We start from the raw sequence: 57,671 nt of genomic DNA, 5'->3' as shown, positions 1-57,671 counted from the left end.
GCCGCGTAACGGGATCACCAGCGTTGAACCCAGTTTACAGCCAGGATGAATTGAACAGCGGTACGGCACTTCGTTGCCGTCGGCATAAACCACTTCGCCGGTATCAATCGCCCTTTGCGTATAGGATGATGAGATCGGCTTACCTGGTAGATGGTGGTCATCGCCGATGCCGGTAAACGCCAGCAGCCGCTCGCGGTCGGTAATGGCTACAGCACCGATATCCAGTTCCTGAATCAGCACCTGAGCCACCTTCATACTATTCTCTTCGTTGAATCCCTGACGCAGGATCCCCTCGGTAGAGGCCGCCACTTTCAGCGCGGTGGCGGAAAAAGCCGACGTGTATTTTTCAAACATCGCCCGCTTATCCAGCAGGATACGCATAAATAGCGCGGCGCCGACGGTATTGGTAACCATCATCGGCGCGGCAATACTCTGTACCAGGTGCAGCGCATCCTGAAAGGGTCGCGCAATGAGCAGGATTATCAGCATCTGTACCAGTTCAGCGAAAAAGGTAATCGCCCCGGCGGTAAGCGGGCTGAACACTTTATCCGGGCGGCCGCGCCTGATTAGAATGCTGTGCACCAGACCACCGAGCAGCCCTTCGACAATGGTCGACACCATACAGCTTAACGCCGTCATTCCGCCCAGCGAATAACGATGCAAGCCCCCGGTCAGGCCCACCAGGCCGCCGACCACCGGGCCGCCGAGCAGGCCGCCCATCACTGCGCCAATAGCGCGGGTATTTGCAATAGAATCTTCGATATGCAGACCGAAATAGGTCCCCATAATGCAAAAAATTGAGAAGGTGACATAGCACAGTAACTTATGCGGCAAACGCACGGTGACCTGCATCAGGGGAATGAACAGCCGCGTTTTACTCATCAGCCAGGCGATGACCAGAAACACGCACATCTGCTGGAGCAGCAGCAATACCAGATCGAACTCGTACATACCCGCAAACCACACAACCTTTGAAAGCGCGTAACATACACTGACCGCCTATAACTTTCTTTGAAGCGATACAAGAAAATGATAAATCATGGTGACGATCACACTTCCCATCGTCTCATTAGCGCCCGAAAGCGCAAAAAATGAACAATTGATAAACCCCTTCTACAGTTAAATCAGGAGAACACGGCGGGAGGGGAAAATGGCGCTGTATACGATAGGCGAAGTGGCTCAGCTTTGTGATATCAATCCCGTGACGCTGCGAGCCTGGCAGCGACGTTATGAACTTATTAAACCGCAGCGCACCGATGGCGGTCATCGATTATTCAATGACAATGAAATTGAGCGTATTCGCGAAATTAAGCGCTGGATTGATGCCGGCGTACAGGTCAGCAAGGTAAAAAACCTGCTACCTGACCGCGAAGAGGATGCTGAAGACGGCTGGCGCGAACAGCAGGAGATATTGCTCGGTTTTCTACAGGAAGGTCATTACCAACGCTTGCGCCTATGGCTAAAAGAGCGCAGCCACAGCTATTCCGCGCAAACGCTGGTCCATTACCTGATTAATCCGCTCCGCCACCGCCTGTTAAGCCCGCAGCCAACGCTACTGGCGCTGCGCAGCCTGCTCGACGGCATCTTGATCAATCATATCGCCCAATGTCTCGCCCATGCCTGGAAACGCCCCGGCCATCACGCGGTGGTGGTTGGCTGGAATACCGATGACACCACCCGACTGTGGCTGGAGGGCTGGAAAGCCTGCGAGCAAGGTTGGCGGGTCGACGTTGTCGCACATTCCCTGAACCAGATCCGTCCGCAACTGTTTCCTGACAGCACCCTACTGGTGTGGTGCCCCACACCGCCAGGTAGTCCACAGGCAGCACAGCTTCGCGATTGGGAACAGCGGGAAAACCTGATCTGGCTAAATAGCAATTAATGTTTCGTTAACACCAGCGCTTCACCGTATAATCCCTCCGTTAACAAAAGGAGCCTATCATGAAGCCTGCGAAAATCGCGGTCATTACCCTCTTCTTATGCATGGCCATCGGCGGGATCGGCGGCGTGATGCTAGCGGGTTACTCGTTTATTGTTCGCGGTGGTGTCGGCTGACCCACTGGTTTAGCCGTTCGAAAAAGCGATCGATGATGATCGCCGCCAGCGCTACCAGCAGCGCCCCCTGCAGCACGTAAGCGGTATTAAAGCCGCTGAGGCCGATAATAATTGGCGTGCCGAGCGTGTTGGCGCCCACCGTTGAGGCAATGGTTGCCGTACCAATATTGACGATGACCGAAGTGCGGATCCCGGCCAGCATGACCGGGGCCGCCAGCGGCAGCTCCACTTTGCACAACCGCTGCCAGCCGCTCATCCCCATCCCCTCGGCAATGTTCAATACCCCAGGCGATATCGAACTTAATCCAGCCAACGTCCCCTGCAGCACGGGCAATATTCCGTACAGCGCCAGCGCGATAAGCGCCGGTTGCCAGCCGAAGCCCATCACCGGTACCGCAATCGCCAGTACCGCCACCGGCGGAAATGTCTGTCCCATGACGGCAATGGTCTCCACCAGTGGACGAAACTCTCGTCCGGCGGGCCGGGTGACGATAACCCCGGCCCCGATACCGATAACCGTTGCGACAAGGCTTGATAACGCCACCAGCCAAAAATGCGCCAGCGTCAGCGCCAGAAAACTCTCCTGCTGATAAACCGGGCGCGGCAGTTCCGGAAATAGCCAGCTAAACAGCGGCGCGCTATGGGGCAACACCAGCAGCAGCGCGATAAACAGCGCCACCAACCACAGCAGCGGATCGCGAAGCGCCTTCACGCCCCACCTCCATCACGTAACAAATCAGCAAAGTGCAACGTACCGCACGCTTCGCCCTGTTCATCAACCACCGGCAAAACGTCGCGACGGTGAGCGACAAACTGCGACAACGCCTCGCGCAACGTCATTGAGACGTTTAGCGCATCGCCCGCCAGCCGCTCATCCCGGCGTAAATAATCCCCGACGCCGCGTAGCGAGAGCAGCCGCACCCCTAGTTCACTGCGGCCAAAGAAGGTTTCGACAAAGGCGTTCTTTGGCTCCAGCAACATCTGTAACGGCTCTCCCTGCTGCACCACTTCGCCGCCGTCCATCAGCACCAGATGATCCGCCAGGCGTAGCGCTTCATCGATATCATGGGTGACGAGCACAATCGTGCGCCCAAACAGACGATGAATGCGCAGCATCTCCTGCTGCAGCGCTTCGCGGGTCACCGGATCCAGCGCGCCGAACGGCTCATCCATTAACAGCACCTCCGGGTTGGCCGCCAGCGCCCGCGCCACGCCGACGCGCTGCTGCTGGCCCCCGGAAAGCTGATGCGGGTAGCGATCGCGTAGTAGAGGCTCCAGGCCTAATAACGCCATCAATTCATCAACCCGCTCGGTAATTTTTGCGCGCGGCCACTTTTGCAACTGCGGCACGGTGGCGATATTTTGCGCCACCGTCCAGTGTGGAAACAGGCCAATTGACTGAATGGCGTACCCCATACGGCGGCGCAGCGCCAGCAATGGCTGTCGACGGATATCCTCGCCGGCGAAGCGTATCACTCCGCTATCCTGTTCCACCAGTTGGTTAATCATCTTCAGGGTGGTTGATTTTCCGGAGCCGGAAGTACCAATCAGCACCGAAAACGCCCCCTCGCGCAGATGCAGGTTGAGATCTTTCACCGCGGGTTGCCCGGCAAAGGCTTTATTCACCCCGTCGAACTCAATCATGCGTTTCTCCTTTTAGTAACGCGCTCCACAGTGCAAACACGGCATCCACGACTACCGCCAACGCAATCGTCGGAATGACGCCCAGCAGCACCAAATCCAGCGCGCTGCTGAGGAGCCCCTGAAACACCAAAGCGCCGAAGCCGCCCGCGCCTATCAACGCCGCTACCACCGCCATACCGACAGTCTGTACGCTGACCACCCGCAGGCTGCGCAACAGGACCGGCAGCGCCAACGGTAACTGAACCTGGCGAAAACGCTGGGAGTCGTTCATTCCCATTGCGGTTGCGCTTTCCAGCGTCTCGCGCGGTACCTGTTGCAGCCCGGTCACCACCCCGCGTACCAGCGGCAATAACGCATACAGCACCAGTGCGATTAGCGCCGGAGCCAGGCCGGTTCCAGAAATGCCAATTTTGCCCAGTAGCGGAAAATGGCGCGTCAACCCGGCCAACGGCGCGATCAACAAACCGAAGAGCGCCACCGAAGGAATAGTTTGAATCACATTAAGGAAGGTAAATACTGGCGCCTGCCAGTGCGGTCGCCGCCAGAGGGCGAAGCCTATCGATAGACCCAATAATAATCCGGGCAGCAACGTCCCGAACAACAACCACAGGTGCTGACGCAGCGCGTCATTAAAGACATCCTCACGGTTAGCATATTCTTTCAGCAAAGAGAGTTGATCGAGCGAACCATGCCACAGCAGCAGGCACGGTAGCAGCCAAAGCTGCGCATTCAGCAGCCATCGCCATAAAGCGTGCGGAGTCAGGCGGCGGATAGTATCGCTGGCGAGTAGCAGACATAGCGCCAGCGAAAGCCATAATCCGCTTCCGGGAGAGGTACGCGCCAGCGGGGAGCCCTGTTGCACCAGCTGTAGCGCGATGTCTCCGGCGCCCCACATTAGTAGTGGCAGGAGCAAATCGGCAATAAGCAGGCTACCGAGCAGCGCCAGACGGCCTGGGATCCAGCACAATAACAACAGCAGCAGCACGCCCGCCAGCTGCGCCGCCGCCAGCCACGGCATCTGCGTCCATAGCCAGCGCGCTTCACCGGAAAGCAGACGATTAGGGGCATAAGTGACGAATGGCAGCGCCGTCACGGCCAACAGCAGTAGCGTGAGCAGCAGCGCCACGCGGTTATAACAACGAATAGTCACTCGTATTTACTTCAGCAGCCCTTTTTGTTGCAGGTAATCGGCGGCTACGCTCTTCGCGTCTCGCCCTTCAACGGCAATGCTGGCGTTTAATTTCTGCAACGTTTTTTCATCGAGGCTGGCAAACACCGGTTCCAGCCACTGCGCCATCTGCGGATACGCCTTCAGCACCGCTTCACGCACAACCGGCGTCGGGGCGTAAATAGGCTGTACGCCTTTTGGATCGCTCAGGGTTTGCAGCCCCAAAGCCGCTACCGGGCCATCGGTGCCATAGGCCATCGCCGCGTTTACGCCGGAGGTTTGCTGCGCCGCCGCTTTAATGGTCACCGCGGTATCGCCGCCCGCCAGCGACAACAGCTGATTCTGATTGAGCTTAAAGCCATAGGCTTTTTCGAACGCCGGGAGAGCATCGGCGCGCTCGATAAACTCCGCGGAAGCCGCCAGTTTAAAATCGCCGCCCTTCTGTAGATAGGCGCTAAGATCGGCCAATGAAGCAAGATGATTTTGCTCCGCCACTTCCTGTCGCACCGCGATAGTCCAGGTATTATTGGCGGGAGCCGGGGTCAGCCAGATCAGCTTGTTTTTTTCCGCGTCCAGCTTTTTAACTTTTTCATAGCCCTGTTTGGCGTTTTTCCACGCCGGGTCATTTTCATCTTTAAAGAAGAAAGCCCCGTTGCCGGTGTATTCCGGATAGATATCCAGCTCACCGGCGGTAATCGCTCCGCGAACCACCGGCGTGGTGCCAAGCTGGACTTTATTGACCGTTTTCACGCCGTGGCTTTCCAGTACCTGCAAAATGATATTGCCGAGCAGCGCCCCTTCCGTATCGATTTTCGAACCCACTTTCACCGGTTCCGCCGCCTGCAGCGGCAGGCTGACCAGCGCCACTAGCGCCAACGCGCCTGACCATTTCGTTGCCATCATCCTGCTTCCTTCTCTTCTTTTGCGCTCCGTTTACAGAAGCTTAAGAGAAAAGCGTAGTCCATTTGGCCGGCGAACGAAAAAAAAAGGCCGATTAATCGGCCTTTCAGGAGTAATACCCGGTTTATCCCCTTTGACAGGGCTATCGATTACAGCAACTCAAATTCGCTCTGCTTAACGCGGGCGGAATCCACCCCAATAAAGACGTTGAATTTGCCCGGTTCAGCAACGTATTTCATCTGCTGGTTCCAGAATTTCAGCGCTTCAACATCAATCGGGAAGCTGACGGTTTGCGTCTCACCCGGCTTGAGATTCACCTTCTTAAAGCCGCGCAGCATTTTCACCGGCCGGCTCATCGACGCGGTCACGTCCTGCAAATAAAGCTGGATCACCGTCGCCCCTTCGCGCTTGCCGGTGTTGGTCACCTGCACGCTGGCGGTCACGCTGCCGTCGCGCGGCATCGTTGGCGCCGACATTTTAACATCCGAAACGCTGAAGGTGGTGTAGCTCAGGCCATAACCAAATGGATACAGCGGGCCATTCGCTTGATCAAAATAACGCGAGGTGTATTTATTGGGCTTTTCCGGATTATACGGACGGCCGGTATTCAGATGGCTGTAGTAGGTCGGGATCTGCCCCACCGAACGTGGGAAAGACATCGGCAGCTTACCGGAAGGGTTGTAATCGCCAAACAGCACATCGGCGATTGCATGGCCGCCTTCAGTACCGGCAAACCAGGTCTCCAGCAGCGCATCCGCCTGCTGATCCTCTTTCACCAGCGCCAGCGGACGCCCGTTCATCAGCACCAGCACCAGCGGCTTACCGGTCGCTTTCAGCGCGCTAATCAGATCGCGTTGGCTTTGCGGCAGGGTGATATCGGTCCGGCTGGAAGCCTCATGCGCCATGCCCTGCGCTTCACCCACTACCGCAACAACCACGTCGGACTGTTTCGCCGCCGCCACGGCTTCATCGATCATCTCCTGCGGCGAGCGCGGATCGACCTGCACCGCTTTCTCATACAGGTTAAGGAAATCGACAATGCCTTTATCGTCGGTAACGTTAGCGCCTTTGGCATAAATCACTTTGCCTTTATCGCCCAGCGCTTCTTTAATGCCGGTCAGCACGGTGACCGACTGATCGGCCACGCCCGCCGCCGACCAACTGCCCATCATGTCGCGCTTGCTATCCGCCAGCGCGCCTACTACGGCGATCGTGCCGGATTTTTTCAGCGGCAGCGTATCGAGACGATTTTTCAGCAGCACCAGGCTTTCTCGCGCCACTTCACGCGCCTCTTTACGATGCAGACGGCTTTCGGCGTTGGTGTCCTGCGGGTCGGATGCTTTCGGCCCCAGATGGCTGTACGGATCGTTGAACAGCCCCATATCATACTTGACGTTGAGCACGTGGCGGGTAGCGTCATCCAGTTCGGCCATCGTCACCTTACCGGATTTCACCAGCCCCGGCAGATATTTGCTGTAGTACTCATCGCTCATGCTCATGTTGATACCGGACTTCAGCGCGACGCGCACCGCGTCTTCCGGGTCGGAGGCGACACCGTGTTTAATCAACTCTTTGATGGCGCCATGGTCGGAAACGGTGATGCCTTTAAAGCCCCACTGGTCGCGCAGGACGTCTTTCAGCAGCCAGGAATCGGAAGTCGCCGGCGTACCGTTGAGCGAGTTTAGCGCCACCATCACCGCGCCGCTGCCGGCATCGAGACCGGCTTTATACGGCGGCATGTAGTCGTTGAACAGGCGTTGCGGGCTCATATCGACGGTGTTGTACTCTTTGCCGCCTTCAACCGCGCCGTAGGCGGCGAAGTGTTTAACGCTGGTCATCACCGAATAGCGGTCTGCCGGGCTCTTACCCTGCATCGACTCCACCATCGCTTTACCCATCACGGTGGTCAGGTAAGTATCCTCGCCAAAACCTTCGGAGGCGCGGCCCCAGCGCGGGTCGCGAGAGACGTCGACCATCGGCGCCCAGGTCATATTGAGACCATCGTCAGCCGCTTCATAGGCCGAGATACGTCCGACGGTATTCACCGCGTCGAGATTAAAAGAGGAGGCCAGGCCGAGGCTTATCGGGAAGACGGTACGCTGGCCGTGCAGCACATCGTAGGCGAAAAACAGCGGGATCTTCAGGCGGCTTAGCTGCATCACCTGATCCTGCATCACGCGGATATCAGGCCGGGTCACGGTATTAAAAATCGCCCCTACCTGACCGTCTTTGATCATTTCCCGGATCGCCTCTTTCGGGTTATCCGGACCGACGCTGATTAGGCGCAGCTGACCGATTTTTTCATCGACCGTCATTTTTTTAAGCAGTTCGCTAACAAACGCATCTCGCGCCTCAGGCGTCAGCGGATGGTTACCAAACAGTTCATCCGCCAGCGCGGGTTGCAGCGCCAGGCTCACGGCGACGCCAACAGTACACAACCATTTCATTATTATGTATCCCTCTTTGATTCGGTGCTAATAGCCCAGCGAAAACGCAGCAAAAACCGCAGTTTGCCATATATATAAACAACGCGCCCGTAGAATGCTAAGGTTCTTATCTGATTTATAGAAACATTCATACACCAAATTGTCATACAAAGCGGTATGCTAACAGCGATATAGCTTTTCTGTGCCCACAAGGAGTGAATCATGTCATCTGCAACAACAATAAATAACCCTCCCTTTTTGGCGGAACTGGCGCGGCTGGTTGGCTCCTCGCATCTGTTAACCGATCCGGCGAAAACCCAGCGTTACCGGAAAGGTTTCCGCTCCGGCCACGGCGATGCGCTGGCGGTGGTGTTCCCCGGTACCCTGCTTGAATTATGGCGAGTGCTCAGCGCCTGCGTCCAGGCTGACAAAATTATCCTGATGCAGGCGGCGAATACCGGCCTCACCGAAGGCTCCACCCCAAGCGGCAATGATTACGATCGCGAAATCGTCATTATCAGCACGCTGCGTCTGGATAAGCTGCACCTGCTGGATAAGGGTGAGCAGGTGCTGGCCTACCCTGGCACCACTCTCTATTCACTGGAAAAAGCGCTAAAACCGCTGGGCCGCGAACCGCACTCGGTGATCGGCTCTTCCTGCATCGGCGCATCCGTCATCGGCGGTATCTGTAACAACTCCGGCGGATCGCTGGTGCAACGCGGACCGGCCTATACCGAAATGTCGCTGTTCGCGCAGATTGACGCCGACGGCAAACTGAAATTAGTCAACCATCTGGGAATCGATCTTGGCTCAACGCCGGAGCAAATCCTGAGCCGCCTCGACGATGACCGTATCAACGATGCCGACGTGCAGCACGATGGCCGCCACGCCCACGATCACGATTACGTCACCCGCGTGCGCGACGTCAACGCCGATACCCCGGCTCGCTATAACGCCGACCCGGACCGCCTGTTCGAATCCTCCGGCTGCGCCGGCAAGCTGGCGGTCTTCGCCGTCCGTCTCGATACTTTTCCGGCGGAAAAGCGCCAGCAGGTGTTCTATATCGGCACCAATCAGCCGGAAGTGCTCACCGAAATCCGCCGCCACATCCTCGCTGAATTCAATAATCTGCCGGTGGCCGGTGAATATATGCACCGCGATATTTACGATATCGCCGAAAAATATGGCAAAGACACTTTCCTGATGATCGATAAGCTCGGCACCGACAAAATGCCGTTCTTCTTCACCATGAAGGGGCGCACCGACGCGATGCTGGAAAAAGTCTCCCTGTTCAAGCCACACTTCACCGACCGCTTTATGCAGAAGCTCGGTCACGCCTTCCCGGCGCACCTGCCAGAGCGTATGAAAACCTGGCGTGATAAGTACGAACATCATCTGCTGCTGAAGATGGCCGGCGACGGCATCGAAGAAGCGCAGAAGTGGCTTACGGAGTATTTCCAGCAGGCCGAAGGCGATTTCTTTGTCTGTACCGCGGAAGAAGGCAGCAAGGCATTCCTGCACCGCTTCGCCGCCGCCGGCGCGGCGATCCGCTATCAGGCGGTACATGCCGACGAAGTGGAAGATATTCTGGCGCTGGACATCGCCCTGCGCCGCAATGACACCGAATGGTTCGAACATCTGCCGGCGGAAATCGACAGCCAGTTGGTCTACAAGCTCTACTATGGCCACTTTATGTGTCACGTATTCCACCAGGATTACATCGTGAAGAAAGGGGTCGACGCGCACGAACTGAAGGAAAAAATGCTGGATCTGTTGAAAGCGCGCGGCGCGCAGTACCCGGCGGAGCACAACGTCGGGCATCTGTATGAAGCGGCGGAGAGTTTAAAACGCTTCTATCGCCAGAACGATCCCACCAACAGCATGAATCCGGGGATCGGCAAAACCAGCAAACAAAAATACTGGGGCGAGGCGCAGAAGCCGACGGAAGCACAATAATCGTCAACCAGGACTGTTCAGCCGCGGGGCTTCTGTATTACGCTGCACGCCGGAGAAAAAGACTCTCCGGCCAATTAGCTTGAGGAGCCCCCATGTCCGCCAAGGATAAGTTACAAGACGCCGACTTAGAGATCCGCGAAGCGTTGCCTGATGACGCGCATGCGATTGCCGCGCTGTACGTCTGGCACGTGCTTAACGGCCGCGCCTCGTTTGAAGAGATCCCGCCTACCGTCGACGAAATGCGTAAGCGAATCAAAACCGTGCGCGATAACGGGCTTCCGTGGCTGGTCGCGCTGTGGCGCGGCACCATTGTCGGCTACTGCTATGCCACCTTTTACCGCCCTCGCCCGGCCTATCGCTATACGCTGGAGGAGTCGATTTACGTCGAGTCCGGCATGGGCGGGCGCGGCATCGGCAGCGCGCTGCTGACGCGTCTCATCGCGCAATGTGAACAGGGGCCGTGGCGGCAGATGCTGGCGATTATCGGCGACGGCCACAATAACGCCGCCTCGATTGCCATTCATAAGAAATTTGGCTTTACCGTTACCGGACAGCTGCGCAGCGTCGGCTATAAGATGGGCGACTGGCGCGATACCCTAATCATGCAGCGCCAGCTTGGCGACGGCGACTGGACGTTACCGGAGTGATATCAAAATTCCCGGATTGCGGCGCAATCCGGGGGAAGGACAAATTAATCGTTCTGCGCGGTCTGCGTGCCGCCTTTCAGCATCGCTTCCGCCATCTGCGCTTCACGCTGCTTTTTATAGCTCAATGCTGACGCCGGAACCGGCATCACCTTACCGGTTTCAATCCAGGTCCGTAACCGGCTGGCGTCGGCGAAGTGGGTATATTTGCCAAACGCGTCCATTACCACCAACGCTACCGGGCGTTGATTAATCACCGTACGCATAATCAGGCAGTGGCCGGCGGCGTTGGTAAAGCCGGTTTTGGTCAACTGAATATTCCAGTTATCGCGATACACCAGATGGTTGGTATTGCGGAACGGCAAGGTATACGCCGGATGCGCAAAGGTGGCGGTATCTTCTTTGGTGGTGCTTAGCTGGCCGATCAGCGGATATTGTTCGCTGGCGATCAGCAGCTTAGTCAGATCGCGCGCCGTGGAGACGTTATGCACCGACAGGCCGGTCGGCTCAACATAGCGTGTGTGGGTCATACCCAGCGCCTGCGCTTTGGCGTTCATCGCGCGGATAAAAGCGTTATAACCGCCAGGATAGTGGTGCGCCAGGCTGGCGGCGGCACGGTTTTCCGAAGACATCAGCGCCAGCAGCAGCATATTGCGGCGGCTGATTTGGCTGTTAAGTCGTACGCGGGAATAGATACCTTTCATCTCCGGCGTCTGGCTGATATCAACGGTCAGCATTTCGTCCAGCGGTAAATGCGCATCCAGCACCACCATGGCGGTCATTACTTTGGTGATCGACGCCATCGGGCGCACCAAATCGGGCTGGCTGGCGTAAATGATTTTCTTGGTCGCCAGATCGACGATCATCGCGCTACCGGAAGCGATATCCGGCTGTGAAGCGGCGGTTACCGCAGTGGTTTTTGCTATCGCCTGGGGCGCAAAAGGCACAGCCAGCAGCAAAGTCAGGCTGAGCAAAGAAATTCGAAAATTCGGCATCATGGGCATTCTGAAAAGTATTTTTGCACGTTATAGAACGTACGCCGCGGCGTAAAGTGAGCTACGCCGCTGGCAAACGCCATCATACCGCGTCATAACGCCCTGAGGCCAATAAGAATCGTGAGTAAATGCTGCATTGCCGACATAATTATTCATTTCTGCCGGCAATGCATTTGATTAGAAGAGTCGGTACCCGTAGCCCCACAGCACGACGGTGATCGCCAGCAGCACTTCCAGCACCAGCACCCCGATAGCCAGGGTTGAGCTGGCGAAGCTGAGCCCCTCTTCCTTATTAATACTCAGGAAGGTCGGAATACCCAGATACAACAGATAACCGGTGTAAAACAGCGCGATGGTGCCTATCAGCGCGCACAGCCATACCAGCGGATAGAGCGCCACGATCCCGCTTAAAAATAGCGGCGTCGCGACGTAGCCGGCAAAGACCATACAGCGTTTCAGCGACGGCTGCTGCGGATAGCTTCTGGCCATCCACCAGATCACCCGCCCCATCACCGCCACCCCCGCTAACATCACGGCGTAAAACAGTACCGCTAATACCAACCCGGTCATCAGCGAGAGCTTAATCACCGTACCGTCGCCGAAGTTCCAGCCGAGCTGCGTCGTACCGATAAAGGCGCAGATAACCGGAACCGCCGCCATCACCAGCACATGGTGCGTGTAGTGGTGCGAAACGGTCTCATTTTCACTCTTGATCACGCTCATCTCTTGATTAGGATGAGCGAAGAGTCCCCAGACATGGTTCATAGCGTCCCCCTTGTCACGGCTTCGTACAGCACTGATCCAAGTATAATTCACTCTGTAGATTATTTTGTGTACAGCGATAAAAATCCGCTTCAGCGCGTTTTAATCATCAGGGTGTATGATTAAGGGACTGGTAAGAGTAGGAGTTTATGTTTATATGGATATCAATCACCTGATTTCCCAATACGGCTACGCGGCGCTGGTTATTGGCAGCATCGCAGAAGGTGAAACCATCACCATCCTTGGCGGCGTGGCGGCACATCAGGGTCTATTGAAGTTTCCTTTGGTGGTCATCGCCGTGGCCCTGGGCGGCATGATCGGCGATCAGCTGTTGTATTTCCTTGGACGTCAGTTCGGCGGTAAGCTACTGCGCCGCTTCTCGCGGCAAAAGGCGCGCATCCGTAAAGCGCAGCGCCTGATTCAGCGCCATCCCTATCTGTTCGTTATCGGCACCCGCTTTATGTACGGCTTTCGGGTTATCGGCCCGGTCTTGATCGGCGCCAGCCGCTTGCCGCCAAAAATATTTCTACCGCTGAATATTTTTGGCGCCATTGTTTGGGCGCTGATTTTTACTACCCTTGGCTATCTTGGCGGCGAGGCGATCGGCCCGTGGCTGCACCATCTCGATCAGCACGTTAAACACTGGATCTGGCTGATCCTCGTAGTGGCGCTGGTGGTCGGGGTTCATCTGTGGCTGAAACGCCGGGAAGCGAAAAGAAAAGAGGAAGATACAGAAGATGATAATCAATAGCGGCGCCGCGCGCCGCTATTGATGCCGTTATTTCGTCGTCTGGTGATAACCGCCGCCCAGTGCGGAAGTCAGCTGAATGCTGGCATCCAGCCATTGGCCGTGCAGACGCAGTGCGGTGATTCGCTCCTGTAGCGCAGGCAGCTTCGCCATGCTCACGCGGGAACCGGATAAGATTCCCGCATTCATCCGCGCCTGGGCGAGATTGACCACCCGCTGCGCGTCTTTCTCCACCTGCTGCTGCTGCTGGTTTTTCTCCATCAGCGTCTCGACCTGGCTTGCGGTTTTCGCTACCTGGTTCACCGCATCGACCACGGCTTTGTTGTATTTAGCGATCGACAGGCCGTTCTGCGCGCTGGCGATGTCGAGATTGGCATTCAGCCTGCCGCTATCAAAGATAGGCAGCGTCAGCCCGGCGGTGACGCCCATCTGCTGCGCCGAGTGGCGGAACAGATCGCTTAAATGCAGCGCATCCTGTTGCAGGAACGCCATCAGGTTGATATCCGGATAAAACGCCGCTTTCGCCGCATCAACTTCGCTTAGCGAGGATTCAATATACCAGTGGGCTTCCTGCAGATCCGGACGGCGGGCCAGCAGTTCATAGCCCAGTTCGCTCGGCATTTGTGCGCTGACTGCGGGCAGCGGCGCCGCTCGCAGATTGAGCGACTGGCTCTGGCTGTTGGTTAACGCCATCAGCCGCGCTTCAATCTCTTTCATATTACCCGCCACGTCGGCCAGCTGCTGATCGGTTTTGCTGACGTTAATGTCGTTCTCCGCCCCTTCGGCAGAGTTGGTGATGCCACGCTGATAGAGCGCGGTATCGACGCTAACAATATTATTCTGTTCGCTTTTGACCTGCTGCAGCACCGTTTTCACCGCTGCTTCGGTCTGCCACTGCCAGTACAGGCGCGCCACGCTGCTGGCCAGCAGCTCGCGGGTCTGCGCCTGCTCGGCGACCTGGGCTTTCACTTCGCCGATACGCGCTTTCACCAACGCACGGTTTTTCCCCCACAGATCCAGATCCCAACCGGCAGTCAGACCAAAGGTACCATTGGTGTACCAGGGCCCGGTGTTGCCGTCGGTATCGGTAGCGAACGGTCCCATCAGGCCTTCCGCGGACATTTTCTGCCGTTCGATATCGGCGGAGAAATCCATCTCCGGACCAAGATTCGCCTGCGACATTCGCGCCTGCGCTTCGGCCAGTTTGATGCGCTGCGCGGCAATTTGCATGTCCGGGGCATTGGCTAACGCGCGCTGAATCAGATTATCCAGCTGGGCATCGTGGTAGTCTTTCCACCAGTCGGTGTGCGGCCAGCCATTTTTTACGGCGGCGGGAAGATCCATCGAAACATGAGATGCCGGGGTTTGCTGCTTTAAAGGGCCGTCAATGTCATGGGATGGCGCGCAGCCAGCCAGCGCGATGGCCAGTGGCAGTGCCGCCAGCACGCTTTTGCTCAGTGTAAGGTTCATTCTTCAGGTCGGGTTACTTATAAAGGTTGGTCATCATAAATTAATTGAATGACGTTCGTTAAGTAAAGCGTGTGCATTGACAATGAGTCAGCTAAAAATAAACAAAGTTATTATTGGAGTCGCAATGAGTCAGAACATTTATGACGATCCCGGTTTCTTTGCCGGTTACGCCACCCTTGATCGTTCGGTGAAGGGGCTTGACGGCGCGCCGGAGTGGCCGGCAATTCAGCGCCTGCTGCCAGCGTTAGACGGCCTGCGAGTAGTCGATCTCGGCTGCGGATACGGCTGGTTTTGCCGCTGGGCGCAGCAACAGGGAGCAAAACAGATAATCGGTTTTGATCTCTCCAGCCGGATGCTGGAGCGGGCGCGGGAGATGACCACCGGCGAAACTATCGAATATCGCTGCGCCGACCTGCAAACCCTGACGCTGCCCACCGAGAGCTGCGATCTGGTCTACAGTTCGCTGGCGCTGCATTACCTGCCGGATGTCGCCCCGCTGTTCGCCACGCTCTATCAGGCGCTGGTTCCCGGCGGTACGCTGGTCTTCTCCGCCGAACATCCCATCTATACCGCGCCGCTGCAGCAGGGCTGGCAGGTAGATGAACAGGGGCAGAAACGCTGGCCGGTCAGCCACTATCAGCAGGAAGGCGAACGTATCAGCAACTGGTTTGCCGAGGGGGTGATTAAACAGCATCGCAAACTCTCAAGCTGGATTAACGCGCTCATCGCCGCCGGTTTTATGCTGGAGCAGCTTGATGAGTGGGGCCCGAGCGCCGAGCAAATCGCGGCCCAACCGGCGCTGGAGGAAGAGAAAGAGCGTCCGATGATCTTTTTACTGCGCGCCGGTAAACCGGCTTAAACGGCATGCGGCCCGCATCAACCGGGCCGCCGAACAGCTTATTCCTGCAGGCTACCGCCGTTACTGGCAATCACCGCCTGATACCAGGCGAAGCTTTTCTTCTTACGCCGTTCAAGCGTTCCCTGCCCGCGATCGTCACGATCGACATAGATAAAACCGTAGCGCTTGGACATCTCGGCCTTCGACGCGCTAACCAGATCGATTGGCCCCCAACTGGTAAAGCCCATCAGTTCAACGCCGTCGGCAATGGCTTCGCGCGCCTGCACCAGATGATCGTTGAGATAGCTGATGCGATAGTCATCGTTGATGCTGCCGTCGGCTTCGATTTTATCTTTCGCCCCCAGACCATTTTCAACGATAAACAACGGCTTCTGATAGCGGTCCCACAGTACGTTCAACAGGGTACGCAGCCCCAGCGGGTCTATCTGCCAGCCCCACTCCGAGCTTGCCAGATGCGGGTTGGGCACCATGCTGAGAATGTTGCCTCGCGCTTGCTGGTTCAGCGCTTCATCGGCGGTAACGCAGCCGGTCATATAGTAGCTAAAGGAGATAAAATCGACGGTCTCTTTCAGCGCTTCCCGGTCGCCGTCGGTGATGGTCAGCGTAATATCGTTTTCGCGGAAATAGCGCTGCATGTAACCCGGATAGGCGCCACGGCACTGCACATCGCCAAAGAACTGCCAGCTGCGGTTTTGCTGCAGCGTTTCAAAGACATCTTCCGGCTTGCAGCTCAGCGGATACATCAGCCCGCCGAGCAGCATATTGCCAATCTTGCCTTGCGGTACCAGTTCATGACAGGCTTTGACCGCCAGCGCGCTGGCTACCAGCTGGTGGTGGATAGCCTGATAAACTTCGCCTTTGCTGCTACCGGCCGGCAGCCCGACGCCGGTCATTGGCGCATGTAGCGACATATTAATTTCGTTAAAGGTGAGCCACAGTTTGACCTGATTTTTATAGCGGCTGAATACCGTTCTGGCGTAGCGTTCGAAAAAGCCAATCACCTTGCGACTGCCCCAGCCGCCATAGTTTTTTACCAGCGCCCACGGCATCTCGTAGTGCGATAGCGTCACCAGCGGAGTGATATTATGCGCGGCCATCTCGGCAAACAGCTTGTCGTAGAAGGCCAGCCCGGCTTCGTTCGGCTCGGCGTCATCACCGTTCGGGAAGATACGCGTCCAGGCGATCGAGACCCGCAGACAGTTGAAACCCATCTCAGCGAACAGCGCGATATCCTGCGGGTAACGATGGTAAAAATCGATCGCCACATCTTTAATACCGCTGTCGCCCGCAACGCGCTCCACGACGTCGCCGAATACCCCCTGCGGCTGCACGTCGGAGGTGGATAAACCTTTGCCATCTTCCAGATACGCCCCTTCGACCTGATTTGCCGCGGTGGCGCCGCCCCATAAAAAGCCCTGTGGGAATGTTTTCATCGCTCTCTCCTGTAATTAATGGCTGACGGACAACAGCGGCTGGCCGGCATCCACGACGCTCGCGGATACAATCTCAACGCTACGGTAATCATCGCTGTTGCTGATAATAATTGGGGTCGCCAGGTCGTAACCGGCGTCCAGAATAGCCTGACGGTCGAACTCCAGCAGCAAATCGCCGGCCTGAACTCTATCCCCTTCTTTGACATGGGCGGTAAACGGTACGCCGTCGAGTTTGACGGTATCAATGCCGACATGGATCAGTAGCTCAATGCCGCTGTCGCTCAGCAGGCCGATGGCGTGTTTAGTCTGAAACAGCGAGGCGACCTCGCCAGAAAACGGGGCAATGACCTTGCCCACCGCCGGAATAATGGCCACGCCTTTACCCAGCAGACCGCTGGCGAAGGTGCTATCCGGCACCTGATCGAGGGCCAGCACGCTGCCGGACATCGGCGCCAGAATATCGTTTTCCGCCGCAGGCGCGACGACGACGGCGCCTTCCGCCTGGCTGCGCGGTAAGCCGGCGAAGAAGGTCAATACGCAGGCGAGAATGAAAGCCACCCCGGTGCCGATTAATCCGCCCCACACGCTAAAATCAATACCGCCGGGCGGGATCATCTGCGCCGGAAAGAAAATGTTCGGCACCCCAAAGGAATAGGCGTAGCTATTACTGAAGGCGGTGATCGCGCCGCCAATCGCGCCGGCGATACACCCGAAGATAAACGGGCGACGTAACGGCAGCGTCAGGCCATAAATGGCAGGCTCCGTGATGCCAAACAGCCCGGCGGAAAACGCGGAACCGGCCAGCATCCGCTGACGCGAATCGCGCGTGGCCAGCAGTATCCCCAGCACGGCGCCCACCTGGGCTATCACCGCCGGCAGAATAATTGGCAGCATAGAATCATGCCCCAACACGGTCATGTTATTGATCATCAACGGTATCAGCCCCCAGTGCAGGCCGAAAATAACGCATACCTGCCATAGCGCGCCCAGCACTGCGCCTGCCAGCCATGGGGCAAAAACGTAGATAACCTGATAGCCATTGGCAATCATGTGGCTCAGCCAGGTCGCCAGCGGGCCTATCACCAGAAAGGTCAGCGGCACTACCACCGCCAGGCAGATTGCCGGAGTAAAAAAGTTCTTCATCGCGGACGGCAGCACCGCGTTACTCTTCCGTTCCAGCCAGCAGCAGACCCAGGAGGCGAGGATAATCGGGATCACCGAGGAGCTATAATTGATATAGGTCACCGGTATACCGAGGAAGTGCTCCACGGGCGCCCCCGTCTGACTGGCTTCAAAGGCCTGAATCATCAGCGGGTGGGTTAATGCCCCGCCGATCACCATTGAGATAAACGGGTTGCCGCCAAACTTTTTGCCGGCGGTGTAGCCAAGAAACAGCGGGAAGAAAAAGAACAGCGCATCGCTGGCGGCAAACCAGATTTTATAGGTCCCCTGCTGCGGCGTGAGCCATCCGCAGGTTAGCGCCAGCGCCAGCAGACCTTTCAGCAGACCCGTCGCCGCCATCACGCCAATAAAAGGGGTAAAGATGCCGGAGATGATGTCGATGAGTTGACTTAATACCGAGCTTTTCGCCGCTTTCTCCTGCGGCACCGGTTCGCTGTCGTCGCTTAACCCCGCCTGCTGGCGCACTGCCAGCCAGACATCGTGAACATGGTTACCGATGACCACCTGAAACTGGCCGCCGCTTTCTACCACCATGATCACACCGGGGTTCGCCTTCAGCCCTTCGGCATCGGCCTTCGCATTATCCTTCAATTTGAAACGCAGACGTGTCGCGCAGTGAACCAGACTCACAATATTCTCTTTGCCGCCGACGCGGTGAAGAATATCCTGCGCGAGTGCTTTATATTCCATGCTCTTTTCCTTACTGCCGCTGCCCACAGACAACCGGCGACTGAGTATTAAAAATAAAAAAACCCGAGAACCACGCCGGTTGGCGTCGCGCTCAGGTTTTGCCTGCATCATGCAGTAACAATCCAGTTTTGTGGGGGAATTAACGCCCCTCTTTTCTTACCCGTTCAATATGAATGGCAAGAAACATAATCTCTTCGGTGGTCAGCGCCCGTTGATAATTCTTTTGCAAGTGCTTCGCCACCGTTTCCGCGCACTTCCACGCTTTGGCGTAGTTATCTTTCACCGCGCTGTGCAGCGTGACGTCGTCATCCTGCACTACCGTTCGCGTTAACATGCGCTGGGCGAAAAACTTCAGGTGGGTCACAAAGCGCTGGTAGCTGAGCGACTCTTCGTCATAGTTAAGCTGCAGCTGATACTTCACCAGTTGCAGGATCTCCTGCATCACCCGCGTCACGTGCATCACTTCCGGCATTTCGCTGTTGAGCTGCGCCGTCACCAGATGCAAAGCGATAAACCCAGCTTCATCCTCGGCAAGCTCGACGCCCAGCCGGCGGGCGATAATGGCCCTCGCCTCCTGACCCAGTTCGAACTCCTTCGGATACAGCCGTTTAATCTCCCACAGCAGCACGTTGCGAATCGCGACGCCGTTTTTCTGCCGCTCGATGGCAAAGTGACAGTGGTCAGTTAATGTGATGTACAAACTTTCCTGTAACTTTCCCAACCGCCCGCGGGCCAGGTCGATGATACGATCGCAGGTGGTCATCACTTCTAACGGTATCTGACTGAGTAATTCGCCTAAGCGGCCAACCAGTTCATCGCTTTGTAAGGCGAAGACTTTTTCAATTTTACTTTCGTCCAACGAGTCGCCCACGCGCTTTTGAAAGGCCAGCCCTCGCCCCATCACCACCTGTTCGCGCTGCTGCTCGTTGACCACTACCACCACGTTATTATTAAGTACTTTGGCGATTAGCATATGAACCCCAGAAACAAAAAAACCTGACCCCCGACAAATGCCAGGTAATCAGGTTTCGCCTGCCGAAGCAGTAGCAATCCAACTATTGCACTGTATCAACTTCTTGTGGCGACTCAAGCGCGAAGGAATAAAAACGTGATACAGCTCGCGTCGCATCGTGCAAGGATGAGTGCTAATTAATAAAGTGCGTACGGAATAACACCGCCTTATCTAATAACGTGCAATGGCGTTCGCTATCTCTGCTGAGGTTTGCAAGGTGCGAATTTCATTAAAGAGGCCAAGCGCTTCCGTGTATTCTTTGCGTAAATAGCCCAGCCACTGCTTAATGCGCGCCACGTGATATAAACCGGTATCCCCCTGCTTTTCCAGCTGGGTATATTTTTTGAGTAACTCAACCACCTGCGGCCACGGCATACGCGGTTCATTGTATTTAATTACCCGGCTGAGATTCGGCACGTTGAGCGCGCCGCGGCCAATCATCACTGAATCACAGCCGGTGACGGCCATGCACTCCTGCGCGCTTTGCCAGTCCCAGATTTCGCCGTTGGCAACCACCGGAATAGTCAGGCGCTGGCGGATTTCTCCGATGGCCTGCCAGTTGATACGTTCAGCTTTGTAACCATCCTCTTTCGTGCGGCCATGCACCACCAGCTCGCTGGCGCCCGCCTGCTGTACCGCGTCGGCGATTTCAAAGCGCCGTTCGCCGCTGTCCCAGCCGAGGCGAACTTTCACCGTCACCGGCAGGTGATCGGGAACCGCTTCGCGCATGGCTTTCGCCCCGCGATAGATAAGCTCGGGATCTTTCAATAACGTCGCACCGCCGCCGCTGCCGTTCACCAGTTTCGATGGACAGCCGCAGTTTAAATCCACGCCCCAAGAGCCAAGCTCCACCGCGCGGGCGGCGTTTTCCGCCAGCCATTGCGGGTATTGCCCCAACAATTGCACGCGCACCCGGGTGCCGGACGGAGTGCGACTTTGATGGTGCAGTTCCGGGCACAGTCTATAGAACGATTTTACCGGCAGCAGCTGGTCCACCACGCGCAGAAATTCGGTGATGCACAGATCGTAATCGTTAACCTCGGTCAGCAGCTCGCGCACCAGCGAATCGAGCACGCCTTCCATTGGCGCCAGTAATACACGCATATCGTTACCCGGAAAAAAAAGAGGCGCTATGGTAGCGCCTCTGTGCGTCGGTTGAAAGACCTCAATACCAGACCTTAGCGTGGTTCGAGGCAGTTATCCTCTTTCCAGCCGTAAAGCCACTCGATACCGCGGTAAAATTCATCCTGCGCTTTGCCCTTCCAGAGAAGATTACGTACCTGACGTTCGACCCCCGCCGCGTGATAAATCCGCCCCATTTCACGGGTTGACCAGACAATTCGCGCGGTACGCGGAATACGCACCGACTCGTACAGCGCGAAGGCGCGAGCGGCGTCGCCGTCGCACTGCTGCAGCGCTTTACCTATCGTTACCGCATCTTCCAGCGCCATGCAGGCGCCCTGCGCCATATATTGCGCTACCGGATGGGCGGCATCCCCAACCAGGGTAATGCGATCGTTGCCCCACTTTGCAACAGGCTCGCGGTCGGCGGTGGACCAGCGGCGCCAGGAAGTCGGCTTGTCGAGCATCTGCCGCGGGCGCGGATGAATCCCTTTAAAGTAAGAGAGCACCTCTTCTTTACTACCGTCGCGCACGCCCCACTCTTCGCTTTCGCGGCTATGGAAGGTGACCACAAGGTTGTACTGTTTGCCGCCGCGCAGCGGATAATGCACCAAATGACAATGCGGCCCGGCCCACAGTACCGGCGCGTTAATACGCAGGTCTTCCGGCATGTCGGCCGCCTCGATCACCGCGCGGTACACCACGTGGCCGGTGACCCGCGGCGCATCGCCGAGCAGACTCTGGCGCACCACTGACTTCACGCCGTCGCAGCCCAGCAGAATATCGGCGGTCCAGCTGTTGCCTTTGTCATCAAAGACCGTCACGTCATCGGCGGTCTGGCGGATATCCACCACCTGAGTTGAAGTCCGGTATTCCACGCCGGGATGGGTCAGCGCGGCTTCCCAGACGGTGGCGTGAATGTCCACCCGATGGATCACCGCATACGGGCCGCCGAAATGGTCACGGAAGGCCTGCCCGGTCTCGATACGCACTACCTCTTCCCCATTCACCGCATCCATCATCGTGATATGGTCAGTAAACACCGCGCGCTGGCGCGCCACTTCGCCGACGCCGAGGCTATCCAGTGCTGAAAACGCATTCGGCCCCAGCTGAATACCGGCGCCGATTTCACCGATTTCATGCGCCTTTTCCAGCAGCATCACTTTGATCCCCTGGCGCGCCAGAGAGAGCGCCGTCGCCGCGCCGCCAATGCCGCCGCCAACGATAATTGCTCGCGTCACTTTCGCCATTTTCCCTCCTCCCTAGGCCGGAATTTTGTCTTGTTGATTTTCCGGCGCGGCGGCAATAAAGGCCGGTAGCCGGGTACAGGCGTCGTAAACCGCCTGGCAGCGCGGATAATGGCTCAAATCACACCCCATCCGCTGCGCGTTGGCCCATTGCGGCACCAGACAACAGTCGGCGAGCGTTGGTCTATCGCCGACGCAGAAAGCGCCGGATTTCGATTGTCGCAGCAGTTGCTCCAGCGCGCTCAGCCCCTGCTGGATCCAGTGGGCGTACCAGCGTTTTTTGTCCGCTTCGCTGACCTTCAACTCATCGCTAAGGTAGCGCAAGACCCGCATGTTATTAATCGGATGAATATCGCAGGCGATGGCGTAGACCATCTCCAGCACCCGCATCCGCGCGGGATCCTCCTGCGGCAGCAGCGGCATTTGTGGGTAGTGGCGGTCAAGCCAGTCAACAATCGCCAGCGACTGGCCCAGCGATTCACCGTCATCGGTGATAAGCGTCGGCACCAGCCCAACCGGATTGAGCCGCCGGTACTCCAGCGCATTCTGCGCCCCGATGCGGATATTCACCCCCACGCTCTGATAATCGATGCCCTTGAGGGCCAGCGCAATGCGCACCCGATATGAGGCAGAGCTATTAAAAAAACTGTACAGCTTCATTGTTCACCTCACACCACGCGCACGGCGATAGGCGTCAGTCCGTCTACGTTGCCGGTAATCACATCACCCCTCACCACCGCGCCGACGCCCTCCGGCGTGCCGGTGAAAATCAGATCGCCGGGCTGCAGTTCAAAAAAGCCCGAGAGATAGCTGATGGTTTCATTTACCGACCAGATGAGGTGGCGTATATCGCTACGCTGATGATCTTCACCATTCACCTGCAGCCAGATCCCGGCCTGATTCACCTCGCGCGCCTCGGCGGCTTTATGCAGCGGCGCGACAGGAGCGGAAATATCGAACGCTTTACCTATCTCCCACGGGCGCCCCATCTGGCGCATCTCCATCTGGCGGTCGCGGCGGGTCATATCGAGTCCGGTGGCATAGCCCCAGATATATTCCTGCGCCTGCTCCAGCGGGATGTCGCGTCCCGCTTTGCCGATGGCGACCACCAGCTCAATCTCGTAGTGATAGTTGTCGGTCTGCGCCGGATACGGCAGATCCAGCGTTTCGCCAGCCGCCACCGGCACAACCGCATCCGCCGGTTTACAAAAGAAGAAAGGTGGTTCGCGATCCGGATCGAAGCCCATTTCACGAGCGTGGGCGGCATAGTTACGGCCAACGCAGTAAACGCGGCGTACCGGGAACTGCTCATCGCTGCCAACAACCGGGATGCTAATCGGCGCCTGGGGTGCAAAAACATATTGAGTCATCATTGTTTTCCTTCTTATTAATAACGCGCTTCGCGGAACAGGCCTAAGGCCTCCTGTACCGGACGGTCCGAGAAGCTAAATAACACGCACTCTTCGCTGGCGTTGAACGATACGCCGTGCCAGGTTGGCGCCACGAAGATGTCTTTCGCCTGGAATGCAAAGGTTTGTTCGCCAATCGTCACCTGGCCGCTACCTTCTACTACGTGGTAGATGGTGCTATCGGTGGTTTTCGCCACCCGCGACCGGAACCCTTTAGGCAACAGTTGCAGGAAAGCGCCCATCGAGGGCATCGGATAGCCGCCGGTGACCGGGTTGACGTAGCGCATCTTGTAGCCGTCCCATTCGTCGGCCTCGCCAAGATGGGTCAGGTCGTGCAGCGCCTCGCGGCTACGGTCGTAGCGGTAGTTAAAAATCGGCGAGGAATTTCCCACCTGATGGCGCAGCGGCAGCATATTGGCAGCATAGCGCGGCAGGTAGTCGCCCTCTTTACGCGTCACCGGCTGCTGCTCCTGCGGATAATCTTCAGCAAATCCGCAGCCGAGATAGTTGACCAGCGGTAAATCGAGACCATCGAGCCAGACCACCGGTTCATCGCCAGGATTGCCGTGATCGTGCCAGCGCCACTGCGGAGTCAGAATAAAATCGCCGGGGCGCATTTGCGTGCGCTCGCCGTCGACGGCGGTGAACGCGCCGTGGCCTTCCACGATAAAGCGCAGCGCCGACTGATTGTGACGGTGGCTCGGCGCCACCTCGCCCGGCATGATGAGCTGCAGGCCGGCATACAGCGACGCGGTAATGGACGACTGGCCGCGCAGCTGCGGGTTCTCCAGCACCAGTACCCGACGCACCGCCTCTTTAGCGCCGATTAACTGCCCGCTTTCCAGCAGCAGCGGGCGAATTTCCTGATAGTTCCAGTACGCCGGGGCGCAGTTGGCATTCGGTGTTTGCGGCACCAGGTGGTGCAAGGATTCCCACAGCGGCGTCAGATTCTGCCCGGCAATATGCTGGTAGAACTGCTGGCGTTCGCGGTTCGATTGCGGAGTAGATAGGGTCATTATTGTTCTCCTTATTTATTCGCGACACCCGCAGAGGGCAGCGCGTCGGGTACAGATCCAGGACGGCGAACCGCCAGCATCAGCATGATGAGCATCACCGCGCCGATCGCCGCCGGTACCGCTATAACGTAAAACAGCGTGTCGAAAGAGAGATTCATCGCCATCATCATGCCGCCGGAGAGCGAACCAACGATGGCGCCGCAGCGGCCGATGGCGTTGGACCAACTGACCCCGGTCGCGCGGCTCTGGGTTGGGTAAAGGGTGGCGGTCAGCGCATTCAGGCCCACCTGCGAACCACTCACGCCAATTCCGGTGCCGAAAATCGCCAGCGCCATCAGCCACAAACCGTTTTCGCTTAAACCGATCATCACGATGCACAACGCGCCCAGGCAATAACTTAGCGCCAGCACAAAGAAGGGATTGAAACGGTCCATCAGGATGCCGAGCAACAGTGCGCCGAGCGTGCCGCCCACCTGAAACGCGGCGGTCACCCACGAAGCGTGCTGTAAATCGATACCACGATGGTTAAGCAGCGTCGGCATCCAGCTGGAGAGCAGATAGATAATCAGCAGGCTCATAAAGAACACCACCCAGAGCATCAAGGTGATCGCCAGTTGTCGGCCGGCAAACAGCTGGCTAATGCTGCCTTTCGGCCCGGCTGCCGGTTCGTCGAGCCAGAAATGGGTCTCGGGATAGCGCTCGCCGGTGATAGCGCTGACGGTTCTGGCGATAGTCGCCTGCGGCAGCCCGCGACGAACCTGCCAGCGCGGCGATTCCGGCAGCGCCCACAGCAGCGCGACGGCCAGCAGCAGCGGCAGGATCCCGCCTAAGGCCAGAATGCCGTGCCAGCCGATATGCGCCACCAGTTGGGCGCTCACCACCCCGCCCAGCGCCGAACCGAGGGTGAAGCCGCAGAACATCAGGGTAACTAACGCGCCGCGGCGGCGGGCGGGCAGATATTCCGAAGTCATGGTGATGGTGTTGGGCATCGCCCCGCCTAATCCCAGACCGGTGAGGAAACGCAGAAAAACCAGCATCTCTAGATTCGTCGAGAATGCGGAGAGCAGACTGAACAGGCCAAACAGCGCGACGCAAAACTCAATCACCCGTTTACGACCGAAACGGTCGGAAAGCGGGCCGCAGAGCAGCGCCCCGGCGGTCAATCCCAATAGTCCGGCGCCAAACAGCGGCGCGAGGTCGCTGGCGCTCAATTGCCAGTGAACACGGATATCGGGAGCGATAAAGCCAATGGCGGCGGTGTCAAATCCATCAAGCATCACCACCAGAAAACAGCAGATAATCACACGCCACTGCAGGGCGCCAACCGGCGCTGCGTTAAGTAACGTCTGTAGTTCACGTCGTTGAGCCATAATGATGCCTCAGTGCAGGTCAGGGTAGATGTTGTATTTATTTCTTTTATGTTGCGATTTTGTAACCATGGCGATGAAATGTACAATGGCTTTTCGGGCATAGACATAACCTGGAGGTTATCGGCTGATGGCGAACTGGACGCAAAAGTTGAAGCTGCAGCATTTGAAAATGCTGGTGGCGCTGGGTGAGCAAGGCAATCTCACGCAGGTCGCGAAAATGATGAATATTACCCAGCCCGCACTCTCTAAGTGGCTGACGCAATTTGAAGAAGAAGTCGGCATGCCGCTCTTTGAGCGCCACAGTAAGGGCCTGCGCCCTTCGGAAGGCGGTAAACTGCTGCTTCAGCACGCCCAGCGGCTAATCAACGATATGTCGCGCTCGCAGTACGAGATCGAGCGCTTTAAGCAAGGTGGACTGGTCGGCAGCCTGATGATCGGCTGCTCTCCCGTGGCGACAGACTGCGTGGCGCAGGCGATCCTCTCCCTGCTTAAAGAGATGCCGACCCTGCATCTGAATATTGAAGAAAAAGTGATGACCCCGCTGCTGCACGACCTGCTCTCCGGCGTGGTCGATGTGGTCGTCGGACGTGTTGGCGGCCGCGCGCTGGAACTGCCGCTCAACTATCGTGTGCTCTATACCGAACCGGTGTGCTTCGTCGCCCGTCCCGACCATCCGCTAGCTAGCATGCCACGTCTGAGCTGGGCAGATCTCGCCACCTGGCGCTGGATCGTCTGGCCTACCGGCACGCCCATTCGCCAAAGCATTGATAACGCGCTGGTCGATAACGGCGTCATGCTGCCGGAGAATACTATCGAGTCAGCCTCGATGAATGTCACCAGCAATTTGCTGCAAAGCAGCGATATGATCTCTATTCTTTCTTTGCGGCTGGCGCAGCATTACGCCGAACATCGGCAGCTGACGATTCTGAATTTGCCGCGTATTGAACAAAAAGGTAGCGTTGGGGTGTTCTGGCGCAAAAGCGAAGTACCATCGCTGGCGCTCACTCGTTTTCTGCACTACCTCGCAGAATAAGGCCGCTGTTCCCATTTTCTATGCTGACGATGCCTAGAATTCATGATGTGATCGGTAGCACATTTCAGGGTTTAATTGTATGATGAATGGCAGTTCATCAAGGGTTATTACCATGAGTAAGTCGCTGAATATTATCTGGCAGTACGTGCGAGCTTTCGTCCTGATTTACGCCTGCTTGTATGCAGGCATTTTTATCGCCGGGCTACTGCCCATCACGATCCCCGGCAGCATTATCGGCATGCTGATTTTGTTCGTGCTGCTGGCGCTGCAAATTATGCCGCCGCAGTGGGTCAACCCCGGCTGCAACATTCTGATTCGCTACATGGCGCTGCTGTTCGTGCCTATCGGTGTTGGCGTAATGCAGTACTGGGATTTACTGCGCGCGCAGCTGGGCCCGGTGGCGGTGTCCTGCGCCGTCAGTACTTTATTAGTCTTTTTGGTGGTGAGCTGGAGCTCGCATCTGGTCCACGGTGAACGCAAAATCATCGGGCAAAAAGGAAGTAAAAAATGATCCATGAAATGTGGTGGTCGCTACCGTTAACGCTGATTGTCTTTTTCCTTGCCCGCAAGCTGGCGGCGCGGTTTAAATTTCCGCTGCTCAACCCGCTGCTGGTCGCCATGGTGGTCATTATTCCTTTCCTGCTGGTCACCGGTATTTCTTATGAACGCTATTTTGCCGGCAGCAAAATCCTTAACGATCTGCTGCAGCCGGCGGTGGTTGCGCTGGCCTTTCCGCTATATGAACAACTGCACCAGATCCGCGCGCGTTGGAAATCCATCATCACCATCTGCTTTATCGGTAGCTGCGTGGCGATGATCACCGGTACCACCGTCGCTCTGCTGATGGGCGCCACCCCGCAAATAGCCGCTTCCATCATGCCAAAATCCGTCACCACGCCAATTGCCATGGCGGTCAGCGGCAGTATTGGCGGTATTCCAGCGATTAGCGCCGTGTGCGTCATTTTCGTTGGGATCCTCGGCGCGGTGTTCGGCCATACGCTGCTTAACGCCATGCGTATTCATACTAAAGCATCCCGCGGCCTGTCGATGGGTACCGCCTCGCACGCCCTCGGCACCGCGCGTTGCGCCGAACTGGACTACCAGGAAGGAGCGTTTAGCTCGCTGGCGCTGGTACTGTGCGGAATTATTACCTCGCTGGTCGCGCCTTTTCTGTTCCCGGTGATCGTCGCTGTTGTCGGATAATTGTGATTTGCATCACATTTATAAATGCAACAAATTAGCGTTGCATAAACAATGAGACCTATGTCACATATGGGTCCCGTGCGGGCCCGTACACTAGCTTCCCATTACATTGTTATGAGGCAACGCTATGCACTCTCGTTTTCAAGCTGCTTTGACTAATCTGGCGGCAGACCTGCAGGCGGCCATCGCCCCGATGCTCGCAGACCCGCACTTCCCGGCGCTGCTCGAAGCCGATCAGGTGGCGACGCTACAACAAGCAACAGGTTTGGATGAAGACGCGCTGGCCTTTGCGCTACTGCCGCTTGCCGCCGCCTGCGCCCGCGCCGATCTTTCTCACTTTAACGTTGGCGCTATCGCCCGCGGCGTGAGCGGTCGCTGGTATTTCGGCGGCAACATGGAATTCCTCGGCGCCACCATGCAACAGACCGTCCACGCGGAACAGAGCGCCATCAGCCACGCCTGGCTACGCGGCGAAAAATCCCTGCGCGCCATTACCGTCAACTACACGCCTTGCGGCCACTGCCGCCAGTTTATGAATGAACTGAACAGCGGTCTGGCGCTGCGCATTCATCTGCCGGGTCGCGAAGCGCACTCCCTGCAGCACTATCTGCCGGACGCCTTTGGCCCGAAAGATCTGGAAATCAAAACTCTGTTGATGGATGAGCAGGATCACGGCTTCCCTCTCAGCGGCGATGCGCTCACGCAGGCGGCTATTCAGGCGGCGAACCGCTGCCACGCGCCGTACAGCAACTCCCCTTCCGGCGTGGCGCTGGAGCTGAAAGACGGCACCATTTTCTGCGGCAGCTACGCGGAAAACGCGGCGTTCAATCCGACGCTACCGCCGCTGCAGGGCGCGCTGAACCTGCTGAGCCTTAACGGTTACGACTATCCGGATATCCAGCGCGCGCTGTTGGCCGAGAAAGCCGATGCATCGCTTATCCAGTGGGATGCGACCGTTGCAACCCTGAAAGCGTTGGGCTGTCAGAATATCGACCGCGTGCTGTTAGGTTAATTAGCCTGATAGCCTGAGCAGATTGCCGGATGCGCCTTTGGCTTCTCCGGCCTGGATTCGGTAATCTGCCATATTGCTGAAAATCCCCGCAATTAAACGATGGTTTCTTGCGCTTACCCGGCGGGTAAAGTAGCCTGAAGCTTCCTTCGTCCACCATTGAGTCAAGTTCATGTTAAAGCGTGTGTTATACAGCCTGTTAGTCCTGCTCGGCCTGCTGCTGTTGACCGTGCTGGGTCTTGACCGCTGGATGAGCTGGAAAACCGCGCCCTATATTTACGATGAGCTGCAGGATCTCCCCTACCGCCAGGTGGGCGTGGTGTTGGGCACTGCCAAATATTATCGCACCGGCGTGATCAATCAGTATTATCGTTATCGGATCCAGGGCGCGCTCAACGCCTACAATAGCGGTAAGGTTAATTATCTGCTGTTGAGCGGTGACAACGCCTTGCAAAGCTATAACGAACCGATGACCATGCGCCGCGATCTGATTAAAGCCGGCGTCGATCCGGCGGATATCGTGCTGGACTATGCCGGTTTCCGTACCCTCGATTCGATCGTGCGCACCCGCAAAGTGTTCGATACCAATGATTTTATTATTATCACCCAGCGCTTCCATTGCGAACGCGCGCTGTTTATCGCCCTGCATATGGGGATTCAGGCGCAGTGCTATGCGGTGCCTTCGCCGAAGGATATGTGGACCGTACGTCTTCGCGAGTTTGGCGCCCGATTTGGCGCGCTGGCGGATCTCTATATCTTCAAACGCGAACCGCGTTTCCTCGGGCCGCTGATCCCCATTCCGGCGCAGCAGCATGAAGTTCCGGAGGATGCGCAATCCTACCCGGCGGTCACGCCCGAGCAGTTACTGGAGCTACAGAAAGAAAAATAGCCGCCGTCGTTTTATCGAATTTCAGGCATAAAAAACCCGCGCCAGGCGCGGGTTTTTTATATGTTCAATCTTATTTCTTACGCGCGTACTTCAGTGAATCCAGCGCCACGGCGAAGATGATAATCGCCCCTTTAATAATGTACTGCCAGTATGGATTGACGCCAATGTAGGTCAGACCATAGTTGATGACGGTAAAGATAATGACCCCGGTCACCACGCCGAAAACCGTACCCACGCCGCCGCTGAAGGAAACGCCCCCCACCACGCAGGCGGCAATCGCATCCAGTTCGTACATAAAGCCGAGGTTGTTGGTCGCCGAACCGATACGTCCGGCTTCCAGCAGCCCGCCGAAGGCGTAAAACACCCCGGACAGGGCATAAATCATCAGCAGGTTCAGCGCCACGTTAACGCCGGAGACACGCGCCGCTTCCGGGTTGCCGCCGATAGCGAAGATGTTTTTACCGAAACGGGTTTTATTCCACAGGATCCACACGAAGAAGATAGCGATCAGCGCGTAGAAAGTAATGTACGACAGGCGGAATGAACCTAAAGCGACAAAGCCCTGGGCAAACTGCGAGAAGTGGCTGTCGAAACCGGAAATCGGCGACGCGCCGACAAAGTCGTAGTACAGGGAGTTGATACCGTAAACGATGATCATCGTACCCAGGGTAGTGATAAACGGCGTCACGTTGAGATAGGCAATGACGATACCGTTAATCAAGCCAATCACCGCGCCGATCGCGCAGACCAGCAGAATCACCAACGGAATCGGCATGGTCGCCATCTCCGGGAACACCTTGTTGGCGTTATCCACCGCCTGCAGCATGGTAGCCGCTACCACCGCCGCCAGACCCACCTGACGTCCGGCAGAAAGGTCGGTCCCTTGGGTGACAATCAGCCCGGCGACGCCGAGCGCGATGATAATACGTACCGAGGATTGCGTCAGGATGTTACTTAAGTTCAACAGACTTAAGAAGGTCGGATCCTGAAAAATAATAATGGCCAGCAAGACCAAAAGTACAACGTAAATCCCACCCTCTTTCAGGTAAGTGAGAAAACTCTTTTTATTTAACGCACTCATGGAAAGCCCCTGATCTCAAAGGTGCAATGATGCAAGACGCAGAATTTCATTTTGCGTCGTGGTTTTGGTCTCAACAATTCCGGCAACCAGCCCGTTGCTCATAACCAGTATACGGTCGGTAATTCCCAGCAGCTCCGGCATTTCGGAAGAGATAATAATGATGCCTTTATCTTTTTTGGCCAGTTCGGCAATCAGCTGATAAATTTCGAATTTGGCCCCGACGTCAATCCCGCGGGTTGGTTCATCAAGCATTAATATTTCCGGCTGGGTTAATAACCAACGGCCGATAATAACCTTCTGCTGATTCCCGCCGGAAAGTGAACCGATCTGAGTTTGATGACCTGGGGTTTTAACCCGCATGGAATCGATAACCCATTGGGTGTCGCTTTTCATCCGCGAATTATCCAGCAGACCGACCTTGTTTTTATACTTCTTGATATTTGATATCAGCGAGTTAAAACCAATATCGAGGTAAGCATAAATTCCCGTCGAGCGACGCTCTTCGGTCACCAGCGCAAAGCCGTGGTTTATCGCCTCGTTAGCGCTATGGTTATTAATTTTTTTGCCATGCAGGGTAATTGTGCCGCTGGCCTTTTCGCGGATGCCAAACAGCGTTTCAACGATATCGGTACGTTTAGCGCCCACCAGTCCGGCAATACCGAGGATTTCACCTTTATGCAGATCGAATGAGACATCGCGAATTGACGGCTGGCGCAGCGAGGTCAGGTTTCGAACTTCAAGGATCACTTCGCCCGGTTTGTTTTGTTTATCCGGAAAACGCTGGTTCAGCGAACGGCCAACCATCATCGCGATGATCTTATCCATATCCAGCCCCTCCAGCGACTGGGTGGCAATCCACTGACCATCGCGCAGGATCGTAATCTCATCGCATAGCTGAAATATCTCCTCCATTTTATGGGAGATATAAACAATACCGCAGCCACGCTCTTTCAGCTTGCGGATTATTTTAAACAGGTGATTGACCTCTTTTTCTGTCAGCGATGAGGTAGGCTCATCCATAATGACGATTTTCGCGTCATAGGAGAATGCTTTGGCAATTTCAATCATCTGCATCTGCGATACCGATAAAGTCCCCACGCGAGCGCGCGGATCAATATCAATATCGAGTTCATCAAATATCGCTTTGGTATCGCGATACATTTTATCCTGATCGACAAACATGCCTTTGGTGGGGTAACGTCCCAGCCACATGTTGTCCATGACCGAACGTTGAAGTACCAGGTTTAATTCCTGGTGCACCATAGAAATACCGTTTTCCAACGCTTCTTTCGCCGAATGGAAATCGATTTCTTTTCCCTGAAAAAGAATACTGCCGGAATCTTTTTGATAGATTCCAAATAAGCATTTTAATAATGTCGATTTACCCGCGCCATTCTCACCCATTAATGCATGGATAGAGTGCGGACGAACCTTCAGGTTGACATTATCAAGAGCTTTAACGCCGGGGAAAGATTTGTTGATGTCACTCATTTCCAACAAATATTCGCCCGACTGTACGCTATTATTGCTGACCATAGTTATACCTGGCTGCGTTCGTGCCGATCCGCGACGATAAGTTATATCGCAGCAAAATCGGCTTCGGTATCAGGAATAATCGGGCGCGCGAGCGCGCCCGCAATGCATGAAGAACTTATTTACCGATAAACTGGCTGAGGTTGTCTTTATCTACGCCTACGTACGGTACGCGGACAATCTTATTCTCAATTTTCCAGTTGGTGCCAGCAGCGGGCTCTTTGCCGTCAGCCAGGTTCTTCGCCAGATCGAAGGTCGCTTTGGCCTGGTTGTTGGCGTCGTTCAGCACGGTACCGGCCATCGCGCCGGATTTCACCAGCGCCAGCGCTTCAGGCAGGGCATCGACGCCGAACACCGGAATGCTGCTCTTGTTATGCGCTTTCAGCGCTTCTACCGCGCCCATCGCCATCGCATCGTTGTTCGCGATGACCACTTCGATTTTGTTGGCGTTCGGGCCGGAGAGCCAGGCGTCCATTTTATCTTTCGCTTGCGCGGTATCCCACATGGCGGTATCTAACGCCAGTTGCTGAGTTTTAAGACCTTTTTCATTCAGCTCTTTGATAACGTAGGAAGTACGCGCTTCGGCATCCGGGTGGCCCGGCTCGCCTTTCAACAGAACAAACTGAATCTGACCATCTTTGTTCAGATCCCAGTTTGGATTCGCTTTCCAGTGTTTGGCGATAAGATCGCCCTGGATAATCCCGGATTCTTTGGAGTCGGTACCCACATAATAGGCTTTATCGTAGCTATCCAGCGCCTTGCGCGACGGCTCTTTGTTAAAGAACACCACCGGCACATTTTGCCCACGCGCTTTGTCGATAACCGTACCCGCCGCCGCCGGGTCAACCAGGTTGATGGCCAGCGCCTTCACACCTTTCGCCAGCAGCACGTCGATCTGATCGTTCTGTTTGGACTGATCGTTCTGCGAGTCATTCATCAGCAGTTGCACGTCCGGCGCAGATTTGCCGTCTTTTTCGATCGCTTTACGCACAACGGACATGAAGTTGTCGTCATACTTGTAGATCGTAACGCCGATACGGGTATCCGCGGCATGCGCTGCGGCGCCAAAAAGCATGCCAGCCATGACGGCGGACAGAGCTAAGACCTTCTTATTCATGGAATCTCCGGTTTTATTATTTTGCATCGTTTTTTTTGGCGTGAAGATAGCTGGCGGGAGTTGTTACATTAGGGTTACCGCACAACGATATTCACAACGTTAATTCTGTCTTCCGTGTAGGGTAACGCTCCAGAAAAACGGCTTCATCAAGTGCCTAACCTATTGTTTAAGATGATATTTTAAAGCATCACCCGTACAGTCTGGTTCGGACTGGTCAACGCTGCCATCATAAACAGCTGAATGTTAATATACTGTGAATTTACTCACAGATTGAAAGCGGTTACATCAGCTAATAGATTCAGTTAGTGATCGGCCCCACACTTTGCTTTTGCGTCACCGAATGGCGCCGCACCAGCGTGGGCATAAAGCAGTGGCTAGCCTCGCTATCGAGTTTCCCTGCCGCCCCTTGTAGCGCCAGTTCGGTAGCCAATTTCGCCATCGACATAATGGGATAGCGCACGGTAGTCAACTGCGGATCGGTGTAACGGGAAATGGGAATGTCATCAAAACCAATCAGCGAGAGATGCTGCGGCACGGCAATGCCGTTATCCTTGAGAGTGGTTAACGCCCCGGCAGCCATACTGTCGTTATAGGCAAACACCGCGGTCAGGCCTAAATTACGCCCCAGCAGTTCTACCATCGCCGCTTCACCGCCCTGCATATCCGGCGAACCCGAGCCCACCCAGCTATCCGGCGCGATAATGCCCTGCTCCTGCAGCGCTTTACTCCACCCTTCGCGGCGCAGTTCATCATCTTCAATGCCGTGGTTGGAAGAGAGATAGCCAATCCGTTGATGGCCGTGATTGAGCAGCATCCGCGTAGCCATTAGCGCGCCGCTGACGTTATCGAGACCCACGCAGCGGTGCGCGAAGCCCGGCACAATGCGGTTTATCAGCACCATGCCTGGAATATGCTGCATAAAGTCGCCAAGTTCGGCATCGCTTAACGCTTTCGAATGCACGATAAGCGCCGAACAGCGCTGGCGAATCAGCACCTCAATGGCGTTACGCTCTTTTTCAGCTTCATGGTAGCTGTTGCCGATTAGCACATATTTCTGATGCTGCTGCGCGACGGTATCCACCGCTTTCACCAGCGCGCCGAAAAAGGCGTCTGACACATCCATCACCACCACGCCAATGGTATCGCTAACCTGGGTCGCCAGCGCCTGGGCATTGGCATTCGGCCGATAGCCCAGTTGCGCGACCGCCTTCATCACTGCCTCCCGGGTATCCGGGCTCACCAGCGCGCTGTTGTTCAGAACCCGTGAAACCGTCGCCACGGAAACCCCCGCCTGACGGGCGACATCACGAATGGTGATCATACATACCCGCCTTTATCGCATTGCAATACGTCACACCCACCTCCTGTGTTCAGCAAGGTGGCTATTCTGGCAGCGACGCGCACCGCGCTACGTGAGTGAGGTCACACGGCTGGAAACGGTTACATCCATTTTGTTAATGATTGTGATCGAGATCGTTATACAGATGTATCTCTGGATGATGTCCCTGAGGCTCTCAGGGTTAACTGACGCCATAGCCACTCAACGGGCCCCTGGCGGAAATGACGCAGCCAAAACTGCGAGAAGAGGAGATTAACGGCCCACACCGCCGGCACAAAGGCCAACAGCTGTAAACGGTCAAATTTCATAAACAGGCCCAGATGATAGAACAGCGTGGTGCAGATCAGGGTTTGCAGTAAATAGTTACTGAGCGCCATCCGCCCAACGCAGGCAATCGCCCCAACCAGACGAAAGCGGCATAATTGCGGCCAGAATCCCCACGCCAGCGCGGCATAGCCGATGGTTTGTAGCGGCGCGCCAAGTTCACGCGGCGCCTGCAGCAGAAAACCGCACCAGCGGTAGTCCCATTGCAAGTACCACTGCGCGGCGATGGCCGGCACATTTACCATCATTCCGGCAATAATCAGCACAGCCCCGACGCGGCGATAATGGCTAAGGCTAAACTGCCCTTTCAACCAGCCGCAGCGCATCAGCGCCGCGCCCATTAGCATCATCCCCGCCAGCTGCCAGCCGTACTGCACGCCCAGCGCCACCAGGTTATCGGACAGCATATCCGCGCGATTGCTCACCGCCTCCATACCGTCTTTGAGCTTCCAGAACTGCTCATACTGCACATTCGCGGCATCGGGCACCCATGACCGGCTGGCGCCGTTGGCGGAAATCAATCCCAGCAATACCAGCACCGCAATACCGATGAGATATAGCACTACGCCGGTATTAAAAAGCGATTTAACATGATGGGCATCGCGCACCATGCGCCAGGCAATTAGCCCCACCAACGCATAGGCCAGCAGAATATCGCCGTCCCAGAAAAAGAGGCCGTGAATAAAACCAAGCAGGGCAAGCAGCGTTAGCCGCGACTGGATCCAGCGTTTACCGCGTACCAGCAGCATTTGCAATCCGGCGCCGAACAGCAGTGCAAACAGGGTGAGGAATTTTACCTGCGCAAACAGGTCGAGGATTGCCCAGCTCCAGGCGTCGCTCAGCGAAATACTCCCGGCCCAGGCCGGATTCAGATAGGCCGCCTTCGGCAAGCCGAAGGCGGTGATATTCAGTAGCAGAATGCCGAGGATGGCGACGCCGCGAACGAAGTCCAGCGTGACGTTTCTCTCCATGCACCCTGCTCCGAATTAATTGTGGTGACGTACGGCGCGCAGGAACTCCTGGCGGGTATTCTGGCTGGATTTAAACAGACCGCCAAGCGAAGTGGTGGTCGTGGCGCTGGTCGCATCACGGATGCCGCGCGCTTTCACGCAGTAATGCACCGCGTCAATGGATACCGCGACGTTGCTGGTACCGAGCAAAGTCTGCAGCGCGGTAAGGATCTGCTGCGTCAGGCGCTCCTGCACCTGCGGACGCTGGGCAAAGAACTGCACGATGCGGTTAATTTTCGACAGGCCGATTACCGAATCTTTCGGGATATAAGCAACGGTCGCTTTGCCGTCAATCGTCACAAAGTGATGTTCACAGGTACTGGTCAGCGTGATATCGCGGACCGTCACCATCTCGTCAACTTTCATTTTGTTTTCAATAACGGTGATTTTCGGGAATCTGGCATAATCCAGACCGGAGAAAATCTCATCAACGTACATTTTTGCGATGCGATGCGGAGTCTCCATCAGGCTGTCGTCACTGAGATCAAGATTCAGCAGCTGCATAATCTCAGTCATGTGCCCGGCGATCAGACGCTTGCGCGTTTCATTATCAATTTCTTGTACTGGCGGACGCAGCGGCGTCTCCAGCCCACGAGCGACCAGCGCTTCATGAACGAGTATGGCTTCTTTACTCAATGATGACATTTAGGTTCTCCTGCAGGTGTGGCGCTCTTTGCTCTTCTGAGGGCAAAGTTTGCACTCATTGTGCGTGAGGTGGCGCACATAATCCAGTAGCCGTCACGATAATTATTGAAATTGGCGCAACCTTTCATTTTTACCGCTGCGGTTGGACGTTGTCGATGCGCCACGCCAGCGAGCCCTACCGCCCTCGCGCGCATTCATTAGCACTGTAGATGTTTAGAGACGTTCTTTATAACTCGTATTAATGATGCAATAGCTTTGCGCGACGGGAAAGTGAAAGTTACTCACCGGTTAATGAAATATCTGTATTATTAAGCATTACACATAGATACCCGAGGAGCCCTGCATGGAACTGCTTGAAGAACATCGCTGTTACGAGGGTCGGCAGCAGCGCTGGCGTCATCACTCCAGTACCCTGAACTGTGCGATGACGTTCAGCATTTTTTTACCGCCGACGACGGAAACCGCCCCTCCGCCGGTGCTGTACTGGCTATCCGGTTTGACCTGCAATGACGAAAACTTCACCACCAAGTCTGGCGCCCAGCGTGTCGCCGCCGAACTTGGCATCGCGCTGGTGATGCCCGACACCAGCCCGCGCGGTGATGACGTCGCCGATGATGCCGGTTACGATCTCGGTAAAGGCGCGGGTTTTTACCTCAACGCCACTCAGGCGCCGTGGGCGGCGCATTTTCGCATGTACGACTATCTGCGCGATGAGCTGCCGCAGTTGATTAACCGTCAATTTAAGGTCGCCGACCGTTGCGCTATCAGCGGCCACTCGATGGGCGGCCACGGCGCGCTCATCATGGCGCTGAAAAACCCAGGGCGCTTTACCAGCGTCTCGGCCTTCGCGCCGATCGTCAACCCATGCAAAGTTCCATGGGGACAAAAGGCGTTCAGCGCCTATCTCGGCAATGATGAAGCGAACTGGCAAGAGTGGGACAGCTGCGCACTGATGCAGGCAAGTCAGACCGGGGATGCCATTCCCACATTAATTGATCAAGGTGACGCCGACCAGTTTCTCGGTACCCAGCTACAGCCCGCGGTCCTTGCAGAGGCGGCGCGACAGAAACAGTGGCCGCTGAGCCTGCGTATCCAGCCCGGCTACGACCACAGCTACTATTTCATTGCCACCTTTATAGAAGATCATCTGCGCTTCCATGCGCAGTTCCTGCTGAAGTAGTTTCAGCCGCGAGTCTCTGCGGGCGATTTACATCGCCCGGTTCATCACGATCAGAAGCGGTAATCGACGGCCATAAAGTAGCGACGCCCATCTTCGGTGTAGCTGTAATCGTCGCGGCTCAGGTCTTTATCGCCGACGTTAAGCACGCCAGAGCGCAGTTTCACGCTTTTGCTGACCTGCCACGCGGCGCCGATATCAAACATGGTATAGCCGCCCGGGGTTTTACCCGTCGCGCTTACCGCACGCTGCTCGCCGGTATAGTTGGCCGTGACATAGAAAGACCAATCCTCCAGCGGTTTCCAGTCGAGGGTACCGTTAGCGGTATGGAACGGCAGCGTCTGCAGCGGTTTATTGCCGCCGTTGCTCAGATCGCGACCATCGTTATAGGTATAGTTGACCGTCAGTTTCCACTCTTCGCCGAACGGAACCTTCACTTCGGTCTCCACGCCTTTAATCCGCGCTTTGTTGACGTTGAAGTAGCGGAATACCGGCACGCGCTTACCGTTCACGGTCTTCCAGCCGACGAAGTTCGGGTAACCCGGCGCTTCGCTGGCGCTGGAGGTACGCAGGATGTCGATCATATCGTCAACGTTGTTCTGGAAGGCGGTCACGCTGCCTTCAACCCCTTCCAGCCAGCCCTCTTCACCGCTGTAATACAGACCAAGCTCAAAGCTTTCGCTGGTTTCCGGCTTCAAATCCGGGTTACCGATAATGCTGCAGCTACCGCGACAGGAGTTAGTGGTCCAGTCCGGGTTCAATTGCAGCAGCGACGGCGCTTTAAAGGCCGTAGCCCAACCGCCTTTCACGGTCACGGTATCGGTGGCGTTATAGACCAGATACGCACGCGGGCTCCAGTGATCGCCGTAGGTTTGGTGATCGTCCATACGGATGCCGGTGGTCAGCGCCAGCGGTTCAAAGATCCGCCACTCGTCTTCGAGGAACAGCGCGTACTGGCTGGCGGAAGTCGATTTTCCGCCGCTGCTCAGGTTTACCGGATCTTTGAGTTTATCATGGCGCCATTCACCACCGAGGGTGACGATCTGGTTGATCATCCCCAACGGCATCACATATTTACCATCCACCGCATTGCTTTCAGAGGTAATGGTCCCAGCCTGCCCCGGGTTTTTGTTATCCACTTTCTCGCCGTAGAATTTCACTTCGCTATTGCCGACATCCCAGCGCCCGTTATGGGTCAAAGAGTAGTTTTGGCGTTCAAGGCGATTTTTATCAAGCGAGTCTGAGTCGCGATCCTGGCGATCGAAACCGTAGCCGGCGGTAATGTCCTGATTCTCCGTTGGCGTCCAGGCGAACTCAACGTTACCGTCGCGGCTGGTGAAACCTTCAATGCGCGGCGTTTCACCCGCAGCGTTGCTGGAAGATTGCTGATCGTCTTTACTACGTTTCGCCAGGCTGCCGTAGGCTTTCATCCCCAGCACGCCGTCAATCAGCGGGCCGCTGGTGAAGAACTGGCCGTTATAAGTGTCACCGCGATCGCGGTGTTCCTGAATGGTGGCATCGCTGCTGAGGGTACCGGTCCATTTCTGGCCGATTTTTTTGGTAATGATATTGACCACGCCGCCGAGCGCATCGGAACCGTACAGGGAAGACATCGGGCCGCGCACCACTTCAATCCGTTCGATGGAGTCCACCGGGATCCAGTTCAGATCGAAATCGTTATGGCGGAAGACGGCGTTACGCGAGTTGACACGTTTGCCATCGATCAGGATTAGCGTATAGCTGCTATCCAGACCGCGGATGCTGACACCCTTGCGGTTATCCCCTTCGTTGGTGAGCTGAACGCCAGGCACATCGCGCAACACGTCCTTCAGGTTCTGCACCGGCTTACGCTGCAAGTCCTGTTGGGTGATCACGCTGATACTGGCGGGCGCATCTTTGACGCTCTGTTCAGTCGCCGCGGCGGTGACAACCAGCGTTTCGTCATCATTTGCGGCCAGCGCCGGAAATGCCAATGCTACGACGGACGCGCACAGTCCCGCCCGGGCAAAAGGGTTTAACCTGAACATACCAAATCTCCATGAGGTCAACTACAAATCAAACAAAGGGTGCTGCTTGCACATCCTGTCGACACGCGGCTCTGGCGGCCGCGCGCAATTTTTTTACAGTCGATGTGGCTGGTCACCCCTTGCCTTTCGTAGTTGAGCGGCAAGATATGGAGATTGGCTTCATCCTGAATTTGCCGAAATGATAAGGATAATGATTACAATTATCAATACAATTATGAAGAAGTGTGTCCGATTGTAAGCCTTGCGGGCATAAAAAAAGCCCTCTTTAAAAGAGGGCTTTATCGAAAGCGGTAGAGTGTGGAATTAGCCTTTAAAGCGTTCCGGGAACTTCATTTCGCTGTAGCGCACGAAGCGGGTACCTTTCACCAGCTTGTAACCAAACCAGATAACCAGGAACAGCGGAATACCGATGTAGGTCGCCGCCACGCCGCCCCAATCAATGGTGTCCTTGAGGAAGGCTTCATAGTTCTGGCCAAGGGTGATGATAAGGCACAGTACGAAGGCGAAGATCGGCCCCAGCGGGAAGAACCCGGAACGGTACGGCAGGTTATTAATATCGTTACCCTGCAACACGTAACCACGACGGAAACGGTAGTGGCTGATCGCAATACCCAGCCAGGCGATAAAGCCAGTCATCCCGGAGGTATTCAGCAGCCACAGGTAAACCGTCTGGTTGCCGAACATCGAGGTCAGGAAGCACAGCGCCGCAATCACGGTAGTCGCATACAGCGCGTTGCGCGGTACGCCGCCTCTCGACAGCTTCGAGAAAATGCGCGGCGCTTTGCCGTCGCACGCCAGGGTATACAACATACGCGTAGAGGCGTACATCCCGGAGTTACCCGCCGACAGCACCGCCGTCAGGATAACCGCGTTCATGATCGCCGCCGCAGAGAGCAGACCGGCGTGCTCGAACACCAGGGTGAACGGGCTAACGGAAATGTCTTTAACGTCGTTGCGCAGCAGGCTCGGATCGGTATACGGGATGATCAGGCTGATAATCAAAATCGCGAAGACATAGAACAGCAGGATACGCCAGAACACCTGACGCACCGCGCGCGGAATGTTCTTCTCCGGATTTTCCGATTCGCCCGCGGCAATACCGATGAGCTCGGTACCCTGGAAGGAGAAGCCGACAATCATCGCCACGCCGATCATCGCCGCAAAACCGCCGGCAAACGGCGCATCATCAATGCCCCAGTTGCTCCAGCCCGCCGGCTTGGCGCCTTCGAAGATGCCAAAAATCATCATAATGCCGACGATGATAAAGATAATCACGGTGGCAACTTTAATCAGCGAGAACCAGTACTCCGCTTCGCCGAAGCCGCGTACCGAGATCCAGTTCAGCAGGAACATGATGCCGAGGAATAAGGCGCTCCAGATCCAGCCGGGTGTATCCGGGAACCAGTAGCTCATCACCAGCTGCGAAGCAACGAGGTCAACGGCGATAGTCACCGCCCAGTTGTACCAGTAGTTCCAGCCCAGCGCGAAACCAAAGCCTTCTTCTACATAGTTCTGACCGTAGGTCGCAAAAGAGCCTGAAACCGGCATAAACGCCGCCAGCTCGCCGAGACTGGTCATCAGGAAATACACCATCAGACCGATCAGAATGTAGGAAAGCAGCGCGCCGCCGGGGCCTGCCTGAGAAATTGTTGCGCCAGAGGCAACGAAAAGACCTGTACCGATGGAACCGCCAATAGCGATCATGGTCAAGTGGCGCGCTTTTAGCTCGCGGCGGAGCGTGGGCGCTTCTGTGGTTTTAGTTTCCGAAACCATGTGAAAATGCTATCCATCCAAAAAATGAGGCGCGATTGTAGCAGACGATCGTCCATCCATCCGGTACAAATGCAAAGTTATAAGAGAGCTTCATGATCTGACACAAATTATTAGTAAAGCAGTAATCCTGCATTGGCGCATAAAAAAACAGACAAAAAATCGCGGCTTACGGCAAAATAACGCGAGGATTGTCACAATGCTGAAGGAGTCAGCTTATGGTTTCCCCCACTCGTCGCAGCCTGGCCCCCGATGCCTTTCTGCTACTGGCGATTTTCTGCCTGTATCTATTCGTTATTGGCCTGTACGCCAGTATCACGGTGCTGGAACACTGGTTGCGGCTGCCGAATTACCTGACCGATAACAGGGAGACTTTTCTTGTCGGCGCGCTTCCTCTTGCGATTGCGGGGCTGCTGGGGCTACTGGCGGGCGTCGGAGTGAAAAAGCGGCTGATGGTTCGGCTATGCAAAGTCTTCTGCGCCTTTTCTCTTATCTATATTGCGGCTTTCGCCTGGCTGGACTGGCGCACGATGGACCACTATCGGGATAACCCGCAGTACGGCGTATGCAAGCAATACAGCAAACACACCATTTATATGTACGTGTGGAATAGCGACTGGTGCGACCATTTCGACAAAAGGGTGCAAATCCCCTCCCCCATTGCTAATAGGGAGAATACCCCGTGAAGAAACCAGCAAAAGTTGCTAACGCCGAACCGCAGGCCACTCGCGCACAGCGAATCTGGCAACAGCTAAACGCATGGCTTATTTTTCCGGCGCTAGGGGTTTACGCGCTCTATTTAGCAACCGACTATCTGCCATTACTGAAATTACGCGGTTGGCCGGACTTCGCCTCCGTTTCCTTACTGAAGGCCAATTTTACCGGCTCCGCGCTGCTCTTTTTTTCATTCGCCTGGCGGATGGGCAGAGTGCTGCGTGGTAAAACCGTCGATGGAAGTTATGAAAATCGCCTGCTGACCGCTATCGCCGGATTTACGCTGGCGCTGCTGATCGTCATCAACAGCGCCATTTTTACCTTACATTTTATGGTATACGGCTCGCCGCGCTATATTCGCTGCTGGGAACCCGTTCCCATGGGCAGCTGGCATTATGCCAGAACCCCGGAGATCTGCGTGCAGCACGGCTACGCGCCAATAAGGGATACCGCTACACCTCGCAGTAACGGATAAAGCGCTGCAGCGCCTTGGAAACGTGTTTTTGCCGATGGCGAATACGCCACAACGTGCGCGTCAGGCGCGGTAGCGGCAGCTTGAGCTCCACCAGCGTTCCGGCCTCCAGCTGCTCGGCAATGACTCGCCGCGACAGGCAGCTGATGCCTAGTCCGTGGCGGACCGCATGTTTAATGGCCTCTGAGTTGCCAAGCTCCATGCCCAGTTGAAATGCGGGCAGATGCGACAACAGCACATAATCGACGATCTCCCGCGTGCCGGAGCCATGCTCGCGCAGGATCCACTGCGCTTCCGCCAGCCGTTGCAGCGTCAATTCGCCTTCCAGGAATGGCGAATCAGGGGCGGCGAACACCACCAGTTCATCTTCAATCCACGGCTCGGCGATAATATCCGCCGCGTGGCACGGCCCTTCAATCAGGCCAATATCGACGCGCAAATCGCTGACCGCATTAATCACATCCTGGCTGTTGCCGACGCTCAGCTCCAGCGGCAGTTCGGGGAAGTCGCGGCGGTAGCGGGCGATGATTTCCGGCAGAATATAGTTGCCGATGGTGCTACTGGCATAAACGCGGATTGCGCCATTATCGCCGCGAAACAGCTGTTCTATCTCTCCAGCGCGCTCCAGTAGCGCCAGCGCCCGCGGGTAGAGCAAGCGACCATGCTCGTTGACCACCAGCCGTTTACCGACGCGGTCAAACAGCTGAACGCCGAGTTGCCCCTCCAGGTCGGTTAGCGCCGCGCTCACCGCCGACTGCGACAGCGCCAGCATCTGTGACGCCTGCGTCGTTGACCCGCTTTTCAAAACCTCAGCAAAAACTTCCAGTTGCCGTAGCGTGATATGCATAACTCACCTGTTTATTAGCCCAAGCTGGATAACCGTCAACGCTATGGTGACATAAATCAGCAGGGCTGTGGCCTGAAGGATGAAGGGTATAACCCAAAATCATTCGTGCTGCAGAAAGGCGGCAAGTGAGCGACAAATTCGTCAGGAACGAATTTGACCAGTCAAAGGCTGGCCTCCGGTGAGGGACAAGGATGTCCCTCATTAATCCCCAGGAGCTTACATCAGTAAGTGACTGGGGTGAGTAAACGCAGCCAACACATCTGCAGCGCGAAGGATGAAGGGTTTATCACTTATTCCGATAGATTATAAATATATAATCAATTTTATTTTTAAACCAGCCAGTCGTATTCTTTGCCCAGACAAAGGAGAAGGTTATGACAGCACTCACTTTACCCACTAAACATCGCACCCTGTGGCATTTCGTCCCAGGCCTGGCGCTGACCGCCGCGTTGACCGGCGCCGCCCTGTGGGCAGGCAGTTTCCCTGCTATCGCCGGCGCGGGCTTCAGCGCGCTGACGCTGGCTATCTTGTTCGGCATGGTGGTCGGTAACACCGTTTATCCCAAAATTTGGCAGTCCTGCGACGGCGGGGTGATTTTCGCCAAGCAGTATCTGCTGCGCCTGGGGATCATTCTTTATGGTTTTCGTCTGACGTTTGCCCAGATTGCTGACGTCGGCGTCAGCGGGATCCTGATTGACGTACTGACGCTGTCCAGCACCTTCTTTATCGCCTGTTTCCTCGGGCAGAAGGTTTTCGGGCTCGATAAACATACCAGCTGGCTTATTGGCGCCGGTAGCAGCATCTGCGGCGCCGCGGCGGTCCTGGCCACCGAGCCGGTCGTCAAAGCCGAAGCCAGTAAAGTGACGGTCGCCGTGGCGACAGTGGTTATCTTCGGTACTATCGCCATCTTCCTCTACCCGGCGATGTATCCGCTGCTGGCGCACTGGTTCACTCCGGAAACCTATGGCATCTATATGGGCTCCACCATGCATGAAGTCGCCCAGGTCGTTGCCGCCGGTCACGCGGTTAGCCCGGACGCCGAAAATGCCGCGGTTATCGCCAAAATGCTGCGCGTGATGATGCTGGCTCCGTTCCTGCTGTTCATTGCTGCTCGTGTGAAACAACTGGCGCCAGCCGGTAACGGCGAAAAGAGCAAAATCACCATTCCGTGGTTTGCCATTCTGTTTATTCTGGTGGCGGTATTTAACTCCTTCCACCTGCTGCCGAAAGCCGTCGTCGATATGCTGGTCACCCTCGATACCGTACTGCTGGCGATGGCGATGGCCGCGCTGGGCTTAACCACCCACGTCAGCGCACTGAAAAAAGCCGGTGCGAAGCCGCTGCTGATGGCGCTGATGCTGTTCGTCTGGCTGATTGTTGGCGGCGGCGCGATTAACTTCGCTATCCACCACCTGATTGGCTAAGCAGTAAGTTTTCTCGTCGATATTCATTCATTGCTGTAACTCTCCGGTTAAGCCGCTATCATTACCCTCCCCCCAGCGGCTTAACTGGAGTTTTTTTATGAAATATATTGGAGCGCACGTTAGCGCCTCCGGCGGGCTGGCCAATGCCGCCATCCGCGCCGCGGAAATCGAAGCGACCGCCTTCGCCCTGTTCACCAAAAATCAGCGTCAATGGCGCGCCGCGCCGCTCACCGACGAAGCGATTGCCGAATTCAAAGCCGCCTGCGAAAAATATCACTTCGGCCCGGGGCAGATCCTGCCGCACGACAGCTACCTGATTAACCTCGGTCACCCGGTCGAAGAAGCGCTGGAGAAATCCCGCGAGGCGTTTATCGATGAATTAACCCGCTGCCAGCAGTTGGGATTAACGCTGCTCAACTTCCATCCGGGCAGCCACCTGCAGCAGATCCCGGAAGATGAATGCCTGGCGCGTATCGCTGAATCCATCAACATCGCGCTGGCGAAAACCGAAGGCGTGACCGCGGTTATCGAAAATACCGCCGGTCAGGGCAGTAACCTCGGTTTTAAATTTGAGCATCTTGCCGCCATCATTGACGGCGTTGAAGACAAATCCCGCGTTGGCGTCTGCATCGATACCTGCCACGCTTTCGCCGCCGGCTATGACCTACGCAGCGCGGAGGAGTGTGAAAAGACCTTCGCCGAATTCGAACGGATCGTCGGCTTCCAGTATCTGCGCGGCATGCACCTGAATGATGCCAAAAGCGCTTTTGGCAGCCGCGTCGACCGTCACCATAGCCTGGGTGAAGGCAATATCGGCCATGATGCTTTTCGTTGGATCATGCAGGATAACCGTTTCGATGGTATCCCGCTGATTCTGGAAACCATTAACCCGGATATCTGGGCGGAAGAAATTGCCTGGCTGCGGGCGCAGCAGACCGCCGAAGTGGCCTGAATCCAGACACAAAAAAAGGGCCGACAAATCGGCCCTTTTTTATTGCGCTTATATTACGCCGCTTTTTCAGCTTCCGCCGCCGGCGCTTCCGGGCGCTTCAGCACCGCGTAAGAGAGACCCGCAACCAGCGTACCGGCAATAATCGCCAGCAGATAACCCAGCACCGGAGTGATGGCGCCTGGGATCAGCAGAACGAACAGACCGCCATGCGGCGCCATCAGTTTCGCGCCAACCGCCATCGAGATAGCGCCGGTCACCGCGCCGCCAACGATACAGCAAGGCAGTACGCGCATCGGGTCACGTGCGGCGAATGGAATCGCCCCTTCGGTAATGAAGCACAGACCCAGAACCAGCGCCGCTTTACCGCCTTCACGCTGCGATTTATCGAACTTGTGGCGGGCAATCAGCGTCGCCAGGCCAAGCGCCAGCGGTGGCACCATACCGGCCGCCATAATCGCCGCCATCGGCGCATAGGTTTGAGTACTCAACAGACCCACACCGAAAGCATAAGCCGCTTTGTTCACCGGGCCGCCCATATCGGTACACATCATGCCGCCAAGGATCGCGCCGAGCAGCACCGCGTTCGCCGTCCCCATGGTTTGCAGCCAGTGGGTGAGCCAGGCCAGGATACCCGCCACCGGTTTACCGATCAGGTAGATCATCGCCAGACCAACAATCAGGCTGGAAATCAGTGGAATGATCAGAATCGGCTTCAACGCTTCCATACTCTGCGGCAGTTTCAGCTTAGTACTGATTAACTTCGCCACATAACCGGCAAGGAAACCGGCGATAATACCGCCGATGAAGCCGGAACCGCCGCTCACGGCCAGCATACCGCCGATAAGACCAGGCGTCAGACCCGGACGGTCAGCGATGGAGAACGCGATAAAGCCTGCCAGTACCGGCACCATCAGCGCAAAGGCTGACCCGCCGCCGATTTGCATCAACGCCGCCGCCATGGTGTCTTTCACTTCAAACGCTTTAATACCGAACGCGAACGACAGCGCGATACACAGACCGCCCGCGACCACCATCGGCAGCATGTAGGAGACGCCGGTCAGCAGGTGACGATAGGCGCCAGCCGACTCTTTTTTACCGTCACCGGAGGCCTGCGGTTTGCCGGATGGCTGGTACGGCTTCGCTTCAGCAACGGCTTTATCCAGCTCCTGCGCGGTTTTCTTCAGTGCCAGTCCGGTGGTGGTGCGATACATCGGTTTACCGGCGAACTTCGCCAGATCGACTTCGATATCGGCGGCGACGATCACCAGATCCGCCTGCTCCACCTCTTCCGGAGTAATGGCATTACCGGCCCCCACGGAACCACGGGTTTCCACTTTCACCCACCAGCCGCGTTTTTTAGCCTCGGTTTCAATGGCTTCCGCCGCCATAAAGGTATGAGCTACGCCGGTCGGACAAGCGGTAACGGCGACAATACGTTTCTGCCCCTGGGCGGCGGCCGGAACGGCTACCGCCGCTGGCGCAACGTACGGCTTAGCGTGATCTTTCGCTTCACCCAGGAACAGCTCCGGATGGGCGACAGCACGGTTAATATCGCCCAGAAAGACGTTTTTACCGTTCAGCGCGCTGTCAGCCGGCAGTGCGGTTCCCAGCACGATGGCCAGTTCGGCATCGTTCGGGTTATCAATCAGCTCAAGGTGCGCTTTCTGCGCCGCGGCGCTGAGCAGGGTCTTCGCCATGTAGGCGCGAGCCTGGCCAAGCCCGGCATCAATAATCAGCAGCGTTTTCATTATGCCTCTCCTGCTGTCAATTAAAGGGTTGTAAGTCGACGCGCGCCATCATTGCGGCCAACTGGGTACGATCGGTAATGCCAACGTTGCTCTGGCTAACGGCCAGGGCGGCGACGGCGGTCGCCAGGCGCAGGGTATGCTCGCTGGATTCACGCATCAGCAGGCCGTAAATCAGGCCGCCGACCATCGAATCACCGGCGCCGACGGTGCTGACGACTTCTACTGAAGGCGGTTTGGCAATCCATTCGCCGGAGGCGTTAACCCACAGCGCACCCTCTTCGCCTAACGAAATCACCACGTGGGCGATACCTTGCTCGCGCAGCGCATGGGCGGCGTCGATAACATCTTTCATCTCCGGCAACTTGCGGCCAGCCCAGATTTCCAGCTCGCGGCGGTTTGGTTTTACCAGCCACGGCGCGGCTTTCAGCCCTGCAACCAGCGCTTCGCGGCTGCTATCGAAAATAATGCACGGGCACTGGCTGCGCAGGCGCGTCATCCAGTCGGTAAAGGCTTCCGGACTCACGCCGGACGGCAGGCTGCCGCTGACGCAAACCATATCGAACTGCCCCAGCCAGCTCAGAGAATCATTAACGAAACGCTCCCAGTCCGCCGGGGTCACTTCGAAACCGGAGAAGTTGAAATCGGTCACTTCGCCATCTTTTTCCGTCAGCTTGACGTTAATACGGGTACGCCCCTGCACCACCTGGAAGCGGTTGGCGATACCCAGCTCGCTAAACAGCTGCTGGAAGCCATCCTGGTTATCTTTACCGAGGAAGCCGCCGACGGTGACGTCGATGCCAAGATCTTTCAGCACCTTCGCCACGTTGATACCTTTGCCTGCCGCATGCAGGCCAGTGGTACGTACCAGGTTCACTTCGCCACGTTCGATTTCCGGGGTGAAACCCACCAGGTCGTATGCCGGATTTAAAGTAATCGTTGCTACACGTCTGCTCATTTATGCGCCCTCCCCAAGGCCTGCGGCGATCGCTTCGCCAATCGCATCCAGCGCTTGTTGCGCATCTTCACCCTGCGCGGTAAAACGCAGACGGTGACCTTTTTTCACACCCAGCGCCACGACCTTCATCAGGCTGCGGCCATTGGCCGGCTTGCCGGAACCATCGAGGTTGGTAACGGTAATGTCGCTGGAGAATTGTTTAATCGTATTCACCAGCATCGTGCCCGGACGTGCGTGCAGCCCGTGCTCGTTGCGTACCACAAACTCGGCGTTCAGCACGTCTTCAGCAATGGCGTCGTCGCTGGTCAGCAGCGCCAGCAGCGTGGCGGCGTCGGCTTTCAGCAGATGCTCCGCTTTTTTATCAATAAGCAGATTGCTCAGGCGATGAAGCACCGCGGTCGGCTGCTCATCGGCCATCGCGACGGTGATCAGCAGCGCCACCGGCTGCCCGTCAGCGGTAAACGCATTGGCGGCGCGACTCACGGCAACGGCGCTGCGCAGGTTGCCTTCCGCACAGTCGTTCAACCAGATCCCCTGGCCCAGGTTGAGCGGCGCATCATTAATAGTGCGGCTGACGAAATCGGCGTTTACCGCCCCCGCCTCTTTCAGCCGCGCGGCGTTCAGCGCCTGCAGCGTCAGCAGATCGTTGGCGACCACGTCGAGGCTCAACGTTTCGTTGTCGAGCTTCAGCGCTTCGCTTTGCTTTTCGCCCATCAGCAGAGCGCGCAGTTCTTCTGCGGTGGTGACGGTTCTCAACTGTTCAGCCACCGAATCGTCGCTCAGGACGTGCGTCAACTGACGCAGCAGACCGAGGTGCTCGTCGGAGCTGGCGGCAATACCGATCGCCACATAAGCGGTTTGTCCTTCTCCCCAGGTCACGCCCTGCGGGAACTGATACACCTGTACGCCCGTTTTCAGAACCTGGTCGCGGGTATCGGTGGTGCCGTGCGGAATAGCGATGCCATTGCCGAGGAAAGTGGAGGTCTGCTGCTCGCGGGCAAGCATACCGTTAACGTAGCCGTCAGCCACATTACCCGCGCTAACCAGCGCGCCAGCAATCTGACGTATTGCCTCTTCTTTATTCGCGGCCTGCTGGCCGGGATGGATATCCTGTACAGATAACTGGAACATAGTTCTCCTCTCCGCTGAATTGAATCGTTTCAGCTAACATGAGAAAAAATACGCCACCCGATGACTGGATAATACTCTGATGACGCTGAAACGTTTCAATGAGTCTGTACCTTTCTTGCGCACTGCGCAAGTAAACTCCGAAGGCTGATAACAGAATTTAGAGATACCGCACATTTTTGCTGAAGCTAATGGTGAAATGCGCCATTGGCTTCAGCATTTTGCTGAACAACATAATTTGAAACGCCTTTTTAATTTTTCGTGCCATACCACTATTTATTTTATGGGTGTCGGCGTAAACTTCGCCTCTCCTGAAACCAATGATATTCCAGCATGCAAAACAGTAGCGCCGCCCTTCCCCGCCGCGGGTTCGACTTAACCTCCTCCGCTTTTCTTATCGTCGCCTTTCTGACGGGGATCGCCGGAGCCTTACAAACCCCGACCCTGAGCCTGTTTCTGACCAATGAGGTGCACGTGCGCCCGGCAATGGTCGGCTTCTTTTTTACCGGCAGCGCGGTCATCGGCATTCTGGTAAGTCAGTTTCTTGCCGGGCGTTCCGATCGTAAAGGCGATCGCAAGCAGCTGATTGTCGCCTGCTGCCTGCTGGGGGTGCTGGCCTGCGTGCTGTTCGCCTGGAACCGCAACTACTTTATTCTGCTGTTCGTCGGCGTCTTTCTCAGTAGTTTTGGCTCCACCGCCAACCCACAAATGTTCGCCCTCGCCCGCGAGCACGCGGACAAAACCGGGCGCGAGGCGGTGATGTTCAGCTCCATTCTGCGCGCGCAGGTCTCGCTGGCGTGGGTGATCGGCCCGCCGCTGGCCTACGCGCTGGCGATGGGTTTTGGTTTTACCGTGATGTATCTCAGCGCCGCCGTGGCGTTTATCGTCTGCGCGCTGATGGTCTGGTTCTTCCTGCCCAGCATGCGTAAAGAGAGCAAAACCGCCGGTGGTCATCTTGAAGCGCCGCGCACCAACCGCCGCGATGCGCTGCTGCTGTTCAGCATCTGTACGTTAATGTGGGGCACCAACAGCCTCTATATCATTAATATGCCGCTGTTTATCATTAATGAACTGCATCTGCCGGAGAAACTGGCCGGGCTGATGATGGGGACCGCCGCCGGGCTGGAAATCCCCACCATGCTGATTGCCGGTTATTACGCGAAACGTTTTGGAAAGCGCTTGCTGATGCGCATTGCCGCGCTTGCCGGACTGCTGTTTTATGTCGGTATGCTGACTGTCCATACCCCGGCTCTGTTGCTGGCGATGCAGGCGCTGAACGCGATTTACATCGGGATCCTGGCCGGTATCGGTATGCTCTATTTTCAGGATCTGATGCCGGGCCAGGCGGGCGCGGCGACCACGCTGTATACCAATACCACGCGCGTCGGCTGGATCATCGCCGGCTCGCTGGCGGGCGTTGTCGCGGAAATCTGGAGCTATCACGCGGTGTTCTGGATTGCGCTGGCGATGGGAATTATCGCCCAGGGCTGCCTGTGGCGGATTAAAGACGTTTAAGGCGCGGTCAGCGCTTCGAGATGAATAAGATAAGCCATCGCCTGCTGACGCGTGCTGCCGCACATTTCCGCGGCCGGCTGTAAACCTGCACAGACTTTAGGGCGCAGCGGCGAGGCAAAAATCTTGCAGCGCAGATGTTCATCCAGCTGCACGCATGGGGTGTTGGCCGGCTTGCCTAATATACAATTACTCATTGTTTAAAGTTAACATCATTACTGTTAGCATCACAGCCGTCTTATCATTGCTCTACAAAGGACGTCACACTCTATGAAGCCAAAGTTGTATTCGTATGTGCGTTTTTCATCTGTGAAACAACGGGAGGGTAACTCGCTGGAGCGTCAACAAGATACTGCGCTAAGAATTGCATCCCGCTATGACCTCGAACTTGATACAACAGCTTTCCACGATCTCGGTATGTCAGCGTTCAAAGGTAAAAACGCGCATGAAGGGAAGCTATCAGAGTTCATTAAGCAGATTGGGGTCAAAGTTCCTGTTGGATCGTGGTTGGTAGTCGAAAATCTTGACCGTATAAGCCGTGATGATGCCTGGAGTGCGTTGGATATTTTCAAAAGCATACTGAGTAAGGGAATAGTCGTTGTTACTGGCATGGATGAAAAGGTTTATAAGTATGCGGATGTAAAGAATAATCCAACCGACCTAATCATCTCATTGCTAATGTTCACCCGTGCACACGATGAATCGTTAACAAAAAAGAATCGGGTTGAATCCCAAGCCCGCTCTCTGATAAGACATAACCTAACAAGAGAACCTGGAACGCCAGCAAGAGCAATAGAATCTGTGGGTCAAAATGTCTGGTGGGTAGACACCAAATCAGGATATGTTACCCCACACCCAACGTATTTTGCGGCAGCGCAGAAAATTATAGAACTAAAACAAAGCGGTGAAACTCTTCTTGGAATCCAACGATATCTTAACGAACACTATCCTGCTCCTAAAAAGAGGGTTTATAAAGACCAGACAGGCCAAGCACTGACGTCCAAAACGGAACAATGGGGCAAGCATTTAATTCGAACCTTCTTGAATCCTACTGTTCATGGGCAAAAAGTCTTTACGCTGGATAAGCGCGATGAATCAGGTATTGTTATATACGATCCGGATTCAGAAAAGCCATTGAAGGAAACGTTCACTATTCCTGATTACTACCCGGTATTGATGTCAGAAATAGACTATCTGACACTATCAAAACTGGATCGACACCGAGCGGTTACTCGAAGCTCCTCAAAATACCCTGAGGGCAACCCTGAGCCCGAAATCCCGTTACTATCAGGCATTGGAATTCTTTTCTGCGGGAAGTGTGGGTCCTTTATGTTCAAATCAGGTTCAAACAAAAACAAATACCGTTATATCTGTGGCTCAAAAATTGTTCAGGGTAAGCCTTGCGGTAAAAAAGGTTTTACGTCATATCAACTTGAACACACTATTTTGCAACTAATCGCTGATCACGTCTGGAACAACCATCAAGAAGATAAAACAGCCTGGTACGAATCTGAGATTGCAAAGGCCTCAGAATCTATTGATAAGCTTCTGAAACTGGCAACCCTAACGGACAGCCTCGAAGAGCTAGCAGAACAGATTAATTCAAACAAACATAAAAAAGTGACGCTTGAGAGAGAATTTCATCAGTACAAAATCAACCGTTCAGAAATTCAAACTACGGGCTGGGAGCAATTCCAACATTTCGATGTTCATGACACAAAGAATCCTAACCGTAAGCAGATTAGATTGAAGGTAAAGCAAGCCATCAAACGCATTGATTGTTATGACATTGATGGGCGGCATGGTCATTTCGAAGTAACCTTCGCCGACGAGACAAAGCAAAGAATAGTGATTAAGTTCAATCGCAACCGATCTCCTGGCGTTTCGTATGTAGAAGCACAAACTGTCAATGATCATGACTTACTAAAAATGCAAGGACTTGTGTTGCACTCCTTCATTGATGAACTGATTTCGCCTGACAAATTTGCGCAGCATATTAAGGAAAAACACGAAGTCAGTCTTCTTAACCCGACGTATATAACCGAGTTGGAAAATAGCGCAAGCCGAGACAAAGACAATGGAATGACTATCATAGTGGATGGATCTACAAGCAAAACTTATGCAACTGTCAACGGTACCAAGTACGAGATTAACTCGTTGGAAGACTTAGAAAAATTTTCACACTAAACTCCCCCCTTGCCTACCAGACAAGGGGAACCCCCCAATAACGTAAAGACACATTACACCGCATAACGTTGCCGCCGGGTCAGACAAAACGTCAGCACGGCCCCCTTCAAATAGCAAATAAAACCTTTTAAATCAATATATTGATTATTATTTCCGTCATCATTTGTTGATTTCTACACCACAATATTGATCGATAAAAACGATTGATTATGCAATCTTGATAGCTCGTACAGATCAATATAAAATGAGAATTACACAGCTAAAAGAACTTATGTACCCCATTACAACGAGATCTTAGTAACGACTAAAACAGGGATGATCTAAAACATGAAACTGTTAAAATCATACAAAATCATTATCTTACAATCGTTGATTCTTTCAGGCACAGCACTTGCAGCATCAGGCGACTTCAATGGTTTCCGCGATATTGGTTCTATAGATGAGCTAATGGCACTTCCACAAGAGGAGCTTTGTTCGAACGGTGGACCATCGCGAAATGAAATCCATCAAATACTCCTTAATGAACCGCTAACCCTATCTATGTATCAAAATGATCCAAATGCAGCCCGCATGCTTATCAATGAACAATCCCAAAATATCAATGCCAAGATTAAACAAAAATGTTCAACCAAAGAGAATGTTTCCACTCGAAAACTTACAAGAGCAATGCTTCGTAATGAAGAGGAAATGTGCAAAGCTGGTGCGCCAACAAAAGATGAACTCAAGGTTCTTATAAAAGAATCGAACGAAATTGATGAACAACTAAGAGCAATGCCTTATGAAGGACGCCTTCTTATGGAGGAGGCTGCAAAATTAAATGGGACTACACTCCGTGAAATGTTCATAGATGATGTTACCAATGCTGCGGCTAAAAATTGGCAAAAAGCCTGTTCAGAAAAATCATATATTAAAAAGAGTGAAAAAAAATCCACGCAAGAAAGAAAGGACAACAATCCGTCTTCAAATATCAAAAACGAAGATAACTCCGATGTCAGTCAAAAAGCATATAACATCAGCGATCAAAAATTAAACGACACATGGAATAAGTTGAATAAAGATATACGTAAGAAATTACTACCTTCACAGAGAGAATGGATAAAGTCAAAATCTATTTGCAATGGTAATTGGGTATGTCTCACGGATATGACGAACAAACGTATTTTTGAACTGGAAGCTGAAAATGCAAGCTAATGAGCTGGTTAGAGTATTGAAAAACGACTGGCTGGAATCACCTTGTAGTAACTTCTGCCACGGGAAATATACGGTTGGCCGATTTCATCTAACAGATGTTTTCATCGTAAAGTATATGATGCTTGTACATAAAATCGATATACCGGACTCATGGGTTAGTAATATTTTCACTAACATCTCAGATACTGAAACCCGCAAGGTTATGTATATGGAATACAGTGATATGTTATCGAATGACACTATGAACGAGATCCGTAAAGCGGTTAAATCTCCACCAGCCAACATGAGATTATATCGTAATAGAGATCAAGTGACTAATATAGAAATCATGGCAAAATGAAATGAAACCACCGTATGTACGCTATATCAAAACATCTGTTATAGCTGTTGCTATAGTCTATGGCATCGGTAATCTCCTGTACGCTCTGGCAACCACTCCAGACCAATCTAAAATGCCTGAAGCAAATGTTGTTAAAAATAAAAATCCCCCGCCTTCACACCAACCAACAGAACCATCAAAATCACTGACAATTGACATATTCCCAAGGATGTACACAACTGGGGAAGTATATACAAGATTTCAAGAACATGAATTCCGGGCAACAAATGACTTCAAGAATTGCCGATTGATGGTTACAGGAAAAATAGAAAATATTGGTACTGTTACTTTCAGCAAAAAACCTCTGGTAACCTTAAGTATTCCTGGTTCTGATGAGGGGCTGAAATTCATATTCGAAGATACGGATTCCAATAACGACGAAGTAGCTTCATTGAATATCGGAAAAACGATAGTGATCGCCGGGAGAAACGCGCGAGTAGGGTCCTTTGGTGGCGTATTTCTCGATGACTCTATACTAATGTCAGACATGATCTCCAAGGAACCACATAAACAACGAAAAATTCTTGTTGCCAGTGGTGGAATTTTTGACAGCGTGATTTGTCGTAAGTAACGTTTCCTTGTCCTTCCAATGCAGGGGGGAAAATCCCCTGCCCCCTCATGATCTTATGCTCCTCTCACCTAACCTTGCCCCCTCTGATTATCCATACAGTAATTTTCTTGTTTTTCACCCTCGATTGAGGTATAAAAAACAGAAAAATAATCATGAGGCTTTACCGATGTACTCTCATAATCTCGCAAAAACAGTAGTACTGACTGACCAGAATGATATCGAATCTTACTTGCAACCTATGAACCTCAGTCAAAATAACCTTGCTCGTATTCTTGAACGTGGTTTATCTGGTCGCTATGCCACTACGCAGAACCACCCTGCAACATCTCGTGGTCAGTACTTCTATGGTGAAGGTGTTAGCGCTGCTCGAGATATCCTTGCCCCGAAAGGGTACAAGCGACTATCTCTACGAAATGTTGAGCTGACTACCAGCGATAAGGTGGCTATTTACCTTTGTCGTGGTTGTGATCAGACAGGTTTGATTCATGGCTATCCTGAATCACGCATGAAGAAGGGTGACTTTACTTGCGAGCTTATGGGGTTAATCCATAATAATAACCCAGGCCAAGGGAAACTAATGCTGGATGACAACCAGCTAAAATTAGATTTGGATCTCCCTGAAGGTGAAGTTGTCCCATTACTCCCAAATAAAATCGGACGAGACCTATGGTTTTTACTTTACGATTTTTATGAACTGGATGAATTCAATCGTGTAGGTATCCGCGCGGAGTTGTCCCGCCCTGTTTCCTACAATAACAAAAATGTGGTTAACAGTTTTTCTACTCGTTTGATTCTTGATATCCATCAGCCAGACCCAATCGTTCGGGGTGGTGAGGCTCCTCAGTTTACACCAGATATCGATCTTGACATTTTGAAAACAGGTTAAAGATGCACCATGTTTAATTCAGAGCGTTTACGTATAGCAAGAGAACGGAGAGGCCTGACACAAAGAGCGCTAGCTGAAAAAGCTGGGTTAACCAGCAAGACCATTTCTAACTATGAAAAAGCTGGCGTCTTTGAGCCGATTGCCAGCGACAGCATGGAAAGAATCTCCTTTGTTTTGGAATATCCTATCGAATTCTTTCTCGATCGGGATGTTCCTTCACTAACTCCCGAAGCAGTCAGCTTTCGTGCCATGACAAAGTTAAGTGCGCAAAAACGTGATTCTGCACTTGGGGCGGGAAAACTAGCACAGGAATTATCGGCATGGATTGAAGGGCAATTTAAGTTGCCAAAGCCTAACATTCCTGATTGTAGTTTCGACGGATATTCTGAGCCTGAGCGTGCAGCTAGGGCTGTTAGGGAAGCTTGGGGTATTGGTGAGCT

Annotated in this window: 52 protein-coding genes and 2 pseudogenes (2 of these 54 running past the window's edge); 23 read left to right on the top strand and 31 right to left on the bottom strand. The window is 54.9% G+C overall.

The annotated features are described in order from the left end of the window. Positions 1-951, bottom strand: the 5' portion of a protein-coding gene (locus ABLU86_RS08055) for a sensor histidine kinase (protein WP_015365745.1). It extends 738 nt beyond the left edge of the window; only the first 951 of its 1,689 coding nucleotides appear in the window; its start codon is at positions 949-951; its stop codon lies beyond the left edge, outside the window. A gap of 199 nt (positions 952-1,150) precedes the next feature. Between ABLU86_RS08055 and ABLU86_RS08050 the strand changes: the two genes are divergently transcribed. Continuing rightward, complete coding sequence (locus ABLU86_RS08050) at positions 1,151-1,882, top strand: MerR family transcriptional regulator (protein ID WP_015365744.1); 732 nt, start codon at positions 1,151-1,153, stop codon at positions 1,880-1,882. Between the two features lie 59 nt (positions 1,883-1,941). Next, positions 1,942-2,055, top strand: coding sequence for a protein YohO (locus ABLU86_RS08045; protein WP_015365743.1), 114 nt, complete (start codon positions 1,942-1,944; stop codon positions 2,053-2,055). On the opposite strand, the gene ABLU86_RS08040 is transcribed toward ABLU86_RS08045, so the two are convergent. The 5 genes and pseudogenes from ABLU86_RS08040 to bglX all read right to left on the bottom strand — a co-directional run bounded on the left by ABLU86_RS08040 (position 2,030) and on the right by bglX (position 8,214). Further along, the gene (locus tag ABLU86_RS08040) at positions 2,030-2,767 is read right to left on the bottom strand and encodes an ABC transporter permease (RefSeq protein ID WP_348796131.1); all 738 of its coding nucleotides are present in this window, start codon (positions 2,765-2,767) and stop codon (positions 2,030-2,032) included. The two genes, ABLU86_RS08045 and ABLU86_RS08040, sit on opposite strands and share 26 nt — an antisense overlap. Continuing rightward, a pseudogene (locus ABLU86_RS08035) lies at positions 2,754-3,699 on the bottom strand (ABC transporter ATP-binding protein); the annotation flags it as partial. The gene ABLU86_RS08040 and the pseudogene ABLU86_RS08035, both read right to left, overlap by 14 nt. Beyond that, the gene (locus tag ABLU86_RS08030; protein WP_348796132.1) at positions 3,692-4,849 is read right to left on the bottom strand and encodes an ABC transporter permease; all 1,158 of its coding nucleotides are present in this window, start codon (positions 4,847-4,849) and stop codon (positions 3,692-3,694) included. The gene ABLU86_RS08030 and the pseudogene ABLU86_RS08035, both read right to left, overlap by 8 nt. Before the next feature lie 6 nt (positions 4,850-4,855). After that, positions 4,856-5,770, bottom strand: a complete 915-nt coding sequence (locus tag ABLU86_RS08025; protein WP_015365739.1) for an ABC transporter substrate-binding protein — start codon at positions 5,768-5,770, stop codon at positions 4,856-4,858. Between the two features lie 146 nt (positions 5,771-5,916). After that, complete coding sequence (gene bglX, locus ABLU86_RS08020; protein ID WP_015706093.1) at positions 5,917-8,214, bottom strand: beta-glucosidase BglX; 2,298 nt, start codon at positions 8,212-8,214, stop codon at positions 5,917-5,919. 201 nt (positions 8,215-8,415) lie between these two features. Between bglX and dld the strand changes: the two genes are divergently transcribed. After that, complete coding sequence (gene dld / locus ABLU86_RS08015) at positions 8,416-10,149, top strand: D-lactate dehydrogenase (protein WP_032712031.1); 1,734 nt, start codon at positions 8,416-8,418, stop codon at positions 10,147-10,149. A 92-nt stretch (positions 10,150-10,241) separates the two neighbouring features. Then, complete coding sequence (locus tag ABLU86_RS08010; RefSeq protein ID WP_015706095.1) at positions 10,242-10,796, top strand: GNAT family N-acetyltransferase; 555 nt, start codon at positions 10,242-10,244, stop codon at positions 10,794-10,796. A gap of 44 nt (positions 10,797-10,840) precedes the next feature. Here the strand turns inward: ABLU86_RS08010 and pbpG are convergent, their stop codons facing one another. Continuing rightward, positions 10,841-11,791, bottom strand: coding sequence for a D-alanyl-D-alanine endopeptidase (gene pbpG, locus ABLU86_RS08005; RefSeq protein ID WP_161798740.1), 951 nt, complete (start codon positions 11,789-11,791; stop codon positions 10,841-10,843). 174 nt (positions 11,792-11,965) lie between these two features. Beyond that, positions 11,966-12,553, bottom strand: coding sequence for a Yip1 family protein (locus ABLU86_RS08000; protein WP_015365733.1), 588 nt, complete (start codon positions 12,551-12,553; stop codon positions 11,966-11,968). A gap of 154 nt (positions 12,554-12,707) precedes the next feature. Between ABLU86_RS08000 and ABLU86_RS07995 the strand changes: the two genes are divergently transcribed. Beyond that, positions 12,708-13,301, top strand: coding sequence for a DedA family protein (locus tag ABLU86_RS07995; protein ID WP_015365732.1), 594 nt, complete (start codon positions 12,708-12,710; stop codon positions 13,299-13,301). A 27-nt stretch (positions 13,302-13,328) separates the two neighbouring features. Here ABLU86_RS07995 and mdtQ read toward each other — a convergent pair whose 3' ends face one another. Beyond that, complete coding sequence (gene mdtQ / locus ABLU86_RS07990; RefSeq protein WP_348796133.1) at positions 13,329-14,768, bottom strand: multidrug resistance outer membrane protein MdtQ; 1,440 nt, start codon at positions 14,766-14,768, stop codon at positions 13,329-13,331. Between the two features lie 124 nt (positions 14,769-14,892). Here mdtQ and ABLU86_RS07985 point away from each other — a divergent pair, with 124 nt between their 5' ends. Then, on the top strand, positions 14,893-15,627 hold the full coding sequence (locus ABLU86_RS07985) for a class I SAM-dependent methyltransferase (RefSeq protein WP_045412251.1): 735 nt from the start codon (positions 14,893-14,895) through the stop codon (positions 15,625-15,627). A gap of 38 nt (positions 15,628-15,665) precedes the next feature. Here the strand turns inward: ABLU86_RS07985 and ascB are convergent, their stop codons facing one another. From ascB to ABLU86_RS07940, 9 genes are all read right to left on the bottom strand, one after another. Next, on the bottom strand, positions 15,666-17,060 hold the full coding sequence (gene ascB / locus ABLU86_RS07980) for a 6-phospho-beta-glucosidase (RefSeq protein WP_020078295.1): 1,395 nt from the start codon (positions 17,058-17,060) through the stop codon (positions 15,666-15,668). 15 nt (positions 17,061-17,075) lie between these two features. Continuing rightward, positions 17,076-19,043: a PTS beta-glucoside transporter subunit IIABC gene (bglF, locus tag ABLU86_RS07975; protein WP_162184139.1), complete on the bottom strand. Its 1,968-nt coding sequence runs from the start codon at positions 19,041-19,043 to the stop codon at positions 17,076-17,078. A gap of 28 nt (positions 19,044-19,071) precedes the next feature. Next, positions 19,072-19,905 carry a transcriptional antiterminator BglG gene (bglG, locus tag ABLU86_RS07970; protein ID WP_015365726.1) on the bottom strand — a complete coding sequence of 278 codons (834 nt, stop codon included), beginning with the start codon at positions 19,903-19,905 and terminating at the stop codon, positions 19,072-19,074. Between the two features lie 210 nt (positions 19,906-20,115). Continuing rightward, the gene (dusC, locus tag ABLU86_RS07965; protein ID WP_015365725.1) at positions 20,116-21,048 is read right to left on the bottom strand and encodes a tRNA dihydrouridine(16) synthase DusC; all 933 of its coding nucleotides are present in this window, start codon (positions 21,046-21,048) and stop codon (positions 20,116-20,118) included. 74 nt (positions 21,049-21,122) lie between these two features. Next, the gene (locus ABLU86_RS07960; protein ID WP_015365724.1) at positions 21,123-22,316 is read right to left on the bottom strand and encodes a 3-hydroxybenzoate 6-monooxygenase; all 1,194 of its coding nucleotides are present in this window, start codon (positions 22,314-22,316) and stop codon (positions 21,123-21,125) included. 12 nt (positions 22,317-22,328) lie between these two features. After that, positions 22,329-22,973 (bottom strand): maleylacetoacetate isomerase, encoded by a 645-nt coding sequence (gene maiA, locus ABLU86_RS07955; protein ID WP_015706104.1) that lies wholly within the window; start codon positions 22,971-22,973, stop codon positions 22,329-22,331. Between the two features lie 8 nt (positions 22,974-22,981). Next, entirely contained in the window at positions 22,982-23,683 is a 702-nt protein-coding gene (locus ABLU86_RS07950; RefSeq protein ID WP_348796154.1) for a fumarylacetoacetate hydrolase family protein, read from the bottom strand. A gap of 17 nt (positions 23,684-23,700) precedes the next feature. Continuing rightward, complete coding sequence (gene gtdA, locus ABLU86_RS07945; RefSeq protein ID WP_047044889.1) at positions 23,701-24,738, bottom strand: gentisate 1,2-dioxygenase; 1,038 nt, start codon at positions 24,736-24,738, stop codon at positions 23,701-23,703. 11 nt (positions 24,739-24,749) lie between these two features. Beyond that, positions 24,750-26,108 (bottom strand): aromatic acid/H+ symport family MFS transporter, encoded by a 1,359-nt coding sequence (locus ABLU86_RS07940; RefSeq protein WP_020078293.1) that lies wholly within the window; start codon positions 26,106-26,108, stop codon positions 24,750-24,752. 127 nt (positions 26,109-26,235) lie between these two features. Between ABLU86_RS07940 and ABLU86_RS07935 the strand changes: the two genes are divergently transcribed. The 5 genes from ABLU86_RS07935 to sanA all read left to right on the top strand — a co-directional run bounded on the left by ABLU86_RS07935 (position 26,236) and on the right by sanA (position 30,242). After that, positions 26,236-27,141, top strand: coding sequence for a LysR family transcriptional regulator (locus tag ABLU86_RS07935; RefSeq protein WP_063411240.1), 906 nt, complete (start codon positions 26,236-26,238; stop codon positions 27,139-27,141). Positions 27,142-27,253: 112 nt separating this feature from the next. Next, positions 27,254-27,652, top strand: coding sequence for a CidA/LrgA family protein (locus tag ABLU86_RS07930; protein WP_020078292.1), 399 nt, complete (start codon positions 27,254-27,256; stop codon positions 27,650-27,652). Next, positions 27,649-28,344: a CidB/LrgB family autolysis modulator gene (locus ABLU86_RS07925; protein ID WP_015365717.1), complete on the top strand. Its 696-nt coding sequence runs from the start codon at positions 27,649-27,651 to the stop codon at positions 28,342-28,344. Before ABLU86_RS07930 ends, ABLU86_RS07925 begins: the two co-directional genes overlap by 4 nt. Before the next feature lie 127 nt (positions 28,345-28,471). Next, positions 28,472-29,356 (top strand): cytidine deaminase, encoded by an 885-nt coding sequence (cdd, locus tag ABLU86_RS07920; protein ID WP_015365716.1) that lies wholly within the window; start codon positions 28,472-28,474, stop codon positions 29,354-29,356. Between the two features lie 169 nt (positions 29,357-29,525). Continuing rightward, positions 29,526-30,242, top strand: coding sequence for an outer membrane permeability protein SanA (gene sanA, locus ABLU86_RS07915; protein ID WP_015365714.1), 717 nt, complete (start codon positions 29,526-29,528; stop codon positions 30,240-30,242). Between the two features lie 70 nt (positions 30,243-30,312). Here the strand turns inward: sanA and mglC are convergent, their stop codons facing one another. The 6 genes from mglC to folE form a co-directional block, all read right to left on the bottom strand. Then, positions 30,313-31,323: a galactose/methyl galactoside ABC transporter permease MglC gene (gene mglC / locus ABLU86_RS07910; protein ID WP_015365713.1), complete on the bottom strand. Its 1,011-nt coding sequence runs from the start codon at positions 31,321-31,323 to the stop codon at positions 30,313-30,315. Between the two features lie 15 nt (positions 31,324-31,338). After that, a complete protein-coding gene (mglA, locus tag ABLU86_RS07905; protein ID WP_046883897.1) occupies positions 31,339-32,859 on the bottom strand; it encodes a galactose/methyl galactoside ABC transporter ATP-binding protein MglA in 1,521 nt (506 codons plus the stop codon). Between the two features lie 115 nt (positions 32,860-32,974). Then, positions 32,975-33,973 (bottom strand): galactose/glucose ABC transporter substrate-binding protein MglB, encoded by a 999-nt coding sequence (gene mglB / locus ABLU86_RS07900; protein WP_015365711.1) that lies wholly within the window; start codon positions 33,971-33,973, stop codon positions 32,975-32,977. Positions 33,974-34,271: 298 nt separating this feature from the next. Then, entirely contained in the window at positions 34,272-35,294 is a 1,023-nt protein-coding gene (gene galS / locus ABLU86_RS07895) for an HTH-type transcriptional regulator GalS (RefSeq protein ID WP_015365710.1), read from the bottom strand. A 155-nt stretch (positions 35,295-35,449) separates the two neighbouring features. Continuing rightward, complete coding sequence (yeiB, locus tag ABLU86_RS07890; protein WP_348796134.1) at positions 35,450-36,607, bottom strand: DUF418 domain-containing protein YeiB; 1,158 nt, start codon at positions 36,605-36,607, stop codon at positions 35,450-35,452. Positions 36,608-36,622: 15 nt separating this feature from the next. Continuing rightward, positions 36,623-37,291 (bottom strand): GTP cyclohydrolase I FolE, encoded by a 669-nt coding sequence (gene folE, locus ABLU86_RS07885; protein WP_015365708.1) that lies wholly within the window; start codon positions 37,289-37,291, stop codon positions 36,623-36,625. Positions 37,292-37,634: 343 nt separating this feature from the next. Here folE and fghA point away from each other — a divergent pair, with 343 nt between their 5' ends. Further along, positions 37,635-38,471: an S-formylglutathione hydrolase gene (gene fghA / locus ABLU86_RS07880; RefSeq protein WP_046883895.1), complete on the top strand. Its 837-nt coding sequence runs from the start codon at positions 37,635-37,637 to the stop codon at positions 38,469-38,471. A 50-nt stretch (positions 38,472-38,521) separates the two neighbouring features. Here fghA and cirA read toward each other — a convergent pair whose 3' ends face one another. Both cirA and ABLU86_RS07870 read right to left on the bottom strand, forming a co-directional pair. Further along, the gene (gene cirA, locus ABLU86_RS07875) at positions 38,522-40,495 is read right to left on the bottom strand and encodes a catecholate siderophore receptor CirA (protein WP_045376785.1); all 1,974 of its coding nucleotides are present in this window, start codon (positions 40,493-40,495) and stop codon (positions 38,522-38,524) included. A 303-nt stretch (positions 40,496-40,798) separates the two neighbouring features. After that, positions 40,799-42,268, bottom strand: coding sequence for an amino acid permease (locus tag ABLU86_RS07870; RefSeq protein WP_015365702.1), 1,470 nt, complete (start codon positions 42,266-42,268; stop codon positions 40,799-40,801). A gap of 215 nt (positions 42,269-42,483) precedes the next feature. Between ABLU86_RS07870 and ABLU86_RS07865 the strand changes: the two genes are divergently transcribed. Both ABLU86_RS07865 and ABLU86_RS07860 read left to right on the top strand, forming a co-directional pair. Continuing rightward, positions 42,484-42,951 carry a hypothetical protein gene (locus ABLU86_RS07865; protein ID WP_032712047.1) on the top strand — a complete coding sequence of 156 codons (468 nt, stop codon included), beginning with the start codon at positions 42,484-42,486 and terminating at the stop codon, positions 42,949-42,951. Further along, positions 42,948-43,454 (top strand): hypothetical protein, encoded by a 507-nt coding sequence (locus ABLU86_RS07860; RefSeq protein ID WP_046883894.1) that lies wholly within the window; start codon positions 42,948-42,950, stop codon positions 43,452-43,454. The genes ABLU86_RS07865 and ABLU86_RS07860 overlap by 4 nt, the downstream gene beginning before the upstream one ends. Here the strand turns inward: ABLU86_RS07860 and yieE are convergent. Continuing rightward, positions 43,432-44,298 (bottom strand): DNA-binding transcriptional regulator YeiE, encoded by an 867-nt coding sequence (gene yieE, locus ABLU86_RS07855; protein ID WP_015365699.1) that lies wholly within the window; start codon positions 44,296-44,298, stop codon positions 43,432-43,434. The two genes, ABLU86_RS07860 and yieE, sit on opposite strands and share 23 nt — an antisense overlap. 374 nt (positions 44,299-44,672) lie before the next feature. On the opposite strand from yieE, the gene ABLU86_RS07850 reads away from it, so the two are divergent. Further along, positions 44,673-45,722, top strand: a complete 1,050-nt coding sequence (locus ABLU86_RS07850) for a YeiH family protein (protein ID WP_045376791.1) — start codon at positions 44,673-44,675, stop codon at positions 45,720-45,722. A gap of 97 nt (positions 45,723-45,819) precedes the next feature. Beyond that, positions 45,820-46,674, top strand: a complete 855-nt coding sequence (nfo, locus tag ABLU86_RS07845) for a deoxyribonuclease IV (protein WP_020078284.1) — start codon at positions 45,820-45,822, stop codon at positions 46,672-46,674. A 53-nt stretch (positions 46,675-46,727) separates the two neighbouring features. Here nfo and fruA read toward each other — a convergent pair whose 3' ends face one another. From fruA to fruB, 3 genes are read right to left on the bottom strand one after another with little or no spacing between them, the layout of a single operon-like run. Then, positions 46,728-48,422: a PTS fructose transporter subunit IIBC gene (gene fruA / locus ABLU86_RS07840; RefSeq protein ID WP_046883893.1), complete on the bottom strand. Its 1,695-nt coding sequence runs from the start codon at positions 48,420-48,422 to the stop codon at positions 46,728-46,730. A gap of 16 nt (positions 48,423-48,438) precedes the next feature. Then, entirely contained in the window at positions 48,439-49,377 is a 939-nt protein-coding gene (fruK, locus tag ABLU86_RS07835; RefSeq protein ID WP_015365695.1) for a 1-phosphofructokinase, read from the bottom strand. After that, positions 49,378-50,508 (bottom strand): fused PTS fructose transporter subunit IIA/HPr protein, encoded by a 1,131-nt coding sequence (gene fruB / locus ABLU86_RS07830; protein WP_045359623.1) that lies wholly within the window; start codon positions 50,506-50,508, stop codon positions 49,378-49,380. A gap of 330 nt (positions 50,509-50,838) precedes the next feature. On the opposite strand from fruB, the gene setB reads away from it, so the two are divergent. Then, the gene (gene setB / locus ABLU86_RS07825) at positions 50,839-52,020 is read left to right on the top strand and encodes a sugar efflux transporter SetB (RefSeq protein WP_015706120.1); all 1,182 of its coding nucleotides are present in this window, start codon (positions 50,839-50,841) and stop codon (positions 52,018-52,020) included. Here setB and ABLU86_RS07820 read toward each other — a convergent pair. After that, positions 52,017-52,196 (bottom strand): annotated as a pseudogene (locus ABLU86_RS07820) (YkgJ family cysteine cluster protein); the annotation flags it as partial. The gene setB and the pseudogene ABLU86_RS07820 overlap by 4 nt on opposite strands. A gap of 91 nt (positions 52,197-52,287) precedes the next feature. Here ABLU86_RS07820 and ABLU86_RS07815 point away from each other — a divergent pair. The 6 genes from ABLU86_RS07815 to ABLU86_RS07790 all read left to right on the top strand — a co-directional run. Then, on the top strand, positions 52,288-54,204 hold the full coding sequence (locus ABLU86_RS07815; protein ID WP_181245101.1) for a recombinase family protein: 1,917 nt from the start codon (positions 52,288-52,290) through the stop codon (positions 54,202-54,204). Positions 54,205-54,531: 327 nt separating this feature from the next. Continuing rightward, positions 54,532-55,395, top strand: a complete 864-nt coding sequence (locus ABLU86_RS07810; RefSeq protein WP_224260471.1) for a lysozyme inhibitor LprI family protein — start codon at positions 54,532-54,534, stop codon at positions 55,393-55,395. Continuing rightward, the gene (locus ABLU86_RS07805; protein ID WP_181245100.1) at positions 55,385-55,735 is read left to right on the top strand and encodes a hypothetical protein; all 351 of its coding nucleotides are present in this window, start codon (positions 55,385-55,387) and stop codon (positions 55,733-55,735) included. The genes ABLU86_RS07810 and ABLU86_RS07805 overlap by 11 nt, the downstream gene beginning before the upstream one ends. Position 55,736: 1 nt before the next feature. Further along, positions 55,737-56,345, top strand: a complete 609-nt coding sequence (locus ABLU86_RS07800; RefSeq protein WP_181245099.1) for a hypothetical protein — start codon at positions 55,737-55,739, stop codon at positions 56,343-56,345. A 55-nt stretch (positions 56,346-56,400) separates the two neighbouring features. Next, positions 56,401-57,231 carry a hypothetical protein gene (locus ABLU86_RS07795; protein WP_348796135.1) on the top strand — a complete coding sequence of 277 codons (831 nt, stop codon included), beginning with the start codon at positions 56,401-56,403 and terminating at the stop codon, positions 57,229-57,231. Between the two features lie 9 nt (positions 57,232-57,240). Next, positions 57,241-57,671: the start of an XRE family transcriptional regulator gene (locus tag ABLU86_RS07790; protein WP_200144913.1), read on the top strand. It continues 682 nt past the right edge of the window; 431 of the gene's 1,113 nt are visible here — the first part of the coding sequence; its start codon is at positions 57,241-57,243; its stop codon lies beyond the right edge, outside the window.

The sequence above is a fragment of the Klebsiella sp. JN_Kp121 genome (assembly GCF_040062145.1).
In the GTDB taxonomy this organism is placed as follows: Bacteria; Pseudomonadota; Gammaproteobacteria; order Enterobacterales; family Enterobacteriaceae; genus Klebsiella; species Klebsiella aerogenes.
The sequence above is the reverse complement of the archived record's forward strand: the minus strand, read 5'-3'. Positions and strand labels throughout refer to the sequence as shown.

Bases quoted from the DNA above. Each gene is read 5' to 3' on its own strand.
- maiA (WP_015706104.1), bottom strand. From the start codon at position 22,973: ATGAAGCTGTACAGTTTTTTTAATAGCTCTGCCTCATATCGGGTGCGC.
- setB (WP_015706120.1), top strand. From the start codon at position 50,839: ATGCAAAACAGTAGCGCCGCCCTTCCCCGCCGCGGGTTCGACTTAACC.
- ABLU86_RS07850 (WP_045376791.1), top strand. From the start codon at position 44,673: ATGACAGCACTCACTTTACCCACTAAACATCGCACCCTGTGGCATTTC.
- ABLU86_RS08025 (WP_015365739.1), bottom strand. From the start codon at position 5,770: ATGATGGCAACGAAATGGTCAGGCGCGTTGGCGCTAGTGGCGCTGGTC.
- bglF (WP_162184139.1), bottom strand. From the start codon at position 19,043: ATGATGCAGGCAAAACCTGAGCGCGACGCCAACCGGCGTGGTTCTCGG.
- pbpG (WP_161798740.1), bottom strand. From the start codon at position 11,791: ATGATGCCGAATTTTCGAATTTCTTTGCTCAGCCTGACTTTGCTGCTG.
- cdd (WP_015365716.1), top strand. From the start codon at position 28,472: ATGCACTCTCGTTTTCAAGCTGCTTTGACTAATCTGGCGGCAGACCTG.
- dld (WP_032712031.1), top strand. From the start codon at position 8,416: ATGTCATCTGCAACAACAATAAATAACCCTCCCTTTTTGGCGGAACTG.
- ABLU86_RS07810 (WP_224260471.1), top strand. From the start codon at position 54,532: ATGAAACTGTTAAAATCATACAAAATCATTATCTTACAATCGTTGATT.
- fruB (WP_045359623.1), bottom strand. From the start codon at position 50,508: ATGTTCCAGTTATCTGTACAGGATATCCATCCCGGCCAGCAGGCCGCG.
- ABLU86_RS07995 (WP_015365732.1), top strand. From the start codon at position 12,708: ATGGATATCAATCACCTGATTTCCCAATACGGCTACGCGGCGCTGGTT.
- yeiB (WP_348796134.1), bottom strand. From the start codon at position 36,607: ATGGAGAGAAACGTCACGCTGGACTTCGTTCGCGGCGTCGCCATCCTC.
- ABLU86_RS07925 (WP_015365717.1), top strand. From the start codon at position 27,649: ATGATCCATGAAATGTGGTGGTCGCTACCGTTAACGCTGATTGTCTTT.
- ABLU86_RS07815 (WP_181245101.1), top strand. From the start codon at position 52,288: ATGAAGCCAAAGTTGTATTCGTATGTGCGTTTTTCATCTGTGAAACAA.
- fruK (WP_015365695.1), bottom strand. From the start codon at position 49,377: ATGAGCAGACGTGTAGCAACGATTACTTTAAATCCGGCATACGACCTG.
- nfo (WP_020078284.1), top strand. From the start codon at position 45,820: ATGAAATATATTGGAGCGCACGTTAGCGCCTCCGGCGGGCTGGCCAAT.
- ABLU86_RS08000 (WP_015365733.1), bottom strand. From the start codon at position 12,553: ATGAACCATGTCTGGGGACTCTTCGCTCATCCTAATCAAGAGATGAGC.
- mdtQ (WP_348796133.1), bottom strand. From the start codon at position 14,768: ATGAACCTTACACTGAGCAAAAGCGTGCTGGCGGCACTGCCACTGGCC.
- mglC (WP_015365713.1), bottom strand. From the start codon at position 31,323: ATGAGTGCGTTAAATAAAAAGAGTTTTCTCACTTACCTGAAAGAGGGT.
- ABLU86_RS07935 (WP_063411240.1), top strand. From the start codon at position 26,236: ATGGCGAACTGGACGCAAAAGTTGAAGCTGCAGCATTTGAAAATGCTG.
- ABLU86_RS07805 (WP_181245100.1), top strand. From the start codon at position 55,385: ATGCAAGCTAATGAGCTGGTTAGAGTATTGAAAAACGACTGGCTGGAA.
- mglA (WP_046883897.1), bottom strand. From the start codon at position 32,859: ATGGTCAGCAATAATAGCGTACAGTCGGGCGAATATTTGTTGGAAATG.
- ABLU86_RS07960 (WP_015365724.1), bottom strand. From the start codon at position 22,316: ATGGCGAAAGTGACGCGAGCAATTATCGTTGGCGGCGGCATTGGCGGC.
- ABLU86_RS07865 (WP_032712047.1), top strand. From the start codon at position 42,484: ATGGTTTCCCCCACTCGTCGCAGCCTGGCCCCCGATGCCTTTCTGCTA.
- fghA (WP_046883895.1), top strand. From the start codon at position 37,635: ATGGAACTGCTTGAAGAACATCGCTGTTACGAGGGTCGGCAGCAGCGC.
- ABLU86_RS07940 (WP_020078293.1), bottom strand. From the start codon at position 26,108: ATGGCTCAACGACGTGAACTACAGACGTTACTTAACGCAGCGCCGGTT.
- galS (WP_015365710.1), bottom strand. From the start codon at position 35,294: ATGATCACCATTCGTGATGTCGCCCGTCAGGCGGGGGTTTCCGTGGCG.
- mglB (WP_015365711.1), bottom strand. From the start codon at position 33,973: ATGAATAAGAAGGTCTTAGCTCTGTCCGCCGTCATGGCTGGCATGCTT.
- gtdA (WP_047044889.1), bottom strand. From the start codon at position 24,738: ATGACCCTATCTACTCCGCAATCGAACCGCGAACGCCAGCAGTTCTAC.
- ABLU86_RS07795 (WP_348796135.1), top strand. From the start codon at position 56,401: ATGCTCCTCTCACCTAACCTTGCCCCCTCTGATTATCCATACAGTAAT.
- cirA (WP_045376785.1), bottom strand. From the start codon at position 40,495: ATGTTCAGGTTAAACCCTTTTGCCCGGGCGGGACTGTGCGCGTCCGTC.
- ABLU86_RS07930 (WP_020078292.1), top strand. From the start codon at position 27,254: ATGAGTAAGTCGCTGAATATTATCTGGCAGTACGTGCGAGCTTTCGTC.
- fruA (WP_046883893.1), bottom strand. From the start codon at position 48,422: ATGAAAACGCTGCTGATTATTGATGCCGGGCTTGGCCAGGCTCGCGCC.
- bglX (WP_015706093.1), bottom strand. From the start codon at position 8,214: ATGAAATGGTTGTGTACTGTTGGCGTCGCCGTGAGCCTGGCGCTGCAA.
- ABLU86_RS08045 (WP_015365743.1), top strand. From the start codon at position 1,942: ATGAAGCCTGCGAAAATCGCGGTCATTACCCTCTTCTTATGCATGGCC.
- ABLU86_RS07950 (WP_348796154.1), bottom strand. From the start codon at position 23,683: ATGACTCAATATGTTTTTGCACCCCAGGCGCCGATTAGCATCCCGGTT.
- dusC (WP_015365725.1), bottom strand. From the start codon at position 21,048: ATGCGTGTATTACTGGCGCCAATGGAAGGCGTGCTCGATTCGCTGGTG.
- sanA (WP_015365714.1), top strand. From the start codon at position 29,526: ATGTTAAAGCGTGTGTTATACAGCCTGTTAGTCCTGCTCGGCCTGCTG.
- yieE (WP_015365699.1), bottom strand. From the start codon at position 44,298: ATGCATATCACGCTACGGCAACTGGAAGTTTTTGCTGAGGTTTTGAAA.
- ABLU86_RS07870 (WP_015365702.1), bottom strand. From the start codon at position 42,268: ATGGTTTCGGAAACTAAAACCACAGAAGCGCCCACGCTCCGCCGCGAG.
- ascB (WP_020078295.1), bottom strand. From the start codon at position 17,060: ATGAAAACATTCCCACAGGGCTTTTTATGGGGCGGCGCCACCGCGGCA.
- folE (WP_015365708.1), bottom strand. From the start codon at position 37,291: ATGTCATCATTGAGTAAAGAAGCCATACTCGTTCATGAAGCGCTGGTC.
- ABLU86_RS08010 (WP_015706095.1), top strand. From the start codon at position 10,242: ATGTCCGCCAAGGATAAGTTACAAGACGCCGACTTAGAGATCCGCGAA.
- ABLU86_RS07985 (WP_045412251.1), top strand. From the start codon at position 14,893: ATGAGTCAGAACATTTATGACGATCCCGGTTTCTTTGCCGGTTACGCC.
- ABLU86_RS07800 (WP_181245099.1), top strand. From the start codon at position 55,737: ATGAAACCACCGTATGTACGCTATATCAAAACATCTGTTATAGCTGTT.
- ABLU86_RS08050 (WP_015365744.1), top strand. From the start codon at position 1,151: ATGGCGCTGTATACGATAGGCGAAGTGGCTCAGCTTTGTGATATCAAT.
- bglG (WP_015365726.1), bottom strand. From the start codon at position 19,905: ATGCTAATCGCCAAAGTACTTAATAATAACGTGGTGGTAGTGGTCAAC.